54 protein-coding genes and 2 pseudogenes (2 of these 56 cut by a window edge) are annotated in these 55,983 nt (G+C 65.7%); 30 read left to right on the top strand and 26 right to left on the bottom strand.

The features are described 5' to 3' along the window. Window positions 1–926, top strand: the end of a protein-coding gene (locus EYF70_RS24300; RefSeq protein ID WP_131147697.1) for a M56 family metallopeptidase. It extends 1,387 nt beyond the left edge of the window; 926 of the gene's 2,313 nt are visible here — the last part of the coding sequence; the start codon falls outside the window, past its left edge; the stop codon is at window positions 924–926. A 235-nt stretch (window positions 927–1,161) separates the two neighbouring features. Here EYF70_RS24300 and EYF70_RS24295 read toward each other — a convergent pair whose 3' ends face one another. From EYF70_RS24295 to EYF70_RS24280, 4 genes are all read right to left on the bottom strand, one after another. Then, window positions 1,162–3,468, bottom strand: coding sequence for a UvrD-helicase domain-containing protein (locus tag EYF70_RS24295; RefSeq protein WP_131147696.1), 2,307 nt, complete (start codon window positions 3,466–3,468; stop codon window positions 1,162–1,164). Between the two features lie 108 nt (window positions 3,469–3,576). Beyond that, window positions 3,577–4,320, bottom strand: a complete 744-nt coding sequence (locus EYF70_RS24290) for a BPSS1780 family membrane protein (protein WP_131147695.1) — start codon at window positions 4,318–4,320, stop codon at window positions 3,577–3,579. 32 nt (window positions 4,321–4,352) lie between these two features. Then, the gene (locus tag EYF70_RS24285; RefSeq protein WP_131147694.1) at window positions 4,353–5,312 is read right to left on the bottom strand and encodes a homoserine kinase; all 960 of its coding nucleotides are present in this window, start codon (window positions 5,310–5,312) and stop codon (window positions 4,353–4,355) included. A gap of 70 nt (window positions 5,313–5,382) precedes the next feature. Next, window positions 5,383–5,823 carry a hypothetical protein gene (locus tag EYF70_RS24280; RefSeq protein ID WP_174800426.1) on the bottom strand — a complete coding sequence of 147 codons (441 nt, stop codon included), beginning with the start codon at window positions 5,821–5,823 and terminating at the stop codon, window positions 5,383–5,385. A gap of 201 nt (window positions 5,824–6,024) precedes the next feature. On the opposite strand from EYF70_RS24280, the gene polA reads away from it, so the two are divergent. The 7 genes from polA (at window position 6,025) to EYF70_RS24245 (ending at window position 16,888) form a co-directional block, all read left to right on the top strand. Continuing rightward, window positions 6,025–8,775 (top strand): DNA polymerase I, encoded by a 2,751-nt coding sequence (gene polA, locus EYF70_RS24275; RefSeq protein WP_131147693.1) that lies wholly within the window; start codon window positions 6,025–6,027, stop codon window positions 8,773–8,775. A 354-nt stretch (window positions 8,776–9,129) separates the two neighbouring features. Then, window positions 9,130–10,005, top strand: coding sequence for a dienelactone hydrolase family protein (locus EYF70_RS24270; protein ID WP_131147692.1), 876 nt, complete (start codon window positions 9,130–9,132; stop codon window positions 10,003–10,005). 189 nt (window positions 10,006–10,194) lie between these two features. Then, window positions 10,195–10,950: a ZIP family metal transporter gene (locus tag EYF70_RS24265; RefSeq protein WP_131147691.1), complete on the top strand. Its 756-nt coding sequence runs from the start codon at window positions 10,195–10,197 to the stop codon at window positions 10,948–10,950. 140 nt (window positions 10,951–11,090) lie between these two features. Next, a complete protein-coding gene (locus EYF70_RS24260) occupies window positions 11,091–11,891 on the top strand; it encodes a UCP032817 domain-containing protein (RefSeq protein WP_131147690.1) in 801 nt (266 codons plus the stop codon). 135 nt (window positions 11,892–12,026) lie between these two features. Next, entirely contained in the window at window positions 12,027–12,827 is an 801-nt protein-coding gene (locus tag EYF70_RS24255) for a UCP032817 domain-containing protein (RefSeq protein WP_131147689.1), read from the top strand. A gap of 266 nt (window positions 12,828–13,093) precedes the next feature. After that, window positions 13,094–14,803, top strand: a complete 1,710-nt coding sequence (locus EYF70_RS24250; protein ID WP_131147688.1) for an ABC-F family ATP-binding cassette domain-containing protein — start codon at window positions 13,094–13,096, stop codon at window positions 14,801–14,803. A 399-nt stretch (window positions 14,804–15,202) separates the two neighbouring features. Next, window positions 15,203–16,888, top strand: coding sequence for a subtype B tannase (locus EYF70_RS24245; RefSeq protein ID WP_131147687.1), 1,686 nt, complete (start codon window positions 15,203–15,205; stop codon window positions 16,886–16,888). A 21-nt stretch (window positions 16,889–16,909) separates the two neighbouring features. Here EYF70_RS24245 and EYF70_RS32025 read toward each other — a convergent pair. The 6 genes and pseudogenes from EYF70_RS32025 to EYF70_RS24215 form a co-directional block, all read right to left on the bottom strand. Then, window positions 16,910–17,050 (bottom strand): annotated as a pseudogene (locus EYF70_RS32025) (sulfurtransferase); the annotation flags it as partial. Between the two features lie 15 nt (window positions 17,051–17,065). Beyond that, window positions 17,066–17,752, bottom strand: coding sequence for a nucleotidyl transferase AbiEii/AbiGii toxin family protein (locus tag EYF70_RS24235; protein WP_131147686.1), 687 nt, complete (start codon window positions 17,750–17,752; stop codon window positions 17,066–17,068). Beyond that, a complete protein-coding gene (locus EYF70_RS24230) occupies window positions 17,745–17,963 on the bottom strand; it encodes a hypothetical protein (protein WP_131147685.1) in 219 nt (72 codons plus the stop codon). Before EYF70_RS24230 ends, EYF70_RS24235 begins: the two co-directional genes overlap by 8 nt. A 51-nt stretch (window positions 17,964–18,014) precedes the next feature. Further along, entirely contained in the window at window positions 18,015–18,869 is an 855-nt protein-coding gene (locus tag EYF70_RS24225) for a sulfurtransferase (protein ID WP_131147684.1), read from the bottom strand. Between the two features lie 9 nt (window positions 18,870–18,878). Further along, entirely contained in the window at window positions 18,879–19,802 is a 924-nt protein-coding gene (locus tag EYF70_RS24220) for a DMT family transporter (RefSeq protein ID WP_131147683.1), read from the bottom strand. A gap of 74 nt (window positions 19,803–19,876) precedes the next feature. Beyond that, complete coding sequence (locus tag EYF70_RS24215) at window positions 19,877–20,977, bottom strand: aromatic ring-hydroxylating oxygenase subunit alpha (RefSeq protein ID WP_131147682.1); 1,101 nt, start codon at window positions 20,975–20,977, stop codon at window positions 19,877–19,879. Window positions 20,978–21,285: 308 nt separating this feature from the next. Here EYF70_RS24215 and EYF70_RS24210 point away from each other — a divergent pair, with 308 nt between their 5' ends. Genes EYF70_RS24210 through dxs form a run of 3 tightly spaced genes read left to right on the top strand, consistent with a single transcriptional unit; the run spans window position 21,286 to window position 24,326 of the window. Continuing rightward, the gene (locus EYF70_RS24210; protein ID WP_131147681.1) at window positions 21,286–21,552 is read left to right on the top strand and encodes an exodeoxyribonuclease VII small subunit; all 267 of its coding nucleotides are present in this window, start codon (window positions 21,286–21,288) and stop codon (window positions 21,550–21,552) included. Then, entirely contained in the window at window positions 21,549–22,454 is a 906-nt protein-coding gene (locus EYF70_RS24205) for a polyprenyl synthetase family protein (RefSeq protein WP_131147680.1), read from the top strand. The genes EYF70_RS24210 and EYF70_RS24205 overlap by 4 nt, the downstream gene beginning before the upstream one ends. After that, complete coding sequence (gene dxs, locus EYF70_RS24200; RefSeq protein ID WP_131147679.1) at window positions 22,455–24,326, top strand: 1-deoxy-D-xylulose-5-phosphate synthase; 1,872 nt, start codon at window positions 22,455–22,457, stop codon at window positions 24,324–24,326. A 45-nt stretch (window positions 24,327–24,371) separates the two neighbouring features. On the opposite strand, the gene EYF70_RS24195 is transcribed toward dxs, so the two are convergent. Further along, window positions 24,372–25,610, bottom strand: a complete 1,239-nt coding sequence (locus EYF70_RS24195) for an SGNH/GDSL hydrolase family protein (RefSeq protein WP_131147678.1) — start codon at window positions 25,608–25,610, stop codon at window positions 24,372–24,374. A 109-nt stretch (window positions 25,611–25,719) separates the two neighbouring features. On the opposite strand from EYF70_RS24195, the gene EYF70_RS24190 reads away from it, so the two are divergent. The 4 genes from EYF70_RS24190 to EYF70_RS24175 all read left to right on the top strand — a co-directional run bounded on the left by EYF70_RS24190 (window position 25,720) and on the right by EYF70_RS24175 (window position 29,616). Continuing rightward, on the top strand, window positions 25,720–26,622 hold the full coding sequence (locus EYF70_RS24190; RefSeq protein ID WP_131147677.1) for a LysR family transcriptional regulator: 903 nt from the start codon (window positions 25,720–25,722) through the stop codon (window positions 26,620–26,622). Between the two features lie 259 nt (window positions 26,623–26,881). Continuing rightward, complete coding sequence (locus EYF70_RS24185; protein ID WP_131147676.1) at window positions 26,882–28,054, top strand: sialidase family protein; 1,173 nt, start codon at window positions 26,882–26,884, stop codon at window positions 28,052–28,054. After that, complete coding sequence (locus EYF70_RS24180) at window positions 28,051–28,779, top strand: hypothetical protein (protein WP_131147675.1); 729 nt, start codon at window positions 28,051–28,053, stop codon at window positions 28,777–28,779. The genes EYF70_RS24185 and EYF70_RS24180 overlap by 4 nt, the downstream gene beginning before the upstream one ends. A 3-nt stretch (window positions 28,780–28,782) precedes the next feature. After that, window positions 28,783–29,616, top strand: a complete 834-nt coding sequence (locus EYF70_RS24175; RefSeq protein ID WP_131147674.1) for a hypothetical protein — start codon at window positions 28,783–28,785, stop codon at window positions 29,614–29,616. 37 nt (window positions 29,617–29,653) lie between these two features. On the opposite strand, the gene EYF70_RS24170 is transcribed toward EYF70_RS24175, so the two are convergent. After that, window positions 29,654–30,208, bottom strand: coding sequence for a cob(I)yrinic acid a,c-diamide adenosyltransferase (locus EYF70_RS24170; RefSeq protein WP_131147673.1), 555 nt, complete (start codon window positions 30,206–30,208; stop codon window positions 29,654–29,656). A 310-nt stretch (window positions 30,209–30,518) separates the two neighbouring features. Between EYF70_RS24170 and EYF70_RS24165 the strand changes: the two genes are divergently transcribed. Beyond that, a complete protein-coding gene (locus EYF70_RS24165; protein ID WP_131147672.1) occupies window positions 30,519–32,012 on the top strand; it encodes an FAD-linked oxidase C-terminal domain-containing protein in 1,494 nt (497 codons plus the stop codon). A 14-nt stretch (window positions 32,013–32,026) separates the two neighbouring features. On the opposite strand, the gene EYF70_RS24160 is transcribed toward EYF70_RS24165, so the two are convergent. Genes EYF70_RS24160 through EYF70_RS24150 form a run of 3 tightly spaced genes read right to left on the bottom strand, consistent with a single transcriptional unit; the run spans window position 32,027 to window position 34,751 of the window. Further along, a complete protein-coding gene (locus tag EYF70_RS24160) occupies window positions 32,027–32,512 on the bottom strand; it encodes a glutathione peroxidase (protein WP_131147671.1) in 486 nt (161 codons plus the stop codon). Window positions 32,513–32,561: 49 nt separating this feature from the next. Further along, on the bottom strand, window positions 32,562–33,698 hold the full coding sequence (locus EYF70_RS24155) for a PilT/PilU family type 4a pilus ATPase (protein ID WP_131147670.1): 1,137 nt from the start codon (window positions 33,696–33,698) through the stop codon (window positions 32,562–32,564). 9 nt (window positions 33,699–33,707) lie between these two features. After that, a complete protein-coding gene (locus EYF70_RS24150; RefSeq protein WP_131147669.1) occupies window positions 33,708–34,751 on the bottom strand; it encodes a type IV pilus twitching motility protein PilT in 1,044 nt (347 codons plus the stop codon). 54 nt (window positions 34,752–34,805) lie between these two features. Here EYF70_RS24150 and EYF70_RS24145 point away from each other — a divergent pair, with 54 nt between their 5' ends. From EYF70_RS24145 to EYF70_RS24135, 3 genes are all read left to right on the top strand, one after another. Continuing rightward, a complete protein-coding gene (locus EYF70_RS24145; RefSeq protein WP_131147668.1) occupies window positions 34,806–35,537 on the top strand; it encodes a YggS family pyridoxal phosphate-dependent enzyme in 732 nt (243 codons plus the stop codon). 25 nt (window positions 35,538–35,562) lie between these two features. Beyond that, window positions 35,563–36,390, top strand: coding sequence for a pyrroline-5-carboxylate reductase (gene proC, locus EYF70_RS24140; RefSeq protein WP_131147667.1), 828 nt, complete (start codon window positions 35,563–35,565; stop codon window positions 36,388–36,390). 141 nt (window positions 36,391–36,531) lie between these two features. Next, complete coding sequence (locus EYF70_RS24135) at window positions 36,532–36,756, top strand: hypothetical protein (protein WP_131147666.1); 225 nt, start codon at window positions 36,532–36,534, stop codon at window positions 36,754–36,756. Window positions 36,757–36,807: 51 nt separating this feature from the next. On the opposite strand, the gene EYF70_RS24130 is transcribed toward EYF70_RS24135, so the two are convergent. Next, window positions 36,808–37,185 carry an ElaB/YgaM/YqjD family protein gene (locus tag EYF70_RS24130; protein ID WP_165497784.1) on the bottom strand — a complete coding sequence of 126 codons (378 nt, stop codon included), beginning with the start codon at window positions 37,183–37,185 and terminating at the stop codon, window positions 36,808–36,810. Between EYF70_RS24130 and EYF70_RS32020 the strand changes: the two genes are divergently transcribed. After that, window positions 37,184–37,330 (top strand): pentapeptide repeat-containing protein, encoded by a 147-nt coding sequence (locus EYF70_RS32020; protein ID WP_131147664.1) that lies wholly within the window; start codon window positions 37,184–37,186, stop codon window positions 37,328–37,330. The two genes, EYF70_RS24130 and EYF70_RS32020, sit on opposite strands and share 2 nt — an antisense overlap. A gap of 111 nt (window positions 37,331–37,441) precedes the next feature. Here the strand turns inward: EYF70_RS32020 and ubiA are convergent, their stop codons facing one another. Together ubiA and EYF70_RS24115 are read right to left on the bottom strand one after the other, a co-directional pair. After that, a complete protein-coding gene (ubiA, locus tag EYF70_RS24120; RefSeq protein WP_131147663.1) occupies window positions 37,442–38,329 on the bottom strand; it encodes a 4-hydroxybenzoate octaprenyltransferase in 888 nt (295 codons plus the stop codon). 10 nt (window positions 38,330–38,339) lie between these two features. Continuing rightward, window positions 38,340–39,320 carry a hydrogen peroxide-inducible genes activator gene (locus EYF70_RS24115; RefSeq protein ID WP_131147662.1) on the bottom strand — a complete coding sequence of 327 codons (981 nt, stop codon included), beginning with the start codon at window positions 39,318–39,320 and terminating at the stop codon, window positions 38,340–38,342. A 157-nt stretch (window positions 39,321–39,477) separates the two neighbouring features. On the opposite strand from EYF70_RS24115, the gene rfaE2 reads away from it, so the two are divergent. Continuing rightward, window positions 39,478–39,975 (top strand): D-glycero-beta-D-manno-heptose 1-phosphate adenylyltransferase, encoded by a 498-nt coding sequence (rfaE2, locus tag EYF70_RS24110; RefSeq protein ID WP_131147661.1) that lies wholly within the window; start codon window positions 39,478–39,480, stop codon window positions 39,973–39,975. Here the strand turns inward: rfaE2 and EYF70_RS24105 are convergent. The 3 genes from EYF70_RS24105 to EYF70_RS24095 all read right to left on the bottom strand — a co-directional run bounded on the left by EYF70_RS24105 (window position 39,950) and on the right by EYF70_RS24095 (window position 41,550). Beyond that, window positions 39,950–40,414, bottom strand: coding sequence for a DUF421 domain-containing protein (locus EYF70_RS24105; RefSeq protein ID WP_131147660.1), 465 nt, complete (start codon window positions 40,412–40,414; stop codon window positions 39,950–39,952). The genes rfaE2 and EYF70_RS24105 overlap by 26 nt on opposite strands. A 231-nt stretch (window positions 40,415–40,645) precedes the next feature. Further along, a complete protein-coding gene (locus EYF70_RS24100) occupies window positions 40,646–41,077 on the bottom strand; it encodes a VOC family protein (RefSeq protein ID WP_131147659.1) in 432 nt (143 codons plus the stop codon). Beyond that, the gene (locus EYF70_RS24095) at window positions 41,074–41,550 is read right to left on the bottom strand and encodes a helix-turn-helix domain-containing protein (protein ID WP_131147658.1); all 477 of its coding nucleotides are present in this window, start codon (window positions 41,548–41,550) and stop codon (window positions 41,074–41,076) included. The genes EYF70_RS24100 and EYF70_RS24095 overlap by 4 nt, the downstream gene beginning before the upstream one ends. Before the next feature lie 282 nt (window positions 41,551–41,832). Between EYF70_RS24095 and EYF70_RS24090 the strand changes: the two genes are divergently transcribed. The 6 genes from EYF70_RS24090 to EYF70_RS24065 all read left to right on the top strand — a co-directional run bounded on the left by EYF70_RS24090 (window position 41,833) and on the right by EYF70_RS24065 (window position 50,423). Next, entirely contained in the window at window positions 41,833–42,495 is a 663-nt protein-coding gene (locus tag EYF70_RS24090; protein ID WP_131147657.1) for an isochorismatase family protein, read from the top strand. A 63-nt stretch (window positions 42,496–42,558) separates the two neighbouring features. Beyond that, window positions 42,559–44,226 carry an FAD-dependent oxidoreductase gene (locus EYF70_RS24085; protein WP_131147656.1) on the top strand — a complete coding sequence of 556 codons (1,668 nt, stop codon included), beginning with the start codon at window positions 42,559–42,561 and terminating at the stop codon, window positions 44,224–44,226. 18 nt (window positions 44,227–44,244) lie between these two features. Further along, window positions 44,245–46,020 carry a monovalent cation:proton antiporter-2 (CPA2) family protein gene (locus EYF70_RS24080; RefSeq protein ID WP_131147655.1) on the top strand — a complete coding sequence of 592 codons (1,776 nt, stop codon included), beginning with the start codon at window positions 44,245–44,247 and terminating at the stop codon, window positions 46,018–46,020. A gap of 99 nt (window positions 46,021–46,119) precedes the next feature. Continuing rightward, window positions 46,120–47,016 carry a LysR family transcriptional regulator gene (locus EYF70_RS24075; RefSeq protein WP_131147654.1) on the top strand — a complete coding sequence of 299 codons (897 nt, stop codon included), beginning with the start codon at window positions 46,120–46,122 and terminating at the stop codon, window positions 47,014–47,016. 227 nt (window positions 47,017–47,243) lie between these two features. Then, on the top strand, window positions 47,244–49,052 hold the full coding sequence (locus EYF70_RS24070; RefSeq protein ID WP_218943720.1) for an amidohydrolase: 1,809 nt from the start codon (window positions 47,244–47,246) through the stop codon (window positions 49,050–49,052). 9 nt (window positions 49,053–49,061) lie between these two features. After that, window positions 49,062–50,423: an alginate export family protein gene (locus tag EYF70_RS24065; RefSeq protein ID WP_131147653.1), complete on the top strand. Its 1,362-nt coding sequence runs from the start codon at window positions 49,062–49,064 to the stop codon at window positions 50,421–50,423. A gap of 111 nt (window positions 50,424–50,534) precedes the next feature. Here the strand turns inward: EYF70_RS24065 and EYF70_RS24060 are convergent, their stop codons facing one another. From EYF70_RS24060 to EYF70_RS32060, 5 genes and pseudogenes are all read right to left on the bottom strand, one after another. Continuing rightward, entirely contained in the window at window positions 50,535–51,524 is a 990-nt protein-coding gene (locus EYF70_RS24060; protein WP_131147652.1) for a zinc-dependent alcohol dehydrogenase family protein, read from the bottom strand. A gap of 62 nt (window positions 51,525–51,586) precedes the next feature. Continuing rightward, on the bottom strand, window positions 51,587–51,889 hold the full coding sequence (locus EYF70_RS24055) for an ArsR/SmtB family transcription factor (protein WP_131147651.1): 303 nt from the start codon (window positions 51,887–51,889) through the stop codon (window positions 51,587–51,589). A 108-nt stretch (window positions 51,890–51,997) separates the two neighbouring features. Further along, a complete protein-coding gene (trmL, locus tag EYF70_RS24050; RefSeq protein ID WP_131147650.1) occupies window positions 51,998–52,468 on the bottom strand; it encodes a tRNA (uridine(34)/cytosine(34)/5-carboxymethylaminomethyluridine(34)-2'-O)-methyltransferase TrmL in 471 nt (156 codons plus the stop codon). A 14-nt stretch (window positions 52,469–52,482) separates the two neighbouring features. Further along, the gene (locus EYF70_RS24045; protein WP_307722071.1) at window positions 52,483–52,983 is read right to left on the bottom strand and encodes a ComF family protein; all 501 of its coding nucleotides are present in this window, start codon (window positions 52,981–52,983) and stop codon (window positions 52,483–52,485) included. Window positions 52,984–53,070: 87 nt separating this feature from the next. Then, window positions 53,071–53,172, bottom strand: a pseudogene (locus EYF70_RS32060) (ComF family protein); the annotation flags it as partial. Between the two features lie 94 nt (window positions 53,173–53,266). Between EYF70_RS32060 and EYF70_RS24040 the strand changes: the two are divergent. From EYF70_RS24040 to ctaD, 3 genes are all read left to right on the top strand, one after another. Next, a complete protein-coding gene (locus tag EYF70_RS24040) occupies window positions 53,267–54,175 on the top strand; it encodes a methyltransferase domain-containing protein (RefSeq protein WP_131147648.1) in 909 nt (302 codons plus the stop codon). A gap of 311 nt (window positions 54,176–54,486) precedes the next feature. Further along, the gene (coxB, locus tag EYF70_RS24035; protein ID WP_131147647.1) at window positions 54,487–55,710 is read left to right on the top strand and encodes a cytochrome c oxidase subunit II; all 1,224 of its coding nucleotides are present in this window, start codon (window positions 54,487–54,489) and stop codon (window positions 55,708–55,710) included. A 14-nt stretch (window positions 55,711–55,724) separates the two neighbouring features. Then, window positions 55,725–55,983, top strand: the 5' portion of a protein-coding gene (ctaD, locus tag EYF70_RS24030; RefSeq protein ID WP_131147646.1) for a cytochrome c oxidase subunit I. It continues 1,367 nt past the right edge of the window; only the first 259 of its 1,626 coding nucleotides appear in the window; the start codon lies at window positions 55,725–55,727; its stop codon lies off the right edge, out of view.

Genomic DNA, 55,983 nt, shown 5'->3' with positions numbered 1-55,983 from the left:
CCGCGCCGCCGATGACGAAGATGGCCGCGCCCGCCGCCCCCATGATGGCTGTCCCGGCCCCGGCCCCGGAAGCGCCTCCCGCGCATCCCGCGCATCCCGCCCCGCCCGCGCCACCAGCACCGCCGGCCCCACCGGCACCGTGGCTCGGGCAGATGGATGGCATCCACATGGTCCACCCGGGCCGCGCCCTCGAATCCTATGCGATCGTCCGGGGCGGCAAGGTGCCGATGCGGGTCGCCGCGTTCGACACGCGCGACCTCCACGACCTGCAATGCGTGAAGGAAGGCTTCAAGGGCGATTTCATCTGGTTCAAGAAGAACGGCAAGGCGTATGTCGTGAAAGATCCGGCGCTTGTCGCCAAGGTGCGCGCCGCGTGGGCGCCGTCCGAAAAGCTGGGCGCCGACATGGAAAAGCAGGGTGCCGAGATGGAACTGCACGGCAAGCGGCTGGAAGCGGTCGGCGAGCAGATCGAAGCGCAGGTGGCGGCGGTCTTCAACACCGACCTGGAGCGCAATACCGAACGGGAGATGAACGCACTGGCGCGGGCGCAGGAACGCCTGGGTAACCGCCTGGGCGAACTGGGCGAGCGCATGGCCACGGCCGGCAGCGAAGCCCGCCGCGAAGCGCTGTCGCGCCAGATGGAAGCGGTCCAGAAACAGATGGAACCGTTGCAAGAAAGGATGAGCCGGCTATCCGGATCGATGGCGAGCCAACACGCCAAGGTGGACCCCAGCCGCGAACCGATGAAGACGCTGCATGCCCGGATGGCCGAGCTGTCGAAGCCGATGGAGGAACATGGCCGCAGGATGGGCCAGCTGGGCCGCGAACAGGGCCGGCTGAGCCGCGAGGCGGACAAGACCACCCGCGCGCTGATCGACGAGGCGCTGCGCAAGGGCCAGGCAACCGAGGTGGGCAGGCAAGGCTGACCCGGCGCGCACCAGCGCCGTTCAAGGGACTGCAACTATGGTGTCGGACACCGGCTTCCCAAAGGTGGAAAACGCCGACAGGCCCAAATGCCGCTAAGTTAAGCGTTACTCGATAGGTTAGAAGCGCATGCATTCACCCCAACAGCGAAGGGCTGGGGTCAGACCCGCCGGGTCTGACCCCGGAATTTGCACTTGGGGTGAGCTTATCTAAGCGGCATTACCGACAGGCCCGCGCCTACCGCCCCAGCCGCTCCAGCTTCGCCACCGACAGGTCCAGCACCTTCATGCCGGCGCTGCCGAAGTTGATCTGCGCCCGGCAGTTGGCACCGCTGCCTTCGATGTTGACGATCACGCCTTCGCCGAACTTGGCATGCGCCACCGATTCGCCGATGCGCCAGGCCGAGCCGGAAGCCGACTTTTGCGCGATGCGCTGGGCGATCGCGTTGTCGCTGCCGCCGTTCAGCTGCACGTCTTCCCACTGCGCCTTCTTGTTCGCGAACCAGTGCGTCTGCACGCGCGGCGACAGCCACTTCAGCGACTCTTCCGGCAGTTCGTCGAAGAAGCGCGACTTCATGTTGTAGCGCGTCTGGCCATGCAGCATGCGGGTCTGGCAGAAGCACATGTACAGGCGCTTGCGGGCCCGCGTGATCGCCACGTACATCAGCCGCCGTTCTTCCTCCACGCCGCCTTCTTCCTTCGAGCTGCTCTCGTGGGGGAACAGGCCTTCCTCCAGGCCCGTGATGAAGACGTTGTCGAACTCCAGGCCCTTGGCCGAGTGCACGGTCATCAGCTGCATCGCATCCTGGCCGGCCTGCGCCTGGTTGTCGCCCGCTTCCAGCGAAGCGTGCGCGAGGAAGGCCGACAGCGGCGACATCACGGTGGCCAGCGGCGCATCGGCATCCATGATCTCCACGCCATCGGCATTGATGATCGCGGCACCGGCCTGCGCATCGGCCGGCGGGCCGAGGTGTGCCGGCGCGCCCTGGCCATAGCCTTCCTCGCCGACGAACTGGGTGGCCGCGCTGACCATCTGTTCCAGGTTTTCCACCCGGTCGGCGCCATCCTTCTCGTTGGCATAGTGTTGCAGCAGGCCGGACGATTCCAGCGTGATGCGCACCAGTTCCGGCAGGGCCATCTGCTGCGTTTCAAAGCGCACGCCTTCGATCAGCTTGACGAAGCCACCCAGCGACGTACCGGCCTTGCCGACCATGTACGGCACCGCCGCATACATCGAGATGCCGTAGGTCTCGGCCGCGTTCTGCAGCTGCTCCAGCGTGCGCGCGCCGATGCCGCGCGCCGGGAAATTCACCACGCGCAGGAAGGCCGAATCGTTGTGCGGGTTGTCCATCAGCTGCAGGTAGGCGATCGCGTGCTTCACCTCGGCGCGCTGGAAGTAGCGCAGGCCGCCGTACACGGTGTACGGAATGCCGGCCGAGAACAGCGCGTGCTCGATCACCCGCGATTGCGCGTTCGAGCGGTACAGCACGGCGATCTCGCTGCGCCGCGTGCCTTCGCCGATCAGGTTCCTGGCCTCGTCCACCAGCCATTGCGCTTCCTGCAAGTCCGACGTGGCTTCGTACACGCGCACCGGTTCGCCATGGCCGGCGTCCGTGCGCAGGTTCTTGCCCAGCCGGCGGCTGTTGTTGGCGATCAGTACGTTGGCCGCATCGAGGATGTGGCCATGCGAGCGGTAGTTCTGTTCCAGCTTGATCAGGTTCTTCACGCTGAACTCGGATTCGAACGCCACCATGTTGCCCACGTTGGCGCCGCGGAATGCATAAATGCTCTGGTCGTCGTCGCCCACGGCGAACAGCGCGCCGCCATGCCCGGTGCCGTGCCCGGCGATCAGCTTCAGCCACGCGTATTGCAGGTTGTTGGTGTCCTGGAACTCGTCGACGAGGATGTGGCGGAAGCGCTGCTGGTAATGCTCGCGCAGCGGCTGGTTGCGCGACAGCAGTTCATACGTGCGCAGCAGCAGTTCCGCGAAGTCGACCACGCCTTCGCGCTGGCACTGGTCGTCGTACAGCCCGTACAGCTCCACCAGCTTGCGCTCGTTGGCGTCGTAGGCCTCGACCTGGCTGGCGCGCAAGCCCTGGTCCTTGTTGTTGTTGATGAAGTACATCACCGATTTCGGCGGGAACTTTTCATCGTCCACGTTGTTCGCCTTCAGCAGGCGCTTGATCATCGACAGCTGGTCTTGCGTGTCGAGGATCTGGAACGACTGGGGCAGGGCGGCGTCGCGGTAATGGGTACGCAGCAGCCGGTTGCACAGACCGTGGAAGGTGCCGACCCACATGCCGCGTGTATTAATCGGCATCATTGTCGACAGGCGCGCCAGCATCTCCTTGGCCGCCTTGTTGGTGAACGTGACGGCGAGGATGCCGCCCGGCGACACCTGCCCGGTCTGGATCAGCCAGGCGATGCGCGTGGTCAGCACGCGCGTCTTGCCCGAGCCGGCGCCCGCCAGGATCAGGGCGTTTTGCGGTGGCAGGGTAACGGCGGCGAGTTGTTCGGGATTGAGGTTGTGGAGGAGATTCTGCATCCCGCCATTATACCTTCCAGACCCGCGTCCAGAGCCGGGCCCGGACCCTGCGGAACCCTGCCGGATCGCGCCCGGGCGCGCGCCTGGCGCCCGGTCCCGCGTCGGTTGCTAGGGCTTGGCGAAGGGATCGGCAGCGGCCTGCGCAGGCGGGAAAATATGCACGTAGGCCACGTACAGCGCGCAGTGCGCCACGCCGTACAGCACCTCGGAGAGCATTCGCATCAGCGCCAGGCCCATCGTGTCGAAGCCGAACAGCGCGCGCACCAGCAGCAGCACGGCGATCGTGATCGCGAACAGGCTGACGGCGAACATGAAGAACGCGCCGGCCGCGCGCTTGATCGCGAAGAAGCTGTAGAACAGCGCCTTGCCGGGCCCCATGCCGTTCCAGTGGACCAGCGGCGCGGCAAAGCTGATCACCAGCAGCGCCGGGATATACAGCAGGGCCGTGGTCGCCATGGTCGGCACCAGGCCGGAATCGAGCAACAGTTGCGGATTGGTCTGCAATTCGGCCGGCGTGGCGTTGCGCAGCGCCTCGGTATCGGCGAACAGCAGCACGCCGATGGCGCCGGCGGCAAGGAACACCAGCAAGTGGATCACGCCGAGCACGCACAGCCTGCGCAGCGACGGGCCGCGAAACCCCGCGACCAGCAGGCCGGGCATCACCGGCTTGCCGGCGCCGATTTCGCGCGCCGCCGTCATGAAGCCGATCGCGAACACGGGCATCAGCACGTAGTGCGCGATTTGCCCGGCCAGCGGTACCACCAGCAGCAGCGTGCTGAGCAGCATGTAGCCGAAGAACAGCGTCGACAGGCCGGCCGGCTGCTTCTTCAGCATGCCGAAGCCCTGTTTCACCCATTCCCATCCTGATCTTGCTGGTGTGTGGTTCATTGGTACAGGCTTGGTGCGGGGGTGGCGATGCGCTCGCGGAGGATGCGCTCGAAGTGGGTGGGATCGTGCGGCGTCAGCATTTCCGCTTCGCGCGGCTGGTGCAGGTCGTACAGGCGCGACAGCCAGAAGCGCAGCGCCCCGGCGCGCAGCATCGCTTGCCAGGCTTCCTGCTCGTCGGCCGTGAACGGCCGCACCGCGTGGTAGGCATCGAGGAAGGCGCGCACGCGCGCTTCGTCCAGCACGCCGGTGTCCAGGTCCACGCACCAGTCGTTGATGGTCACGGCCACGTCGAACAGCCAGGTGTCGCAGCCGGCAAAGTAGAAGTCGAAGAAGCCGGTCAGGCGTTCGCCGTCGAACATCACGTTGTTGCGGAACAGGTCGGCGTGCACCGGGCCCTGTTGCAGGCGGGCGTAGAGCGCGCTGGCGTGGAACGCTTGCTGGAAATGCATTTCGGCGCGCAGCAGCGCCGCTTCCGGTTCGGCCATGTGCGGCAGCACGGCCGGGGCGGCGCCATGCCACCAGGCCAGGCCGCGCAGGTTGGGCTGGTGCAGCGGGAAATCGCGGCCGGCCAGGTGCATCTTCGCCAGCATCGCGCCCACTTCCGCGCAGTGCACGGGCCGGGGAGCGAGTTCGGAGCTGCCGTGGAGTTTCGACACGATGGCCGCCGGCTTGCCATGCAGCGGCACGCACAGTTCGCCCTTGTCGTTCGGTACCGGCGCCGGCACCAGTACGCCGCGCGCGGCCAGGTGCTCCATCAGCCGCAGGTAGAACGGCAGCTGGTCGAAGCTCAGGTTTTCAAAGATGGTGAGGACGTACTCGCCGCGTTCCGTCGTCAGGAAGAAATTGCTGTTTTCGATGCCGGAGGCGATGCCTTTGATGGCTGTTGCACGGCCGAGGGGGAATTGCGCGATCCAGGGCTGGACATCGTCCAGGCTGACCGAGGTAAAGACTGCCATGAGAATCTATCAGGTTCGAGGATGGATGAGCTGCCCCGGGCGAACCTTCCGCCCGGGCGGGAACGCGGCATCACTCCGTTACGGGTGGCATCGGAGGAGGCGGCGGCACGTCTGCCGCGTTGTCCGCCGCGGCTGCGGCCGCGGCATCGGCACTGCGCTGTTTTTGTTTCTTGGCGATATCGAATTCCATCACGGTCCATTGCGGCCCCCGCACTTGCGGGCCGCCCGCGTCGCCCGGCAGCTGGGTGCTGTTCGGATTGGCCGGCTTGACCGTGTAGGTGCTGCCGCCCGCCTGCACGGTTTCTTCCGTGATGCGGCCGCCTTCGCGCCGCACCGTGGTCGAGTTCTCGCGGTTCGATTTGGGCGTGACCGTGATCGGCGTATCGGTATCCGGCACCGGTTCCAGCTTCGGCGGCGTGCCGCTCTGGGCACTGGCGGAGCCTGCGGCCAGGGCCAGCACGATCGCGGCGAACTGGGTAGCTAGCGGGACAGCGGCGAATGACGGGCGCATGATGGGTGCCTTTATCAACGAAAAAACAAGGAAAAAACAGGGGAAAAGCGGATAACCGTGATATTGGTGGTTGGATCATTGTAACAAACTGACACCCGTTTCCGCTGCGAACGCCGTTTTCCGCGGCGGCGCCGCACGATTCGCGGGCCGATGTTCTCTGCGATAATGCCGGATTCGCATCAGACTATTCCACTTGCAAACATGCAAAAGACCTTGCTGCTGGTCGACGGTTCCAGCTATCTCTACCGTGCCTTCCACGCGCTGCCCGACCTGCGCAGCCCGGATGGCCACCCGACCGGCGCCATGCACGGCATGGTCAACATGCTGCGCCGCCTGCGGGCCGATTACCCCGCCGCCTACATCGCCTGTGTGTTCGATGCCAAGGGCAAGACTTTCCGCGACGACCTGTATCCGGAATACAAGGCCACGCGCGCATCGATGCCGTCCGACCTGTCGCTGCAGATCGAGCCCATCCATGAAGCCGTGAAGGCCATGGGCTGGCCGATCCTGATGGTGGAAGGGGTCGAGGCGGACGACGTGATCGGCACCCTGTCCGTCACGGCCGAAAAGAACGGCATGGACGTGATCATTTCCACCGGCGACAAGGACCTTGCGCAGCTGGTCACGCCGCATGTCACGCTGATCAACACGATGAGCAACGAAAAGCTCGACGAAGCGGGCGTGCTGGCGAAATTCGGCGTGCCGCCGAATCGCATCATCGATTACCTGACGCTGATCGGCGATACCGTCGACAACGTGCCCGGCGTGGCCAAGTGCGGCCCGAAGACGGCCGTGAAATGGCTCAGCCAGTACGACAGCCTCGATGGCGTGATCGCCAACGCCGACCAGATCGGCGGCGCGGTGGGCGCCAACCTGAAGGCGGCGCTGCCGTGGCTGCCGAAGGGCCGCGAACTGATCACCGTGAAGACCGATTGCGACCTGACGCAGCACATGATGTCGATCTCGGAATCGCTGGTGGCGCGCGAGGAAGACCACGAGTCGCTGCTGGCCTTCTTCAACAAGTATGGCTTCAAGACGCTGCTGCGCGAGCTGAAGGCACTGACGCCGTCAGCGCAGGTGCCCGGCCAGACCGGCCCGGCCGCGCCGGAAGGCCCGACCGGCGACATGTTCGCCGAGCCGCCGGCCAATGTCCGCTACGATACGGTGGTGACGGAAGCGCAGCTCGACGAATGGATCGCCCGCATCAATGCCGCCGAGCTGGTGGCGCTGGATACGGAAACCACGTCGCTGGAACCAATGAATGCGCAGCTGGTCGGCATCTCGATGGCCACCGAGCCGGGCCTGGCGTGCTACATCCCGGTCGCGCACCGCTATGCGGGCGTGCCGGAACAGCTGTCGCGGGAACGGGTGCTGGAAAAGCTGAAGCCCTGGCTGGAAGATGCCGCCAGGCCGAAGCTGGGCCAGAACCTGAAGTACGACGCGCACATCTTCGCCAACCATGGCGTGACCCTGCGCGGCATCGTGCACGACACGCTGCTGCAGTCGTACGTGTTCGAATCGCACCGCACGCACGACATGGACAGCCTGGCCATGCGCCACCTGAACCACAAGACCATCGCCTACGAGGAAGTGTGCGGCAAGGGCGCCAGCCAGATCTGCTTCGACCAGGTCGAGCTGCAGCGCGCCACCGACTACGCGGCGGAAGATGCCGACATCACGCTGCGCCTGCACATGGCGATGCACGGCCACGTGGCGGGCGACGAAGGCCTGACGGCCGTGTACAGCAAGATCGAGCTGCCCACCGCCGTGGTGCTGCAAAAGATCGAGCGCAACGGCGTGCTGATCGACGCCGGCCTGCTGGCCACGCAGTCGAACGAGCTGGGCGCGCGCATCGTCGAACTGGAACAGAAGGCCTATGAACTGGCCGAAGGGCCGTTCAACCTGGGCTCGCCCAAGCAGATCGGCGAGATCTTCTTCAACAAGCTGAAACTGCCGGTCGTCAAGAAAACGCCGAGCGGCGCGCCGTCGACCGACGAGGAAGTGCTGCAAAAGCTGGCCGAGGATTACCCGCTGCCGAAAGTGCTGCTGGAATACCGCGGCATGGCCAAGCTGAAATCGACGTACACCGACAAGCTGCCGAAGATGATCAACCCGCAGACGGGGCGGGTGCACACGAACTATGCGCAGGCCGTGGCGGTGACGGGGCGCCTGGCGTCGAACGATCCGAACCTGCAGAACATCCCGATCCGCACGGCCGAAGGGCGCCGCATCCGCGAAGCGTTCATCGCGCCGGAAGGCAGCCACCTGGTGTCGGCCGACTATTCGCAGATCGAGCTGCGCATCATGGCGCACATCTCGGAAGACGAAGCGATGCTGCGCGCCTTTGCCGAAGGCGTCGACATCCACCGCGCCACCGCCGCCGAGATCTTCGGGGTACCGCCGGACGAAGTGAACAGCGAACAGCGCCGCTACGCCAAGGTGATCAACTTCGGCCTGATCTACGGCATGAGCGCGTTCGGCCTGGCCGCCAACCTGGGCATCGACCGCACTGCCGCGCAGAACTACATCGACCGCTATTTCCAGCGCTTCCACGGCGTCAAGCGCTACATGGATGAAACGCGCCTGGAAGCCAAGGCGAACGGCTATGTGAAGACGGTCTTCGGCCGCCGCCTGTGGCTGCCCGAGATCAATTCCCCGAACGGCCCGCGCCGGCAGGCCGCCGAACGCGCCGCGATCAACGCGCCGATGCAGGGCACCGCGGCGGACCTGATCAAGCTGGCGATGATCGCCGTGCAGGACTGGATCGAGAAGGAAAACCTGAAGTCGCGCATGATCATGCAGGTGCACGACGAACTGGTGCTCGAAGTGCCGGACGACGAACTGGCCCTGGTGCGCGACACGCTGCCCAAGCTGATGGCCGGCGTGGCGGAGCTGAAGGTGCCGCTGGTGGCCGAAGTGGGCGTCGGGAAGAATTGGGAGGAAGCTCACTGAAAACGCATGCGTTTTCAGGCGCTTCCGCGCACTGTGCGTTTTCAGGCGCTTCCGCGAACCGGACATCGTTGTCCACGTCGCGCGCAGTCAAGCAGGTATCTCACACTATTTTTCGTTAGGAAAATGGCGCCAGGCAGTAATGCCGCTCAGATAAGCCACCCCAAGTGCAAATTCCGGGGTCAGACCCGCCGGGTCTGACCCCAGCCCTTCGCTGTTGGGGTGAATGCATGCGCTTTCGTATATCAAGTATCGCTTAACTTAACGGCATTAGCGTCAGACACCGGTTTCCATTAATAGTTGGCTTTTCACTACCATTGTGTTTCAATTTCCGACAAACCACCTCCTGGAGAATCCATGAATGACCTGCACAACGATGCCGCCAGCCTGATCGGCGAAGCGGAAGGCATCAGCCGCCGCGACCTGCTGAAGGCGGCGCTCGGCACGGGGTTCGCCGCCGCCGTGCTGCCCGTCAGCGCCGAGACCGTGGTGAAGACCGATAGCGACGGCCTGACCGCCGGCACCGTGAACGTCACCGTCGACGGCTACCCGGTGCCGGTCTATCGTGCCCAGCCCGCGGGCAAGACCGGCTTGCCGGTGATCCTGGTGATCTCGGAAATCTTCGGCGTCCACGAACACATCGCCGACGTGGCGCGCCGTTTCGCCAAGCAGGGCTACCTGGCGCTGGCGCCGAACCTGTTCGCGCGCCAGGGCGATCCGCAGAAGGAAGCCTCGATCGCCGACCTGCAGAAGAACATCATCAGCAAGACGCCGGACATCCAGGTGTTCAAGGACCTCGACGCGATCGTGGCGTGGGCCGGCCAGAACGGCGGCGCGGCGGACAAGCTGGGCATCACGGGCTTTTGCTGGGGCGGCCGCATCACGTGGCTGTATGCCGTGCACAACCCGGCCGTCAAGGCCGGGGTGGCCTGGTACGGGAGGTTACTAGGGGAAGCCACTCCCAATACGCCCAAGCATCCTGTCGACGTGGCTGCCGCGCTGAAGACGCCGGTGCTGGGCCTGTACGGCGCCAAGGACACCGGCATTCCGCTGGAATCGGTGGAAAAGATGAAAACCGAACTGGCCAAGGGAAAATCCGGTTCCACGTTCGTCATCTATGACAATTCCGGCCACGCCTTCCATGCCGACTACCGCCCCAGCTACGTGGAAGCGGATGCGAAGGATGGCTGGAAACGCGCGCTGGACTGGTTCAAGCAGCACGGCGTGGCCTGATTCCGGGCTGTTTTTCGTCCGGGTTTTCTCCGGTTTTTCTCTCGTTGTCCTCTTATTGATACTGTATTTTCAGCAGAAGCGCGAGCTGGACGGTAAAATGTCCGGTTTGCGCGCTGCCCGGACCCCGGAGCAACGCGCGCTGTAAAGCGCACGAGAGGCTCCAAAATCGATCCGGTACTCATTTCCATTCTGCTGGCCACCACGCTTGCCGGCGTTGCCAGCATCTCGGCGGCGGCACTGTTTTCGTTTACGCTGCTGTCGCGGGTCGTCGAACGGATGGTCAGCCTGTCGGTCGGCATCATGCTGTCCACGTCGCTGCTGCATGCGCTGCCGGAAGCCTTCGAGTCGCACGCCGACCCGCGCACGCTGTTCGCCACGCTGCTGGCCGGCCTGCTGACATTCTTCATGCTGGAAAAGCTGGCGATCCTGCGCCATTCGCACCACCACGAGGGCGACGGCCACCACCACGCGCATGGCCACGACAAGCACGAAGCCGGCCGCGCCGGCTGGATGATCCTGGTCGGCGACGGCATGCACAACTTCACGGACGGCATCCTGATCGCCGCCGCCTTCCTGGCCGACCCGCACCTGGGCATCGTTGCCGCCGTGGCCATCATCGCGCATGAAATCCCGCAGGAGATCGGCGACTTCATCGTGCTGCTCAATGCCGGCTTTTCGCGCGCGCGGGCCTATTTCTACAACCTGCTGTGCAGCCTGCTGTCGGTGGCCGGCGGCCTGCTGGGCTACTTCACGCTCGACCGCGCCAGCGACCTGATTCCCTACGTGCTGGTGTTCGCATCGTCCGGCTTCCTCTACATCGCCGTGGGCGACCTCATGCCGCAAATGCAGCGCCGCGCGACGATGAAGGAAACCGTGCCCCAGGTGATCCTGATCGCGCTGGGCGTGTGCATCGTGCTGTTCCTGACAGCGGGGCGGCACGGGTAAGCGGCACGGCAGGATGCATCGCGCGTCACATCCCATGTCACATTCCCTGCCACATTCCCTGCCACATTCCCTGTCACATTCCTGTCACAAGACTGTGCCAGCATGACTTCAACAAAAACAACAACGAAGGAGGTCGATACATGCTGGACACCCTGTCACGAACCCTGAAAACCGCGCGCGCCAAACGTCTTCGCCTCATGTCGCCGCACCGGGAAATGTTGGGCGACATGCCCCCGGAACTCTACGATTACTGGTCGCGCACGGCGCACCTCGAATTCAAAGGCATCCCTCGGGATGCCTTTTTTTACGCCCGTGCGGCCGAGGCGCTGCTGACGTTCTTCGACTGTGTCGCGAGCACTTCCCGGCCTTGCGGATTGCCGTCGAAAGCGGCGGACTCGGTCTGGCACGCGTGGCTGCGCTACGCTCCGGCCTCGCTGGACGATTTTTGCGAACGGCATTTCCGCACCCGCATCCCCCATGTGGAAGCAGCCGGGATGAGCGGTGGCATGGCGAGGGCGATTGCACGCACCCTTGTCGAGGTGCGCAGGCGGGACGGACTGGCCCTTGCCGGCCCCAATGTGCCGCGCTTGTTCCGCACGGATCGTGCGCTGCGCATGCCTGGCGGCTTCGCCTATGACTATCACGGTGCCCAGATGACCTGGGGGCAGATCGACGCGCGGGGGCAGGCGCGGCCAGCTGGCCCGCTCCGCGCCACGGATCCGTCATCCCTGCTCGCCGCCGGCCTGATCTCGCGCACCGATTACGAACGGTTCCGCAAGCTTTACCGATGGGGCGGCGACTATCGCCCGGGCGACGGCCCGACCGGCGGCGCGGCGGGGGACCGCGCAGGCTGCGACGATGGCAGCAGTTGCGGCAGCAGTTGCGGCGGAAGCTGCGGCAGCGGTTGCGGCGGTGGCTGCGGAGGTGGCGGTGGTGACTGAATTGCAGGCCGGCCCAGCGCGGGTCGACGCCGATAAGGCCTCACGGGACGCGCGCCACGGCCCCTTCAGGACACGCAGCGGGCGTGACTTCAACAATAACGGCAACAATAAGGACAACAATCGGGGAGGTACCACATGATGAACCATCATCCGGGAACTTTCGACGTTGCGCGGACCACCTGGTTGCGCCTCACGTCGCGCCACCGCAAGGCCCTGCGCGACATTCCCCCGGAACTCTACGAACACTGGGCGCGCACGGCGCACTTCGAATTCAATGGCATCCCTCGCCATCCCTTTTTCTACCTCCGTGCCGCGAACGCGCTGCTGGATCTCTTCGAGTGCGTCCGGCGCAGCAACCGCCCATGCGCCTTGCCTTCCAGGGCCGCGGACTCGGTCTGGCACGCCTGGCTGAGCTATTCGCCCGCCTCGCTGGACGCATTCTGCGAGCGCCACTTCGGCCAGCGCATTCCCCATGTCGAAGCGGTCGACATGTCCGGCGGCATGGCACTGCCGATCGCCATGACGCTGGTCACGGCGCGTACGCTGGACGGCCTCGACCTGGCTGGCCCCAGGGTGCCGCGCCTGTTTGCCACCGATCGCGCGCTGGGCATGCCGCACGGCCATGCCTGGCAGGTGCGGGGCAGCCGGATGGTCCTGTCGCATATGGACCCCCATGGACGGCCATCGCAACGTACCCGTGTGCATCCCGCAACGGAGCCGGACTTCCTCCTTGCCGCCGGCCTGATCGCACAGGGCGAGTACGACCGGTGGGTGCATGCCTGCTCGACGGCGAGCAATGGGGGGACTGCCGGCAGCGGCGTGGACTTCGACCTGGCCTGCGACTTTGGCAGCGGCGACTCCGGCGGCAGCGACTCCGGCGGCAGCGATGGCAGCGGTTGCGGCAGCAGTTGCGGCGGCGGCTGCGGCGGCGACTGACGCGGTTTCAATCCGTTTCGCTATAATCTTTTTACAACTTGCTCGACCAGACCAGAAAGGAGGTAAATATGCAGCATCATCTGTCGTGCGTCCTGCCGGGCGCGCGCATGTTTGGCACAACTGCCGGCTCTTGCCTTTTGATCGCGCCGCGATAACCGGGCCGGAGCACACCCAGCACCCATCTTTCGAGTCGGCTCCCGGCTCATCCGTTGTCGTTGGCGCTTTTGCTAACGGGACTGTTCACGTCCCTACAAAAGACAATTGCCATGACGACCCTGATCACCGCCCAATCCCTCTCCCTGGAAACGAACCACGGTTCGCTGTTCCACGACCTTTCCCTTACGCTCCACGCCGGCGACCGTATCGGCCTGCTCGGCCATAACGGCTGCGGCAAGAGCACGCTGCTCGGCCTGTTGTCCGGCAGCGCCGAACCGGCAGCCGGCACGATCCACATCGCGCGCGCCTGCCGCCTCCAGCATGTCGAACAGCACCTGCCCGATGGACTGGCCGGGCTCACGGTGCGCGGCGTGCTGGCGCAAGCCGCACCCGGCAGCCCGTGGCGGGTCGATACGCTGCTCGATGAACTGGGCCTGGCCGCCACTGCCGCGCAAGCGGTGGACACGCTGTCCGGCGGCCAGCACACGCGCCTGCTGCTGGGCCGCGCGCTGCTGCACGAGCCCAACGTGCTGCTGCTCGACGAGCCGAGCAACCACCTCGACCTGCCGTCGCTGCTGTGGCTGGAACGCTTCCTGGCCGGCTGGCGCGGCGCGTTCGTGCTGGTATCGCACGATGCCCGATTGCTGGACAACGCCACCGACAAAAGCTGGATCCTGCGCGACCGCCGGCTGTATCACTTCGACCTGCCATGCGGCGCGGCGCGTGCCGCGCTGGCCGAACAGGACGGCGCCGCGGCCGCGCGCCACGCCGCCGAGCAAAAGGAAATCGACCGGCTGGCCGCCAGCAGCAAGCGCCTGGCCATCTGGGGCAGGACCTACGATAACGAAGACCTGGCACGCAAGGCCAAGACCATGCAGCGGCGCGTCGACCGGTTGAAGGAAGAGCAGTCGTTCGTCACCCAGGGGGCACCGTGGAAGCTGGCGTTGCGGGGCAGGGCACTGGCCGCCGATGCGCTGCTGGCGCTGGACGATGTGCCGGTCAGCCCCGCGCCCGGCATGGCGCCGCTGTTCCACGCGCCGCATGGCGTGATCCGCGCCGGCGAGCGCGTGGCGCTGCTCGGCGCGAACGGTGCCGGCAAGTCGTCGCTGCTGCGGCTGTGCTGGGCGGCGTACCGGCAGCAGGCCGACGTGCCCGGCCTGCGGCTGCATCCCGTCGCCGACATCGGCTACTACGACCAGGGCCTGCGCCAGCTGGCCGGCGACGCCACGCTGGCCGATGCGCTGTATCCGTTCGCGCCGGAGGGCGCCCGCAGCGACATTGTGTTCCGCCAGGCGCTCGTGAAGGCTGGCTTTCCCTATGCGCGGCACGGCCAGCAGGTCGACACGCTGTCCGGCGGCGAGCGTGCGCGCCTGCTGTTCCTGGGCCTGTCGCTGGCCAGCCACTACCTGCTGATGCTGGACGAGCCGACCAATCACCTGGACATCGACGGCAAGCTGGAACTGGCCGAGGCGTTGAAGGCGTTCGAGGGCGGCTGCCTGCTGGTGTCGCACGACCGCGAGCTGATCGAACGGTGCTGCAACCGCTACTGGGTGGTGCACGAAGGGCGGCTGGAGCAGTGGCAGGATGCGGCCGATGCGTTCGCGCGGCTGGGCGCGGCGCCTTCCGCTACCGCCGCAGCGCCGGTGGCCGCCGTCGCCCGCGCGCCGGCAACCGATGCGGACAGCCTGCTGGAACGGCTGTGCGAACTCGAGGCCTTGCTGGCCGAAGACCTGGCCCGCAAGCCGCGCCACCAGAAACCGGCCAGCCAGCAGCGCTGGCGAGAAGAGATGGCGGCGCTGGCGCGGGCACTCGGGTTGTGAGCTGGCTGGACGTTGTTTGACGGGTGGCGGACGCAGTGCCGCCGGGCCGACGAAGGCGGCCCGGCACGCGCCACCCGATAAGTAAAAAGCACGCTTCAAGCAGCGAAACGCACTCCCGGCCCCGCGTGGCCCACCTATACTTTCCTCGACATTGCCGGGCCCCCGCAGCAGCGCGATGCCTGCGCTGAACCTGCCCCCGCCCGGCCGCCGCGAGGAGACAATCATGACACCGCAGTCCCACCACATCGCTTCGATCCCGCCGCCGGCCTAGCAGGTGCGCGCGTGCCGCGCCACCTGCCCGCGGCTTTCCCGATTCACCGTTCTCGTCTTGCACTCCGCCTCTCCGCACTCCGGCGGCGTGTGCCCGCGTTCGTCCACCATTCACAACCAGGAGACTCCATGCATCAAAAAAACACGACACTGAAGGCTTGCGCGCTCGGCGCATCGCTGCTGCTGGCGCTGGCCGCCTGCGGCTCCGGCAACGACAGTAACGCGGCGGCGGCCGTCGGCGTTTCCGACAGCGCGCTGGTTTTCGACAGCGCGAAGTACACCACCATCAACGTCACCATCGATGGCGCGCAGGTGCCGGTGCGCTGGTACAGGGAGGTGTGCTACGTGGCGAAGCCGGTGGCGATGGCGGCCACGCAGACGGCCCTCAACGGCAGCAGCACCACGATCGCCAACACGGCATGCGGCTACCAGAGCATGAACATCTTCGTGCCGGAAAGCGCGGCGGCCAGCAACGATACGGCGCTGTACTTCGCCGTCAACAACAGCGGCTGGTTTGCCAGCTATATCAGGGCCAGCGTGGCCGATGGCGCCAGCTTCGACAGCGCCACCAGCCATGTGGGCGCGGCGCTGAAGGCGGGCTACGTGTTCATCGACGTGGCCACGCGCAGCCGCGGCGTGGCAGCGGCCGACGGCAGCTGGCCCGGCAAGGCACCTGCGCCCGTGGTCGACGCCAAGGCGGCGATCCGCTACCTTCGCCTGAACGATGCGCGCATGCCCGGCAGCGCGAGCCGCATCGTGGTGAACGGCACCAGCGGCGGCGGCGCGCTGTCGTCGATCATCGGCGCATCCGGCAACAGCGCCGACTACCTGCCTTACCTGGCTTCGGTGGGCGCAGCCGGCATCGACGCCAGCGGCCAGAGCACGCTGCGCGACGATGTCCTGGCCATCAATGCGTATTGCCCGATCACGGACCTGGGCAACGCCGACCTGCACTATGAATGGCTGTACACCGCGTTCGGCACGCGTGCCGCGGTGGGGCGCAATCCGAACCCGTCGGGCAGTGCGCAGCTGGCGGCGAAATTTTCCGCCTACCAGCAGGGCCTGAAGCTGGCCAATAGCGACGGCGCGGCCCTGACGGCCGACAACATGATGGACCAGATACGCCAGGAAGTGATCCGCTCGGCCGAGGTCTACATGGCGGCCGGCGGCACCATCCCCGACCTGGGCGAGGCGATGCCCTACACCAGCGCCGGCGCCGCGAAGTCCTATATCAACGACTGGCTCGATGTCGACAACGGCGCCAGGAAAGTGGTGTCGCTCGACATGGAGAAATACCTGAAGTTCGTGGCCACGCAAGCCACGCTGAAGGCGGCGCCGGCGTTCGACCAGACCGGCATGTCGGTCACCGCCGCCAGCGGCGAATCGAACCTGTTCGGCACGGACAGCCAGAAGTACAGCAACTTCACCGAGTACGGCTGGGACAACAACGACGCGCACGGCGACGGCATCGGCTACGACGATACCGGCATCACCGGCAGCCGGCATTTCAGCCTGGCGGCGACGCCCATCATGACGCAGGTGAAGCTGGTCAATCCGATGGCCTACATCGGCACGGGCGGCAGCAGCGGCGCCGACACGGCGCCTTACTGGTACGTGCGGCACGGTACGCGCGACCGCGACACGGCATTCACCGTGTCGATCAACCTCGCGCGTGCATTGCAGGCCGACCCGAACGTGCAGGAAGTGAACTACCGGCTGGCGTGGAACCAGCCGCACGCCGGCAACTACGATGTGCCGGAAGCGATGGCGTGGATCGCGCAGGCGCTGAAGGCCGCCGCGGCAAAGGGCCTGTAGGCGCCTGGCTCGCCGTTGGACTCAGGCCCCGGTCGCCACCGGCCGCTCGGGCGCCGCGCACCACTCCGCCCACGAGCCCGGGTGCAGCGCGGCACCCGGCAGGCCGGCCACTTCGAGCGCCAGCAGGTTGTGGCAGGCCGTCATGCCGGAGCCGCATTGCAGACGTGACGCACTACCTCATCGAGAAGATGATTCGCTGCGCAGCACTGCCGGAATCTGCTCTGCAAGCTCCCGTGCCATATGCATCTTTGCCAGGCATTGGTCAAGATAAGCGCGGTCGCTGACCATGACGACAGCCTCCTCGAATGCGCGGTCGGCCGAGTTGCCATAGGCCTTGCGCACCTTGCTCCAGGCCGCCTCGGGCACTTGGCCCCAGTTCCCGATCATCATTGCCAGGTCGATGATGTCCCGGCTTGCCACCGCCTTGTCACGATAGCGATCGGCATTCGCGAGCAGTTTTTCCGCATACATATCGGCACGCGAAAGTGTCGGCACGCCAGTCTCCGGATTGATCGCGCCATCGATATGGATCCGGCCTTCGCTGACGATTTCGAACTTCACCGGCACATCATCGATCCTGAGAAATGTGCGGATACCGTAACGGTCGGCACGTACTTCCCGGGCCAACTCGACCGGCCGGGCGAAAATCTCGCCCAGTGAGACGTTATCGATCGTATTTCGCAGCTCGCGATAACCGTCCTGCGATGCGCAGAGGAAGTCGATATCGACCGACTCCCTGTATTCACCCAGCTCCAGTACGATGGCGGTACCTCCACCGAAATAGCAGTGATTCCTGGACAGGAAGGCTGTATCGAGGCATGACAGCAGTTTCAGGATCCGGTTGTGATGGTCGCGTTTAAACATTCATCAGTCCGTTACCGCAGGTTGCGGTCAACACTTCGATCAATTCCCGTTCATCGTCGTCCAGGCTTTCCTGCTCGATGAAGCGCCAGTTGCTTTCGTAGAGTTCGAAGGCCTCGCTGGCCGTGATGATGTCATCAGCCCGCCTGCTCCAGGCGATGAGCGCGAGTTGGGGATATTGGCCGATCTTCAACGTGGCGGGCGGCGTCTTCATGAAATGATTATGGATCGTCGTGGATGAAAGTCAACAACCGCCCGTTTTCCGTCACGCCCCGGTCGCCACCGGCCGCTCGGGCGCCGCGCACCACTCCGACCACGAGCCGGGGTACAGCGCGGCACCCGGCAGGCCGGCCACTTCCAGCGCCAGCAGGTTGTGGCAGGCGGTCACGCCGGAGCCGCACTGCATCACGGCGGCGGCAGGGGAGGCAAACAGCGGCGCGAAGTCTTCCTTCAGCTGCGCGGCCGGCTTGAACTTGCCGTCGGCCCCCAGGTTGTCCTTGAAGAAGCGGTTCTTCGCGCCGGGGATGTGGCCGCCGACCGGATCGATGGTTTCATTCTCGCCGCGGAAGCGGTCGCTGGCGCGGGCATCGACCACGGTGAAGTCCTGCGTGCCCAGGTTGGCCACCACGTCGTCCACCGACACCGTGCGCGTCAGCGACGGCCGCTCGGCGATGCCGCCGGCGCTCCGTTGCGGCGCCGGTTCGGCCGTCACGGGCTGGCCCGCGGCCTGCCATGCCGGCAAGCCGCCATCGAGCACGGCCACCGCTTGATGGCCGATCCAGCGCAGCAGCCACCACAGCCGCGCGGCATACATGCCGCCCTGGGCATCGTAAGCCACCACCTGGCTGTCGTCGTCGATGCCGAAGCGGCGCAGCGCCTGGACCAGCGCCGCGCGCTCCGGCAGCGGATGCCGGCCGAGGAAGGTGCTGCCGGTGCCGGTCTTCGGGCCGGACAGGTCATCGTCGATGCTGGCGAATTGCGCGCCCGGGATGTGGCCGGCGGCAAACGCTTCGCGGCCGAAGGCCGGGTTCAGCAAATCGTGGCGGCAATCCAGGATGACCCATTTCGGGTCGGCGGCATGGAGGGCCAGGGTGGCGGCGTCGATCAGGGTAGTGTGCATGGGGGCTCCTCAAACTTCGCTGGCGATAGGGTCGGTCGAAGCAACGGCCTTGCCGCGCTCGGTGTTCCGGGTATTGTAGAACGTGGCGGCGCTGCCGGAGGCGAGGATGATGCCGATGCCCAGCCAGCTGTGCCAGTCGAACGAGTCGGCAAACACGAGCACGCCCCAGATACTGGAAAACACGATGCCGGTGTATTGCAGGTTGGCGACCACCAGCGTGTTGCCGAGGCGGTAGGCGCGCGTCATCGATATCTGCGCGGCGGTGGCGAACAGGCCGATGCCGAGCAGCAGCAGGAAACCATATTCGCTGTTCAGCGAGTGGAACACGACCGGGCCGCCACCCGCTTCGGCCACGGTGCCGAGCAGGCCGGCCACCACGTTCGACACGGCGAAATAGAACACCACGCGGTTTTCCGGCTCGCCGGCCAGGCCCAGCTTGCGCACCTGCATGTAGGCCACCGCCGTGAGGATCGACGAGAAAATCGCGATCAGCGCGTACACCAGCTGGTCCGACTGGAACGCCGGCTGCAGCAGCAGCACGACGCCGACAAAGCTCATGCCCACCGCCACCAGCAGCGGCCATGCCACCTGGTTCTTCGCCTGCCACCAGCAATGCGCGAACAGCCACACGGCGATCCAGATCGGCGACAGGTAGTTCAGGGTCATCGCCGTGGCCAGCGGCAGCTTGGCGATCGAGTAGAACCACAGCCACAGGGAGATCACGCCCACCACGCTGCGCCACAGGTGGCCCATCGCGAAACGCGTCTTCAATGTGCCGCCCTGCAGGCGGATCAGCACCAGCAGCACGGTCACGCCCACGATGCCGCGGTACATCACGATCTCCGAGGTGGAGAACATATCCGAGGCCAGCTTCACGCACACGCCCATGGCGGCGAACAGAAAACTGGCGAACAACATCCACAGCGATTGCATTGCATTCCTTCTGTTCAAATGATCGAGGGGACAGTCCGTTGCGATCCGGATCTGTCCCCTCGTTATCGTTTTATTTATACGGCGATTTTACTTCGGTACCATTCGTGGAAGTGCTGCATGCCGTCTTCCATCGGGCTCTGGTACGGCCCCGCGTCCGTGGTGCCCCGGTCCAGCAGGATCTTGCGGCCGGCATCCATGCGCAGCGCGATCTCGTCATCCTCGACGGCCGTCTCCATGTAGGCGGCGCGTTCCGCGTCCACGAACTCGCGCTCGAACAGCACGATCTCTTCGGGGTAGTAGAACTCCACCACGTTCTTCGTGCGGTTCGGGCCTTCCGGCCACAGGGTCGACACCACCAGCACGTGCGGATACCACTCGACCATGATGTTCGGATACAGCGTCAGCCAGATCGCGCCGAACGGCGGTGCTTCGCCGTTGCGGAACTTGAGCACCTGTTCATGCCAGCGCTGGTAGACGTCCGAACCGGATTTCTTCAGGCCGCGGTTCACGCCCACCGTCTGCACCGAGTAATCGGCGCCGAATTCCCAGCGCAGGTCGTCGCAGGAAACAAAGCCGCCCAGGCCGGGGTGGAACGGCTCCACGTGGTAATCCTCGAGGTAGACCTCGATGAAGGTCTTCCAGTTGTAGTCGCAGTGGTGCACTTCCACGTGATCGAGCATGTAGCCGGTGAAGTCCAGGTCCTTCGTGACGGACATGTCCTTTAGCTTGTCCATCACGTTGTAGCCGTTCTGCTCGAACAACAGGCCGTTCCAGCTTTGCAGCGGCGCCTTGGGCAGGTTCAGGCACGGCGTCTCGGGGAAATGCGGTGCGCCGATCAGTTCGCCCTTCAGGTCGTAGGTCCAGCGGTGCAGGGGACAGACGATCGTGTTGGCATTGCCGCGCCCGTTGAACATCAGTGCCTGGCGGTGCCGGCAGACGTTCGACAGCAGTTCGATACCCTGGGCATTGCGGACCAGCATGCGCCCCTCGTTCTCCGAGGCGAGCGTGGTGAAGTCGCCGATGTTCGGCACCATCAGTTCATGGCCCACGTAGCGTGGGCCGTTCTGAAACAATTGCTGCATTTCACGCTGCAGTAGCGCTTCGTCAAAGTAGACGTGGACCGGAAGTTGCGCGTGCGAGCGCGCCAGCCTGGCGTGGGTACCCAGATCGGACATCCCAACCCCCCTTAATTAAAGTACTGCAAACCAAGAAGAGACAGAATCCGCAAAGACCTGAATTCAGAGTATGAGAACGGGTGTTTCGGACAGAACCGGAGATTATAGCGTGAACGGCGTGATACTGCCGATAAATCTTCGTTTCACCCCCGATGCGACCGGCATTGTGCTCCCTTTCGCCAAACAGGGGTGCCGCCCTGGCCGCAATTGCAACATGGCACGCCCGGCCGGGTTGTCATTTTGGACCGTGCGGGACACTTTGTTCTAAAATAACGGGCTAAACTCCAGCACTGAGTCAAAATCAAGACATGGTCAATAAAATTAACAGCGGTGAGAATGCCGCGCCCGCCCCCGCGCCTGCCTCCTTCGAAGAGGCGATGGCCGAGCTGGCGCAGCTCGTCACGCAGATGGAATCCGGCCAACTGCCGCTGGAGGCGTCGGTCGCGGCCTACGCACGCGGTTCGGAACTGGTGAAATACTGCGCCGCCCAGCTGGAAAAAGTGGAATCACAGGTGAAAATCCTGGAAGGCGACATGCTCAAGCCCTTCGCCGACAGCGACGAGGGCGGGCAATGACGTTCGCACCCGACGCCGTCACGTTCCAGGACTGGATGCGTGGCATCCAGCAAGGCATGGAAGCGGACATGTCCGCGTATTTACCGGCCGACACCGCCGAACCCGCGAAACTGCACGAAGCAATGCGCTATGCATTGCTGGGCGGCGGCAAGCGCGTGCGCCCGCTGCTCGTCTACGCTGCCGGTGCCCTGTTCGGTGCCGATGCGCCGGCGCTGTCGCGTGCGGCGGCGGCCGTGGAAATGATCCATGCGTATTCGCTGGTGCACGACGACATGCCGTGCATGGACGACGACGACCTGCGCCGCGGCAAACCCACGGTACACGTGGCCTACGATGAAGCGACCGCGCTGCTGGTCGGCGATGCGCTGCAATCGCGGGCGTTCACGGTGCTGGCCGGTGCCGAGGGCATTCCGCCGGCGCGCCTGCTGGCCATGGTGCGGCTGCTGGCCGACGCGGCGGGTTCGGCCGGCATGTGCGGCGGCCAGGCGATCGACCTGGACAGCGTGGGCCTGGCACTGACGCTGGAACAACTGGAGCGCATGCACCAGCTGAAGACGGGCGCGCTGCTGCGTGCCTCCGTGGTGCTGGGCGCGCTGGCCGGCAAGGACCTGTCGGCGACCGAACTGGAAGCACTGCATGCGTACAGCCGCGCGATCGGCCTGGCCTTCCAGGTCGTCGACGACGTGCTCGACGCCACCGCCGATTCGGCGACCCTCGGCAAGACGGCCGGCAAGGATGCCGCCGACAACAAACCCACCTACGTCTCGATCCTCGGGCTCGACGAATCCGTCGCCCTGGCCGAACAATTGCGGCGCGACGCCCACGCGGCGCTCGGCGCCTTTGGCGACGGCGCACAGCGCCTGCGCGAACTCGCGGACCTGATCGTGCAGCGGAAGGCATAAATGAACCTGCTTCAAACCATCAACAACCCGGCCGACTTGCGCAAGCTGCCGCGCCACCAGCTGGCACCGCTGGCCAACGAACTGCGCAGCTTCCTGCTCGATTCCGTGTCGAAGACGGGCGGCCACCTGTCGTCCAATCTCGGTACCGTCGAACTGACCGTGGCATTGCATTACGTCTTCAACACGCCGCACGACCGCATCGTGTGGGACGTGGGCCACCAGACCTACACGCACAAGATCCTCACGGGCCGGCGCGACCAGTTCCACACGCTGCGCCAGCTCGACGGCATCTCCGGTTTCCCGCGCCGCGTGGAAAGCGAATACGACACGTTCGGCACCGCCCACTCGTCCACGTCGATCTCCGCCGCGCTGGGCATGGCGCTGGCCGCCAAGATCAAGGGCGAACAGCGCCACGCGATCGCCGTGATTGGCGACGGCTCGATGACGGCCGGCATGGCGTTCGAGGCGCTGAACAACGCCGGCGTGGAAGAAGACTGCAACCTGCTGGTGATCCTGAACGACAACGACATGTCGATCTCGCCGCCGGTGGGTGCGCTGAACCGCTACCTGGCGCGGCTGATGTCCGGCCAGTTCTACGCGGCCGCGAAGAACGTCGGCAAGTCGGTGCTGCCGGCGCCGATGCTGGAGCTGGCGAAGAAGCTGGAAGAACATGCCAAGGGCATGGTGGTACCGGCCACCATGTTCGAGGAGTTCGGCTTCAACTACATCGGCCCGATCGATGGCCACGACCTCGATTCGCTGATCCCCACGCTGCAGAACATCCGCAACCTGAAGGGCCCGCAGTTCCTCCACGTGGTCACGAAAAAAGGGCAGGGCTACAAGCTGGCCGAGGCGGAACCGATCCTGTACCACGGCACCGGCAAGTTCAACCCGGCCGAAGGCATCAAGCCCGCCACGGCGCCGGCCAAGATGACGTACACCGAAGTGTTCGGCAACTGGCTGTGCGACATGGCGGCGCAGGACGAGCGCCTGGTCGGCATCACGCCGGCGATGCGCGAAGGCTCGGGCATGGTGCGCTTCCATGCCGAATATCCGAAGCGCTACTTCGACGTGGGCATCGCCGAACAGCACTCCGTCACCTTCGCCGGCGGCCTGGCCTGCGAAGGCATGAAGCCGGTGGTGGCGATCTATTCGACCTTCCTGCAGCGTGCCTACGACCAATTGATCCACGACGTGGCGCTGCAGAACCTGGACGTGACGTTCGCGCTGGACCGCGCCGGCCTGGTGGGCGCCGATGGCGCCACGCACGCCGGCAATTACGACCTGGCCTACCTGCGCTGCATCCCGAACATGGTGGTGATGGCCGCATCGGACGAGAACGAATGCCGCCAGATGCTGACCACCGCCTACCAGTATCCCGGCCCGGCCGCCGTGCGCTACCCGCGCGGTGCCGGCATCGGCGCGGCCATTGCACCGGAACTGACCACCATCGACCTGGGCAAGGGCGAACTGCGCCGCCAGGGCGAACGCGTGGCGATCATGGCGTTCGGCGCGATGGTGGCGCCGTCGCTCAAGGCGGCCGACGGCATCAACGCCACGGTGGCCAACATGCGCTTCGTGAAACCGCTGGACGTGGAGCTGGTGAAGGAACTGGCCGCGTCGCACGACTACCTGGTCACGGTGGAAGAGGGCTGCACGATGGGTGGCGCCGGCGCCGCCGTGGCCGAGGCGCTGGCCGAAGCGGGCATCGCCAAGCCGCTGCTGATCCTCGGCCTGCCCGACCAGTTCATCGACCACGGCGACCCGGCCAAGCTGCTGGCCAGCGTGGGCCTGGATGCCGACGGTATCGCCAGATCGATCAAGACCCGCTTCTTCGGCGGCGAACCGCGGCTGGTGGTCAACAACGGCTGAGGGCTATGCCGGCGGCATGAAAAACGGCGCCCTCGGCGCCGTTTTTCATTGTGTGCGCGGAAGGGCCGGCACGGCCCGCGCCATCGCCGCGAAGCCCGCATCGCCCGGATGCAGGTGGTCGCCCGAATCGTATTCCGCATGTAGCCGTGACGGATCGGCCGGATCGCGCAGCACGGCATCGAAATCGGCCACCGCGTCGAACTCGCCACTGGTCCGGATCCAGGCGTTGACTTCGCGGCGCAGCGCGTCCTTGGCCGGCGTCCAGTACCCCTCGAACGGCGTGCCGGGCAGCGCATCCCGGAATGGCGGCAGCGTGCCGCCGATGATCCGGACGCCGCGTGCATGGGCGCGGGCGATCAGCGCGCGGTAGCCGTCGACCAGCCGCTCCGCCGTCATCGGCGCGTCTTGCGGCGCGAACGGGGTGCCGGGCCAGCCGATATCGTTTGTCCCCAGCAGCACTACGACGGCCGTCACGCCGGGCTGCTCCAGCACGTCCGCGTCGAACCGTTCGATCGCCTTCACGCCCATCTTCGACGACAGCAGCCGCGCGCCGGAAATCCCGGCATTGGCGACGGCGATGCCTTGCGGTGCAAGCCGTTCGGCCAGCAGGTCCGGCCAGCGGCGGTGCCGGTCCGGTGTCGAGCCATTGCCATCGGTGATCGAATCGCCCAGCGCCACGATGGTCCTGCCCTGTCCGGCGACGTGGACGGCGGCGAGAAAGGCGCGGCCTTGCAAGCGCTGCGCTGTGTCCAGCGTTGCGGCCGCCGTGGCATTGCCGGCGGCGAGGTAGCCGGTTTGCTGGGCGCCCCAGTGGAAGGTCGCCAGTGGTGCCGGGCCGGGGAACCAGGTCGATATGGTCAGGCGTTCCAGTGGCACGACCGGGAACGCGAGAGGATCGCTGGTTGCCGTGCCGCCTGGCGGGATCGTGAACTCCGTGCTGCCGGCAAAAGTCAGTGCCCGGTTGCTGGCGGTGTCGATGGCGGACGTGGCGCCGGGCTCACTCGCCGTGCGGGCAATGCGCACCGCGCCAACGGCCAGCGGCACCGTGCCATAGCGATTCGACAGCACCACGCGCACGCTGCCGCCGCCGGTGGAAAGCCGCAGCACCTCGCGCACCGTGCTGCCGGCAACGCTGGCCGGCACATTGGTCGGCAGGGCGAAGGTAGCGTCCCAGGCCGGCTGTGGCGCCGCGTACCAGCTGGCCTGCCAGTCTGACGCGGCGTAGGCGGGCATGGCCAGTGCGGCGGCAAAAAGGATTGCGCTGAAGGTTCGGATGGTGAACATGATGGCTCCTGGTCGATGGATAGGGAGAGCTCATGCTCGGTCATTCCATCCACGCTGGGTAGGAGGCAGGATCGACTATCATTCATTCCAGACTGGAATGGGGGAAGCCATGGATACGATCCGCTCGCTGCAATTTTTCGTTCGCGCCGTGGAGCTGGGCAGCCTGTCCGCCGTGGCGCGCGAGGAGGGCACCACGCAACCGACCGTCAGCAAGGTCATCGCGGCACTGGAGCGCGAGGTCGGTGCGCGGTTGCTGGAGCGGTCGACCACCAGCCTGGCGCCGACCGCCGAGGGGCGGCGCTTCCATGAGCGGGCCCGCGGCTTGCTGGCCGAGTTCGATGCCGCTGTCACGGAGGCGCGTGGCGGCGGCGCGGCCCTGCGCGGGCTGCTGCGTGTCAGCGCCCCGGTGGCGCTGGGGCAGTTCCGTCTCAACGCGCTGGTGCTGGAATTCCTGGCACTGCATCCGGCCATTGAACTGGAACTGATCTTGAACGACCGGATGGTCGATCTGGTGGAAGAGGGTGTCGACGTGGCCGTGCGGCTGGGCGGCGATCTGCCGGGCGACATGGTGGCGCGCAAGGTCGCGGTATCGGCGCGGCTGCTGGTGGCGGCGCCGGCATACCTGGCGCGCCATGCGCCGCCGCGGACGCCGGACCAGCTTGCGCAACATGAGCAGGTGCGCTTTGCCTGGCTGCCGGCCGGCGACGTGGTCACGCTGCACGATGGCAGCCGCAGCGTGGCGGTGACGGTGAAAAGCCGCTATCGGGTGAACCATGCGCTGGCGATCCGCGACAGCCTCGCGCAGGGCGCCGGCATCGGGCTGTGCCCGGCATGGCTGGTGGGCGACCTGCTGGACGCCGGCACGCTGCAGCCTGTGTTGCCGGGCTGGCATGGCACACCGCAGGAAGTGCACCTGCTGGCCGGGCGCCACCGCAGCGCGCGGGCGCGCGCCCTGATCGACTTCCTCGGCGCGCGCCTGCCGGCACTTCCCGGGTTCGACGGCGTGGCCTGACGCGGTATGGCGAGAGTGGCAATGGAAATATTTCCGTCTCTTTAACAAACACCCGCTGCATGACAATTACCCGGGCGGGCAAGCGGCTGACTTACCCCCTCCGTTAGTTTTTCCTGTAGGATACCGGCTTTCGTCCGCGCAAAACGCATGGCGAAAATCCAAGTCGAAGCTTGTCGCGGATCAAAGCGCACAAGCCGGTATTCATGCTGGGCAGGGAAACACGTCAACAGTTCTCATGTCCATCTTTTTCGGAGACGGAATGGGAGCAGGACGCCCACCTGTCCGGCGCACCGGCAAGCTGGTCGCGCTGGCCTGCATCATTGCGCTGGCGAGTGCCGCCGCCGCGGAAGCACTGCGCTGGTCCGGCGGTGTACAGCGGGCCGAGCAGCCCGCCGTCGCCGGCACCACGGTCACCGCACCGACCCCCATCACCATCAACGAAGTCAGCCGCTCGATCATCCCGATGCCGGCCGGCGTGCCGTCCGCGCATGCCAGCGCCCTGGCGGCACTGCCACGCGGCGACCTGCTGTCGTTCTGGTGGGCCGGCAGCCGCGAGAGCGGGCCGGATGTGAAGGTCTACGCGTCGCGCTGGTCGAACGGCACCTGGAGCAATAACTGGGTGGTGGCCAGCCGCGAATCGCTGGGCAAGGCGCTCGGCTTCGGCGTACGCCGCATCGGCAACCCGGTGGCCTGGACCGCGCCCGACGGCACGGTGCACCTGTACGTGGTGGCCACCGGCCTGGGCGGCTGGGCGGCCTCGCGCATCGTCCAGATGCACTCGCGCGACGATGGCGCGACCTTCACGGTGCGCCGCGTGCTGCCGCTGTCGCCGCTGTTCAACACGAGCACGCTGGTGCGCACGTCGGCGGTGCCCTTGGCCGATGGCGGCTGGTGGCTGCCCGTCTATTTCGAGATCGGCAACAAGTACCCGATGCTGATGTCGTTCGACGCCGGCGGCGAACCGCGCCGCATCGGCCGCATCGGCAGCGGCACCTCGTCGCTGCAGCCGGCCATCGTGCCCGTCTCGGCCACCGAGGTGCGGGCCTGGATGCGCGATGCCGGCGAAGGCCAGCGCGTGCAGCAGGCGCTGAGCCGCGATGGCGGCAACAGCTGGGAAGACCTGGCGCCGTCGCAGCTGTCGAACCAGAGCACGTCGCTGGCCGCGTTGCGCCTGTCCAGCGGCAATTTCCTGATGCTGTACAACCACGTGGCGGCGGGCGGATCGGACCGCAACGTGCTGTCGCTGGCGCTGTCGACGGATGCGCGCACCTGGCGCCCGCTGGCGGACATCGTCAGCGGCAAGCCGGGCGACGAGTTTTCCTACCCGACCATGCAGCAGGTGGGTGACCAGCTGCACATCACGTACACCCATCAGCGGCAGGCGATCGCCCATCACCTGCTGCGCATCACCCCTGGAAAGGAGCCGTTATGACCTTGCCCGATCTCGCCCTGCAGATCGTCTACGGACACGTGGCGTGGGCACTGGTGCTGGTGGCCCTGCTGACGGCCTGCGTGCCGCAGCTGGCCCGCCGCCACTGGCGCGTGGTGGCCGCCGGCCTGGTGGTACTGAGCGCGCTGCCCGGCACCTGGTCGCCATCCTGGTGGCTGACCCTGGCCTTCCAGTACCCGAGCGGCCTGCTGGTCGGCCTCAGCCTGGTGGCTCTGGAGCGGCGGCGGCAGGGCAGCGCGCCCCGCATGGTGCTGCCGCTGGCGATGGCGTTGCCGCTGGCGCTGGGCGGCGCGGCGTTGTACCTGGATACCTTTGGCGTGCTGGCGCTGGGCCTGTACCATGGCGGCTTTGGCGCGGTGGGCGCGCCGCTGCTGGGCATCGTGGCGATCGCCGCTTGCGCGTATGCGATCTGGCGCGGCCATGCGCTGCAGCCGGCGCTGGCCCTGCTGGCCGGCCTGCTGCTGTACGCGCTGCTGCGGCTGCCGACGGGGAACCTGTGGGACGCGCTGCTCGATCCGCTGCTGTGGATGTGGGCGCTGGGTTCGGCCGTGGCCGCCGGCGTGCGCCAGGCCGCGGGAGCGCGCGTGCCGGCCGTCCAGCCACCATTGCCGCCGCTGCAGCCGCCGCAGCCAGCCCCGCTGCTGGCGGCCGAGCCGGTGCCCGCGGGCGCGGCCGGCATCGAACAACTTCAAACGCTAAGGGAGTAATACGTGGTTCAGAACAAGTGGTACATCCACCCGGCGATCGCCGTGGCGGTCCTCGTCAATGTCTTCGTGATGGGGCTTGCCATGGCATGGTCCGGCGACCCGGCCAAGCTGCAGCGCCTGCTGGTGGAAGACGGTATCGTCGAGTGGATGCAGTTCCTGTGCTTTGCCGTGACGTCCGGCCTGCTGGCCTTCGCCGCGCTCGAACACTGGCAGCGCGGGCGGCGCATCGACCTGCCGCTGCTGGCGCTGGCCGGCCTGGCCGGCATCGTGGCGCTGGCCGCGCTGGAAGAGATCAGCTGGTTCCAGCGCATCCTGAATGTCACCACGCCTGAATACTTCGCCCAGAACAACCGCCAGGGGGAAACCAACCTGCACAACCTGGCGATCGGCGAGAAGGGCAGCATCCACAAGACGATCCTGCTGAAACTCATCGCCATCGCCGGCCTCACGCACAACATCGTGCTGCCGCTGCTGGCCCGCAAGCGCCCGGCGATCCGCGACTTCGTCGAGCGCTTCGGCCTGTACCTGCCGCCGCTGTCCGCCTCGGTGATCTACATCGTGCTGGTGGCGATCTCCCACCTGGTGATCGACCACCCGCGCAAGGGCGAGCTGGGCGAAATGTTCGGCGCCGTGCACTACCTGGCCACGGTCTTCATCGCCTACTTCCTCGGCATCGGCTACGGCAAGCCGCCCATCTTCGAAGGGCCGGCCGACCGCCGCCGCGTGGGCGCGCTGTTCGCGATGCTGCTGGTGTTCCTGCTGATGACCGGCTGGCTGCTGAGTGCCGGCGCCGGCGCAGAGCCTTACCTGGCACTGCACCCGAACGGCAAGGAGTGATCGCCCGGCACGTTCCCGGCCGGGCAGCGGTAGCGACTTAGCTGCGCTTCCGGTCGTGGTGCCACAGCACGTCGCTGCCGCCGGCAAAGCGGTTCAGCACGCGGGCCAGCACGAACAGCAGGTCCGACAGCCGGTTGACGTACTGGCGCGGGTGGTCGTGGATGGTTTCCTCGCTGCCCAGCGTGACGATGCTGCGCTCGGCGCGCCGGCATACCGTACGGCACACGTGCGCCAGCGCCGCGGCGCGCGAGCCTGCCGGCAGGATGAATTCCGTCAGCGCCGGCAAGGTGCCGTTGTACTTCTCCAGCAGCGCATCGAGCCGTTCCACGTGCTCTTCCTTGATCAGCTGGTAGCCGGGAATGCACAGTTCACCGCCCAGGTCGAACAGGTCGTGCTGGATCGACACCAGCTCGTCGCGCAGCTCGTCCGGCAGCGCTTCGCACAGCAGCACGCCCAGGTTCGAATTCAATTCATCGACATCGCCCATGGCGTGCACGCGCACGCTGTCCTTGCGCGTGCGGCTGCCATCGCCCAGGCCGGTGGTGCCATTGTCGCCCGTGCGGGTCGCGATCTTCGATAACCGGTTGCCCATGCTCGTCTCCGTAGGATGAAAGGTGGGAGCATACGCCACAGCCGGCAAAACCGGTGACAGGCTCCATTTATTTTGAAACATTTCTCGAAAAATGGAGCCTGTCACCAATGCCGTCAAGTTAAGCCCACCCCAAGGACAAATTCCGGGGTCAGACCCGGCGGGTCTGACCCCAGCTCTTCGCCGTTGGGGTGATTGCATGCGCTTTCAATGTGTCGGGTACTGCTTAACTTAACGGATTGGCACCTGTCCCCATTTTTCCTGCAACATTTCCTGAAGCGCACAAGCCGGGCGTTTGGCCTACAATCGGCCCATGACCACGCCATCCGCCAGCGCAGCGCCGTTCAGTGAAAGCCGCCAGCGCGAGGTTGCGCAAGCCCTGGGTGCCGTATTGCCACACGGCTGCGTACTGTTTCGCCTGGAAGATACCCGCCCGTACGAATGCGACGGCCTGTCGGCGTTCCGCCAGCCGCCGATGATCGTGGCGCTGCCGGAAAACGAGGCGCAGGTGGTGGCCGTGCTGGAAGTGTGCCGCCGCATGAACGTGCCGATCGTGCCGCGCGGCGCGGGCACCGGGCTGTCGGGCGGGGCGATGCCGATCGCCGACGGGGTGGTGCTGTCCACCGCGAAGCTGAACCGCATCGTGCGCCTCGATGCCCAGGCGCGCACGGCCGTCGTGCAGCCCGGCGTGCGCAACCTCGCCATCTCCGAGGCGGCCATGCCGTTCGGCCTGTACTACGCCCCCGATCCCTCGTCGCAGATCGCCTGCACCATCGGCGGCAACGTGGCGGAAAATTCCGGCGGCGTGCATTGCCTGAAATATGGCCTCACCCTGCACAACGTGCTGCGCGTGCGCGTGGCCACCATCGGCGGCGACATCATCGAGCTGGGCAGCGAAGCGCCCGATGCGCCGGGGCTCGACCTGCTGGCCGTGTTCATCGGTTCCGAAGGCATGCTGGGCATCGTCACGGAAGTCACCGTGAAACTGGTGCCCAGGCCCGCCGTGCAGCGCGTGATCATGGCGTCGTTCGGCGACATCGTCACCGGCGCCAACGCGGTGGCGCGCGTGATCGCGGCCGGCATCATTCCGGCCGGGCTGGAAATGATGGACCAGACTTCTTCCCGGATGGTCGAACCGTTCGTCCACGCCGGCTACGATCTCGACGCGGCGGCGATCCTGCTGTGCGAAGCGGACGGCACGCCGGAGGAAGTGGAAGACGAGATCGCGCGCATGACAGCGGTGCTGCGGGAGGCCGGCGCGACCGCGATCGCGGTGTCGGACAGCGAGGCCGAGCGGCTGAAGTTCTGGTCCGGCCGCAAGAACGCCTTCCCAGCGGCCGGCCGCATCTCGCCCGATTACTACTGCATGGATGGCACGATTCCCCGCAAGCACCTGGCGCAGGTGCTCGCCGGTATCGCGCAGATGGAAGTGAAGTATGGCCTGCGCTGCGCCAACGTCTTCCATGCCGGCGACGGCAACCTGCATCCGCTGATCCTGTTCGATGCCAACGTGCCGGACGAACTGGTGCGCGCCGAAGCGTTCGGCGCCGATATCCTGGCCCTGTGCGTGGCCGTCGGCGGCACGATCACCGGCGAACACGGCGTAGGCATCGAGAAGATCGATTCGATGTGCGTGCAGTTCGGCGCGGCCGAGCTGAGTGCGTTCTTCGGCGTGAAACGCGCGTTCGATCCGCCGGCGCTGCTGAATCCGAACAAGGCCATCCCCACGCTGCAGCGCTGCGCCGAGTTCGGGCGCATGCGCGTCACGGGCGGCGTACTGCCGCACCCGGACCTGCCGCGCTTCTGACTTGCCGGGCAGGGCTAGCCGGCCAGCAGTGCCTCGATATCGGCGGCGATGTCGTCCGGCTTGGTGGCCGGCGCATAGCGTTTCGCCACGGTGCCATCCCTGCGCACCAGGAACTTCGTGAAATTCCACTTGATGCCTTCGGTGCCGAGCACGCCGGGCGCGGTTTTCTTCAGGTGCTGGAACAGCGGGTGCGCCTCCGCGCCATTCACGTCGATCTTGGCGAACAGGGGGAACGTGACGCCGTAGTTCTTTTCGCAGAAGGCGCCGATTTCCTCGTGCGTGCCTTTTTCCTGCGCACCGAACTGGTTGCAGGGGAAGCCCAGCACTTCGAAGCCCCGTTCGCGGAAGCGTTCATACAGTTTTTCCAGGCCCGCGTACTGCGGCGTGAAGCCGCAGGCGCTGGCCGTGTTCACGATCAGCAGCACCTTGTCCTGGTACTGGCCCAGGTTGACGGGCTGCCCCGCCAGGCCGACGGCGGAAAAATCAAAAACGGTGTTCATATGGTCTCCTCGTGGCGGCGCGGCTCGGCGCGGCTCATCTCATCTCGGCTCAGACCAGGCCCAGGTGCTCGGTGCCGGACGACAGGTCGCGGTTCTTCGCCCCCTTGCCTTCGAGCTTGATGGCCAGCCGCAGGTCGTTGACCGAATCGGCGTTGCGCAGCGCATCCTCGTAGCTGATCTTGTCCGCCTCGTACAGGTCGAACAGCGACTGGTCGAAGGTCTGCATGCCCAGCTCGCGCGACTTCTTCATCAGCTCCTTGATCTCGTGCACCTTGCCCTGGAAGATCAGGTCGGAGATCAGCGGCGAATTGAGCAGGATCTCGATGGCCACCGCGCGGCCGCGGCTTTCCTTCAGCGGGATCAGCCGCTGCGAGATCATGCCCTTCAGGTTCAGCGACAGGTCCATCAGCAACTGCTGGCGGCGTTCCTCGGGGAAGAAGTTGATGATGCGGTCCAGCGCCTGGTTGGAACTGTTGGCGTGCAAGGTAGCCAGGCACAGGTGGCCCGTCTCTGCGAACGCGATGGCGTGGTCCATCGTTTCTCGGTCGCGGATCTCGCCGATCTGGATCACGTCCGGCGCCTGGCGCAGCGTGTTCTTCAGGGCGATTTCCCAGTCTTCCGTATCGACGCCCACCTCGCGCTGCGTGACGATGCAGTTGCGGTGCGGGTGCACGAATTCCACCGGGTCTTCGATGGTGATGATGTGGCCGTAGCTGTGCTCGTTGCGGTAGCCGACCATGGCCGCCAGCGTCGTCGACTTGCCCGAACCGGTGGCGCCGACCATGATCACCAGGCCGCGCTTGGCCATGATGACTTCCTTCAGCACGGGCGGCAGCGCCAGCTCGTCCAGGTCGGGAATCTTGCTGTTGATGACCCGCAGCACCATGCCGGCGGCGCCCATCTGCACGAAGGCCGAGACGCGGAAGCGCCCCAGGTCGCCCGGGCTGATGGCGAAGTTCGCTTCCTTGGTCTGCTCGAAGGTGGCGGCCTGCTTGTCGTTCATGATCGAACGGGCCAGGTCGGAGGTATGCGCGGCCGTCAGCGGCTGCGCGGAGACGGGCGTAAGCTTGCCGTCGATTTTCATCGCCGGCGGGAAGCCGGCGGTGATGAAGAGGTCCGATCCTTTTTTGCCGACCATCAGGCGCAGCAGGTCGAACATGAATTTACTGGCCTGGTCGCGTTCCATGACGGTCTCTTATCCGGGGAAGTTTTCGGGGATCTTGGCGGCCGAGCGCGCGGTGGCCGCCGAGATCACGTTGCGGCGCACCAGGTCCGTCAGGTTCTGGTCCAGCGTCTGCATGCCGGCATTGCTGCCGGTCTGGATCGCCGAGTACATCTGCGCGATCTTGGCTTCGCGGATCAGGTTGCGGATCGCCGGCGTGCCCACCATGATCTCGTGCGCGGCCACGCGGCCGGCGCCATCCTTGGTCTTGAGCAGCGTCTGCGAGATCACTGCCTGCAGCGATTCGGACAGCATCGCCCGCACCATTTCCTTTTCCTCGGCGGGGAACACGTCGACGATCCGGTCGATCGTCTTCGCGGCGGACGAGGTATGCAGCGTGCCGAACACGAGGTGGCCCGTTTCCGCGGCGGACAGCGCCAGGCGGATCGTTTCCAGGTCGCGCAGTTCGCCGACCAGGATCGCATCCGGGTCTTCGCGCAGCGCCGAGCGCAGCGCGTTACTGAACGACAGCGTGTGCGGTCCCACTTCGCGCTGGTTGATCAGGCACTTCTTCGATTCGTGCACGAACTCGATCGGGTCCTCGATGGTGAGGATGTGGCCGTACTCGTGTTCGTTCAGGTGGTTCACCATCGCGGCCAGCGTGGTCGACTTGCCCGAGCCGGTGGGGCCGGTCACGAGCACCAGGCCGCGCGGCTTCAGCGCGAAGTCGCCGAAGATCTTCGGCGCGTTCAGGTCTTCCAGCGTGAGGATCTTCGACGGAATGGTGCGCAGCACGGCCGACGCGCCGCGGTCCTGGTTGTAGGCATTGACGCGAAAGCGCGCCAGGCCGGGAATGGCGAACGAAAAGTCGACCTCGAGCATCTCCTCGTAGGCCTTGCGCTGGGCATCGTTCATGATGTCATAGATCATGCGGTGCACTTCCTTGTGCTCCAGCGGGTCCACGTTCAGGCGGCGTACATCGCCGTGCACGCGGATCATCGGCGGCAGGCCGGCCGACAGGTGCAGGTCGGATGCCTTGTTTTTCACGGAGAACGCGAGCAGATCGGAGATGTCCATTTATAATCCCTGTGCCTTAAAAATAATGCCAGCTATGGGCTGGCGCGTCTGATTATGTCCGGAATCCCAGAGCGTTTGCAAGCTGTCGAAAATGCCATTGTGGCCGCCTGCGCCGAGGCGCGGCGCCCGCCTGCCGCCGTGCGGCTGCTGGCCGTATCGAAGACCTTCGGGGCCGATGCCGTGCTGGCCGCGGTCGAGGCAGGCCAGCGCGCGTTCGGTGAAAACTATGTGCAGGAAGGCGTGGACAAGATCCGCGCCGTGGCGGACGCATTGCCCGCTGTATTGCCCAACATGTCGCCCGATGCGCGCCTGGCATGGCATTTCATCGGGCCCATCCAGAGCAACAAGACGCGTCCCATCGCCGAGCATTTCGACTGGGTGCATACGGTCGAGCGCGAGAAGATCGCGGTGCGGCTGTCCGAACAGCGCCCACCCGCGCTGGGGCCGCTGAACGTGTGCGTGCAGGTCAACATCAGCGGCGAGGCCAGCAAGAGTGGCGCCGCGCCGGCCGACGTGGCGGCGCTGGCCGAGGCGGTGGCGCGGCTGCCGAACCTGCGGCTGCGCGGCTTGATGGCGATCCCGGAACCCGCGGCGGACCTGGCGGCGCAGCGCGCGCCCTTCGCTGCCATGCGCACGCTGTTCGAACAGCTGCGCGCGAACTTCGGGCCCGATTTCGACACGCTGTCGATGGGCATGTCGGCCGACATGCGCGCGGCCATCCTGGAAGGCGCGACGATCGTCCGCGTCGGCAGCGCGATCTTCGGCGCACGGGACTACAACAATTAATTACAACAAACTGCAGGGGATATCCATGAAGATTGCATTCATCGGCGGCGGCAACATGGCCGCCGCGCTGGTCGCCGGCCTGGCCGGCAAGGTCACGCCCGGGGCGAACATCCACGTCGTCGATCCCAACCCGGCCGCGCTGGAAGCGCTGCATGCCGGGCACGGCGTGACGACGGCGCCGTCGATCGACGCCGCCGTCAGCGCGGCCGAGGTGATCGTGCTGGCCGTGAAACCGCAGAGCATGCGCGAAGCCGTGGCGCCGCTCGTGCCCCTGCTGGCAGGCGCTCCCCATGCACCCCTGGTGCTGTCGATCGCCGCGGGCATCCGCAGCGCCGACCTGTCGCGCTGGCTCGGCGGCTACGGCGCGATCGTCCGCTGCATGCCGAATACCCCCGCGCTGATCGGCATGGGCATTGCAGGCCTGGTGGCCTCGGCGGGCGTGACGCAGGCCCAGCGCCTGGCGGCCGACCAGGTACTGAAGGCCGTCGGCGGCACCGTGTGGCTCGACGATGAAGCGCAGATCGACGCGGTGACCGGCGTTTCGGGCAGCGGCCCGGCCTATGTGTTTTATTTCATCGAAGCGATGCAGCAGGCCGCCGTCGAACTGGGCCTGACGGCCGGGCAGGGGCTGGAACTGGCGAAGGCCACGTTCACCGGCGCGGCGCAGCTGGCCGCGCAATCGCAGGAGCCGGTGTCGGTGCTGCGCGAACGCGTGACATCGAAGGGCGGCACCACCTACGCGGCGCTGACCAGCATGGAAGAAAGCGGCGTGAAGGCGGCCATCGTCAACGCCGTGAAGGCCGCCGCGGCAAGGGGCAAGGAGCTGGGCGAACAGATGGGCCGGGACGGCTGAGCAGGGCAATACCAGGTACGACAGTCAGTAATGCAATAAAATAAAACAAAAAAGTAAAACAAAAAAGTAAAACAAAAAAGTAAAACAAAAAGTAAAACCACAAACCAAAACGACAACATAAAAACCATCAAGGGAGACTGAATGGACAGGCTGGAAAAGAAACTGTGGTTCGTGATGCTGGTCAGCATCTTCGCAACGATCGCAACGCTGTACCTGACCGAGAGCGCCGGATTGCCCAGGCTGGCCGAAATGAGCTTCAGCCAGGTGATCCTGTATTTCCTCTGCTTCGGTGCCTGCTGGAGGCTGGTCTCGTTCTGCGGCTGGCTGCTGGCGCAGTGCTTCCAGACACCGGCGCAAGACCGCTGATAAAAAAACGGCCCGCATCGCGGGCCGTTTTTCTTCGGATGCCGGTGATGGTCAGTCGCGTGCGATGATGACGCCGGCCAGCAGGCCGACGACGGCACCGATGACCACCGAACGCCACGGATTGTCGTGCACGTACGTATCGGCGCACTGGGCCGCCAGCTTGCCCTTTGCCAGCGCCGTGTCTTCCAGGCTCAGCAGGTTGGTTTTCGCATTGCGCAGGGTGTCCCTGAACTGCGATTTGGCTTCTTCGGCGCCTTCCGCGCCGGCGCTGGCAGCGCCACGCAGCCACTGTTCGGCATCGCCGATGGCATTTTTCAGGTCGGTCATCAGGCGCTCGCGCGCCGCACCCGTGTCGCTGCCGATCGTGCCGGTTCCCGCAGTGCTGCTGCCGATGCCATTGCCGGCAGTGGGGTTGTTCGTCTGATCCATGGTCGCCTCGTGTTTAAATTGTTGGAAAGCTGGGTTGGTACAAAGCTGCATTGGTGCAAAGCTGCATGGTGCAAAGCTGCATGGTGCAAAGCTGCATGGTGCAAAGCTGCATGGTGCAAAGCTGCATGGTGCAAAGCTGCATTGATACAAAGCCGCATGATGCAGTCTGGTACAGGCGGCACACCCGGGATTGCTTGAGCGCCACTCAAGGTACGTGACAAGACTAATGCGTAACGCTTGTCAGCGCAGTCCATTGTCAGCGCAGCGCGAAGTCGAGCGCGATCCCGGCAAATACGGCCGCTCCCAGGTAGTTATTGTGGCGGAATGCCGCAAAGCATGGCGCACGCTCGCGTCCACGGATCAGGAAGTAGTGATAGACGGCGCACGCGGCGGCCACGGCAAGGCCGGCCATGTACCACGCGCCGAGGCCGAAATACGCACCGGCGGCCAGCAGGATCGCCAGGTGCACGCCGTAGCACAGCATCACGATCGCCACGTCGAACCGGCCGAACGTGATGGCCGAGGTCTTGATGCCGATCTTCAAGTCGTCGTCGCGGTCGACCATCGCATACTCGGTATCGTAGGCCACGGCCCAGAACACATTCCCGAGCAGCAGCAGCCAGGCCCAGGCCGGAACCGTGCCCTGCACGGCGGCGAACGCCATGGGAATCCCGAAGCCGAAGGCGATGCCCAGGTAAGCCTGCGGGATGGCGAAGAACCGCTTGAAATAAGGGTAGGTGCCGGCAATCACCAGCGCCGCCACCGACAATTGCTTGACCAGGCCGTTGAGTGGCTGGATCAGCAGGAACGCCACCAGCGACAGGGCGGCCGCGATGGCCAGCGCTTCCTTCCCGCTGACGCGGCCGCTGGTGATGGGGCGGTCCGCCGTGCGCTTGACGTGGCGGTCGAAATCCTGATCGGCGTAGTCGTTGACGGCGCAGCCGGCCGAGCGCATCAGCAAGGTGCCGAGGCAGAAGATGACGAGCAGCTGCCAGTCCGGCACGCCGCCGGAGGCCAGCCATAGCGCCGACAGCGTGGGCCACAGCAGCAGCACGGTGCCGATCGGCTTGTCCAGCCGGACCAGGCGGAAATACAGTTTCAGCTTGCTGGGGGATTGCGCAGGGGAGGGCGCGGGTGCGTGCATGGTCGGTTCCTCAGTCGGCGGCTTCGGCCTTGTTCAAGCTGGGATTGTTCGAGCCGAGCTTGTTCGAGCCGAGATCAATTACGCCGGGCAGGCGGATCTGGGCGATCGCCTCGCACAGCGCGTCGATCGCGGCCTTGCGCGTAAAGCTCTTGCGCCACAGGATCACCACGCGGCGCGACGGCTGCGGGTCGTCGAAAGGCCGGAACTGCAGCATGCCGTCCTTCGCTTCCATGTCGGCCACCGAGGCGCGCGGCAGCACGGTCAGGCCGATGCCGGAAGCAACCATGTGGCGGATGGTTTCCAGCGACGAGCCTTCGAAGGTGCGCTGCATGCCGTTGCCGGGTGTCGCGAAGCGCGCCATTTCCGGGCACACTTCGAGCACCTGGTCGCGGAAGCAGTGGCCGGCGCCCAGCAGCAGCATCGTTTCACTTTTCAGGTCTTCGGCCGGAATGCTTTCGCGCGCCACCCAGGGGTGGTTGTTCGGCATCGCCACCACGAACGGTTCGTCGTACAGCGTCTGCATCGCCATGCCGTGCTCGGGCAGCGGCAAGGCCATGATGGCGGCATCGAGCTCGCCCTGGCGCAGCAGTTCCAGCAGCTTGACCGTGAAGTTCTCCTGCAGGATCAGGGGCATCTGCGGGGTCTTCTCGATCATCGTCTTCACCAGCGGCGGCAGCAGGTAGGGCCCGATGGTGTAGATCACGCCGAGGCGCAGCGGGCCGGCCAGCGGATCCTTGTTCTGCTTGGCCAGTTCCTTGATCGCGGCGGTCTGCTCGAGCACGCGCTCGGCCTGGGCGACGATCTGCGCGCCGAGCGGCGTGACGGAGATTTCCGCGCCGCCGCGCTCGAACAGCATGACGCCCAGCTCGTCCTCGAGCTTCTTGATCGCCACCGACAGCGTGGGCTGGGCCACGAAGCAGGCTTCGGCCGCGTGGCCGAAGTGCTTGGCGCGGGCGACGGCAACGATGTATTTCAGTTCCGTGAGTGTCATAAGTCTAGGCAGGTCGATCCATGCGGGCGTTCCGGACGGAGTATTGTAACGGAATGCCCTGGCGCGAACGGCTGGCGCGGCGGCGTTGCCACCGTGCCGCCGGCGCTGCGCACGGCGGACTTTATAATGGCGGCTTCCTTACTGACCGGTATCCTCCATGCCCTCGTTCGAAGACAAGATCTGCCCCCGCGACCAGTTGCGCGCCCGCGTTGCCGCCCTGCCCAAGCCGGTGGTCGTCACCAACGGCGTGTTCGACATCCTGCACCGCGGCCATGTCACCTACCTGGCGCAGGCGCGCGAACTGGGCGCGTCGCTGGTGGTGGCGGCCAATACGGACGCTTCGGTGAAGCGGCTGGGCAAGGGCGACGACCGTCCGCTCAACACGCTGGCGGACCGCATGGCGGTGCTGGCCGCGCTGGCGTCGGTGGACCTGGTGGTGCCGTTCGACGAGGATACGGCGCTGGAAGTGGTGCTGGAAGCGCGTCCGGAAATCTATGCCAAGGGCGGCGACTACGACATGGCGGCGATCCCGGAAGGGCAGGCGGTGCTGGCCTACGGCGGCAAGGCCGTGGCGATCGACTTCGAACATGACCGCTCGACAACGAAGCTGCTGGCCAGGGTGCGCGAGTTCACTGCTCGTTCTGGAGAATCGTGATCTTGCCGTCCGGTTCGAGGAAGGCGCACTTCATTTTCTGAACCGGGCAGTCGGCCTCGCGCAAGGCCTGCTCGACATCGCCTTCGGCCACCCGGCATTTTTTCACGACATCATCGAAGATCTTGCCGTCCCGGCCCAGCAGCACGGGGCGGCCGTCGACCAGGTCGGCAATCTTCCGGCTGCGCGACGTGGCCACGGCAAAGAAGACGTTCAGCGCAATCAGCGTGGTGGCGACGATCATGCCGCCCGGCAGCGAATCGTCGCCGCCCGACAGCGAATTCGATACCGCCTCCGACAGCAGCATGACCACCAGCAGGTCGAACGGCGTGAACTGCCCGATAGTGCGCTTGCCCGTGATGCGCACCATCACCAGCAGGAAACAGTAAATGATGGCGCCGCGCGCCATGAATTCCCACCACGGCAAGTCCATGTCGAACATAGCTCCTCCATCGCATGATGATGAGTTTGCTTATACGACGTTTCGTGCATTTATGCCAACACTGGAGGGCTGGATGGCAGGAGGGCAGGAGGGCAGGAGGGCAGGAGGGCAGGAGGGCAGTAGGGCAGGAGGGCAGTAGGGCAGGAGGGCAGTAGGGCAGGAGGGCAGTAGGGCAGGAGGGCAGTAGGGCCGGTGCCCTCCTGGCGTGGCGTGGCAATCGCGTGGGCGGGCTTACCGGGAATTGTGCGCGGTCGGCTGGCGCGCCGCCTGGATCATCTTCCAGCCATTGCCGGACGGATCGCGGAAGCCCGCATCGACCGTGCCGAAGCGATCCACGGGTTCCTGCGTGAACTCGACACCGCGGCCGCTCAGCCGGTCATAGGCGGCGCGGCAGTCGTCCACCAGCAAGACCAGCGGCGGCATGGCGCCCTTGGCGACGAGCTCGCTCAAGGCTTGCGCGGTCCTCGCGTCATGCACCGGCGGCCCCGGTTTGAACAGGCCGAGCTGGAACGAAGGCTGGTCCGGATGCTGTACCGTCAGCCAGCGGTAATCGCCCGAGCCGGCGTCCGTATGGACCTGGAAACCCAGCTTGTCGACATAGAACGCCAGCGCTTCGTCCTGGTCGCGCACATACAGTCCGACTACATTCACGTTTTTGATCATGGCACCTCCTTGGATAGGGGTTCCAGTGTGCCAGCGGCCAGCAGGCGCCGCTTCTCCAAAACTGCGATGTTGAGGTCCGGGCGGTGCGCGCCCCGCATCGCACACTCCGGTACCTGCGCGCCTGCCTGGGGCGCCGAACGCTCGCGGGTTCGCCATTCCCCGGGGCTGGCGCCGGTAATGTCGCGGAAAATGCGCCCGAAGGTGCCCAGGCTGCTCCAGCCGGTCCGGAACGCGATTTCCATGATGGGCAGGTCGGTCTCGCGCAGCAGGGCCGTGGCCCGTTCGATGCGGCGCGTGAGCAGGTAGCGGTGCGGCGGCAGGCCGAACGCCTTCCTGAACTCGCGCGCGAAATGCGCCGCCGATACCGTGCCGACCTCCGCCAGCCGCTCGACCGGCCATTCCTCATGGGGCGCGGCATCCATCCGGTCTTTCGCGCGCAGCAGGCGCCGCAGCAGATTGGGGTTCTGGCTCATCCTCGCCTCGGGCACCTTCGGGTCATGACAGATGCCGGGATTATGCGGAATGTCATCCGGTGCGTAAACAACAAGAGAAACCCGGAGGAGAAACTTGGGCAGGAGCAGACTCCGCGCCGCCCGATCCCGCGTGGCGGGCCATCCGGCGTTCCCCGATCTGCGACACAACAAGGCGGGTAACGGTACTAGCGCGGCGATAAGCAGGATGACAATATTTCTCCCGGCAACGCCAGGGCGCCTGCCGCCGCACACCAGCCCTCCCAACCACCGCAAAGGATCATCATGAGCTTTCGTAACGGTCTCGATTCCCTGCTTCGCCCGGAAGATTCGGTCCTCGTCCTGATCGACCACCAGCCTTTCCAGCTCGCGAACCTGCACAGCCACACCGCGCACGAGGTCGTCAACAACGCGGCGGCGCTGACGAAAACCGCCAAGGCCTTCCGCGTCCCGACCATCATCACCAGCGTCATCGCCGACCGGGGCGGCCTGGTCTTTTCGCAGATCACCGATGTGTTCCCCCACCAGGAAGTAATCGATCGCACCACCCTCAACACCTGGGAAGACAGGAACGTCGTCGATGTCGTGAAGGCGACCGGCCGCAAGCAGCTGATCATCGCCGGCCTCTACACCGAGATCTGCGTGGCGATGCCGGTGATCCACGCGCTGGGCGAAGGCTGGGACGTGACCGTCGTTGCCGATGCCTGCGGCGGCGTCACCGTCGAGGCCCATGAACGGGCCATCCAGCGCATGCTGGCCGCCGGCGCCAATGTGATGACGTGGCTGGCGGTGGCGTCCGAATGGCAGCGCGACCATGCGCGCACCGAGCACATCCTCGAGTTCGTGGACGTGCTGAAGGAACATGAGCCGGGCAGCGGCATCGCGTTCCTGTGGGAGCAGCAGCTGCTCAACACCCCGGTCGAGACCCTGCAGAGCTCCGGCTTCTGAGCCGGGCGGGGCGGCAGGAATATTCACCAATGAAGTCTTGAGGGCACTGACCAGGAGTCGAACGTGGAAAAGATTGGCCGGGATCTGTTGGAAATGCAGCGGGTGCCGCTGGCGGACGCGCATGTCGCCGCCATCCGGCAAGCCGGCACCGAAGTGTGCTATCCGGCCGGCACGGTGCTGGTCCGGCCCGGCGACCCCGCCCGGCATTTCGTCTATGTCGAAGAGGGCGAGATCGAGGTCATGAACGTGTTCACCGGCGAGCGCCTGATCGCCGCGACGCTCGGGCCGACGCAGTTCATGGGGGAGATCTCCTTCCTTGCGGGCGGCAGCTGGTCGATGGCGTTCCGGGCCGCCCGGGACACCAGGGTCGTCGAGGTGCCCCGCCGCGCGATGCTCGACCTGATGGCGCAGGTCCCCGAGATGTCGGACATCGTCATCACCGTCCTCGCGGCGCGGCGCCGGAAGCAGCTGGAAACGGGCCACAGCGCGCTCGTGCTCATCGGGGAAGAATCGCACCGGGACATCCGGCGCATCGCCGAGTTCGCGGGCCGCAACCGGTTGCCATGCGCCTCCCACCCCCTGGGCAGCAGCGAGGCGCATGCGGTCGCGGTGAGCTGTTCGGTCGATCCGCACCGGCCCGCCGTGATCTTCGGCCGGGACACGGTGATCGCCGATCCGACGCCGGAAAAGGTCGCCCGGCTCATCGGCCTGAACCAGGACCTCGTCGACGACGAGGCGGTCGACGTGCTGATCGTCGGAGGCGGGCCGGCCGGCGTCTCGGCGGGCGTCTACGCGGGCGCCGAGGGCCTGAAAGCCCTGGTGGTCGAGGACATCGCCATCGGCGGGCAGGCCGGCACGTCGAGCAGGATCGAGAACTACATGGGTTTCCCGACCGGTATCTCCGGCGCCGACCTGGTCTGGCGGGGCGAGGTGCAGGCGATGAAGTTCGGCACGCGTTTCGCCATGCCGCTTCGCGTCGACGCGCTGGCGAGACTGGCGGATGGGACCTTCTGCGCCACGTTCGGCAATGGCCAACGGGTCCGGGCGCGCGCCGTGGTGATCGCCACGGGCGTGCAGTATCGCCGCCTGCCCATCGACCGCCTCGCCGGATTCGAGGGGGCGGGGATCTACTATTCCGCCACCGAGAACGAGGCGCGCTTCTGCCACGACACCGAAGCGATCGTCATCGGCGGCGGCAATTCCGCCGGGCAGGCGGCGATGTTCCTCAGCCGCGTCGCCGCGCGGGTCCGGCTGGTGGTCCGCGGCGACTCGCTCGCCGCCTCGATGTCCAGCTACCTGTCGTCCCGGCTCGAGGCCGATCCGGTCATCACGATCCAGTACGGCGCCCGGGTGACGGCCGTGCATGGCGACCAGCGGCTGGAAGCGGTGACCATCCATTGCAATGGCTCGGCGGAGACGGTGGACACCTGCGCCGTGTTCGTGATGGTGGGCGCGGTGCCGAATACCGGATGGCTCGCCGGGCTGGTCAAGCTGGACGAACACGGCTTCGTGCTGACCGGTGGCGCCGCCGGCGCCGCCTCCCCCTATGCAAGCTCATGCCCCGGCGTCTTTGCCGTTGGCGATGTGCGTGCCGGATCCGTCAAGCGGGTCGCTTCCTCGGTCGGCGAAGGGTCGGTCGTCATCTCCCGGGTGTGGGAGCACCTCCATCGGCCTGGGCAGTCTGGTGATCGGCATGCGGGGGCGAGCCGGGCGGCTGCTTCCGCTACTTGAACAGGGAAAGGCAAGCTGATGGCGGCAACGAGCCTGGTGCAAACGATCGGACCGGTGGTGGTCCTGCTGGGGGCGGCGGTGATCGCGGTGCCATTGTTCCGGAGACTGGGCCTTGGATCGGTACTCGGCTATTTCGCCGCCGGCATGCTGATCGGTCCATCGGCGCTGGGCCTGGTGACGAATGCGCAATCCATCCTGCATATTTCCGAGCTTGGCGTCGTGATGTTCCTGTTCGTGATCGGCCTGGAACTGCGCCCGCCCAAGCTGTGGGCCATGCGTGGCCAGATCTTCGGCCTCGGCCTTGCGCAGGTGGCCGCGGCCATCGCGGCGCTGGCGCTGACCGCGTATGCGATGTTCGGCTTTTCCGCGCCGGCGGCCTTCGTGGCCGGGGCGGGTTTCGTGCTTTCCTCGACCGCCGTCATCATGATGGTGCTGCAGGATCACGGCGAGGTGTCGAGCACGGAGGGGCAGAAGTCCGTGGCGATCCTGCTGTTCGAGGACCTGATGATCGTGCCGCTGCTGGCGGTGGTAGCCTGGCTGTCGCCACTGTCGCAGCAAACATCGGGATGGTCCGGACTCCTCATCGCGCTCGCCGCGCTGCTGTCGCTGCTGGCCGTATCGCGCTGGGGGCTGGACCTGGTCTTCGCCTTGCTGGCGCAGGCGCGCACACGCGAGGTGTTGACGGCGGGCGCGCTGCTGGTGGTGCTGTGCGCGGCCCTGCTGATGGAGTTCGCCGGGCTGTCGATGGCCATGGGCGCGTTCCTTGCCGGCGTAATGCTGTCGAGTTCGAGCTACCGGCACCAGATCGAGAGCGATATCGAGCCTTTCCGCGGTTTGCTGATGGGCCTGTTCTTCCTGGCGGTCGGCATGTCGCTCGACCTGTCCATCGTGGCAGCGGAATGGCGCTTGCTGCTGGCGCTGCTGGGCGCATTCATGCTGGCGAAGGGGGCAGCGGTGTATGCGACCGGACGGCTGTTCGGCGCGAGCCGGCACCAGGCGCTGCATCGGACCTCGATGTTCCTGCAAGGCGGCGAATTCGCCTTCGTGCTCTACGCGGCGGCATTGTCGGCCGGTATTTTCGATGCCAGGACCAACGCCTTGTTCGCCACCGTGGTCATCCTCTCGATGGCGCTGTCGCCCTTGGTGATGCTCGCGGCCGATCGCATGCCGCGGGCGAAAGCCTCGATGGAGGGTGTCGACATAGCCCGGGACCTGAAGGGACGCATCCTCGTCATCGGCTTCGGCCGGTTCGGCCAGATCGCGTCGCAGATCCTGCTGTCCAGCGGCGTCAGGCTGTCGGTCATCGACAAGGATCCCGGCCGGATCCGCGATGCCGAACGCTATGGCTTCAAGGTGTTCTTCGGCGAAGGCACCAGGCTCGCCACGCTGCGCCACTCGGGTGCCGGCGAGGCCGATGCCATCATGGTCTGCATCGACGATCCGAAGGCGGCCATGCGGATCGTGGAACTCGCGCAACAGGAGTTCCCCCAGGCCAGGCTGCTGGTCCGCAGCTACGACCGTGGGCATGCCGTGGAGCTGATACGGGCGGGCGTGGACTACCAGGTCCGGGAGACCGTGGAATCGGCCTACCTGATGGGCGCGGAAGGCTTGCGCGCACTGGGCTACGCGCAGACCGATGTCGAGGAGGCGGCCAACGATATCCGGCGGCGCGATGCCGAGCGGCTGTCGGAGCAGGTGCAGGGAACCCCCATGTCGGGGCTGGACCGGATACATTTCCCGGTCATCCCGGAGCCGCTGCATGGACCCGCTTTGCAAGAATCATCTTCCAGATAGCGCGGCGCCTGGCCATGGCAAGCAATTTTTGCTGTGCTCAAGCCCGGTACGGAAGTACCATTCCGGGAAAGGTCGTGTCGCGCTATCGGGAGCACTGGATTGGACATCGAAGAATTACGGACATTCGTGGAAGTCGCCGATGCCGGGGGAATCTCCCCTGCAGCATTGCGGCTCGGCGTAGCGAAGTCGATCGTCAGCCGCCGGCTCGCCCGGCTGGAAGCGGACCTGGGCATCCAGCTGCTGTCGCGCACCACCCGCGGCGCGGCGCTGACGGAAGCCGGTGCCACGTTTCGTGATTACGCGGCCAGGGTTTGCGCCGAGATCGACCTGGCGAAGGAGACCATCGTCCCTGCCGGCGAACTGCGTGGCCGGCTGCGCATTGCCGCCCCGCTGACGTTCGGCCCGACACACTTCGCGCCCGTGCTCGCGGAGATGGCCCGGCGCCATCCGCAACTGCAAATCCACACCTGCTACAGCGACCATGTCGTCAATCTCATCACGGAAGGCTACGATTGCGCGATACGGGTCGGCTATCTCCAGGACTCCAACCTCATTGCGCGGTGTGTCGGACCGGTTCATGGAGCCACTGTCGCGAGCCCGGAATACATCAGGGCACACGGGGCGCCCTCGACACCCGAGGAACTGCTCGGCCACGAGGCCCTCATGCAGGGCACGGAAGCCTGGTATTTCATGGATGGCGACAAGACCATCACGGTGCGCCCGCAAGGGCGCTTCAAGGCCGACAACGGCGCAGCCCTGGTGGCGGCCGCGGTCGCCGGGCTCGGCATTGGCTGGCTCCCCGACATCCTCATTCAGGAACATCTGCGTACCGGCGCTCTCGTCGCGGTCATGACCCGTTATCCACCGCCGCCCGCGGCAGCCTACGTGGTTCGGCCACCCGGCCAGAATCCGGCAAAGAAGATACGCATCCTGACCGAACTGCTGATCGAGCATTTCGACAACATGCCCCATATCGCCAGGGCTCCTCTCGGCTGACTCCCGGCGCGAACCGTGGCGCCCGGGCGGCGCACTTCCACATCCGCATGCCAGCCCGCGTTCCCGCTTCCGCGACACAGCACGCCTTGAGGTAGCGCTACCGCGCCGAGCCCGGGAAAAGCACAATCTTTCTCGGGAAATGCCGGCGCTGGCGGATGTTTCCTCCCGTCGCCGACCAAACCGGTACGGCGTGGTGTCCCTTCACATCCAGCAAAGGGGGAGAGACAGTGAAGTCGATATTACTGATGGCATTCATGGTGGCGAATGGCCTGGCCGGCACCCATGCACAAGAAGTGCAGGACGCGCCCGGCGCGGACCTGATCGTGCACAACGCCAGGATCTTCACCGGCAATCCCGCACAGCCGGCGGCGTCCGCCCTGGCCGTCAAGAACGGCCGCATCCATGCGGTGGGAACCGATGCCGAAGTGCTGGCCCTGAAGAAGGCCGGCACGCGGGTCATCGATTCGAACGGCCGCCGCCTCATTCCGGGCATCATCGACGCGCACACCCATGTGCTCAACGAGGGCGGCTACAACTACTCGTTGCGGTGGGAGGGCGTGCCGACGCTGCGCCGCGCCCTGCAGATGCTGGGCGAGCAAGCCAGGCGGACACCGGAAGGCCACTGGGTGAAAGTCATCGGCGGCTGGTCTCCATACCAGTTCGACGAGAAGCGCTTCCCCACCATGGACGAATTGCGCAAGGCAGTGCCGGATCGCCCGCTGATCGTGCAGTATGCCTACAACCGCGCCTACCTGAACCAGCGGGCGATGGATGCCCTCGGCGTGGGCACCGACAAGTTTCCCATGTTGCCGGGTACCGAGTTCGAGAAGGACGGGCAGGGCAGGTACACCGGCGTGGTGCATGGCTACACCTTCCAGTTCGTAGCCATGGAGACCATGGTCCCGCAACTCTCCTTCGATGAGGAGGTGAGTTCGCTGGTCCAGACCATCCACAGTATCAACCGCGTCGGGGTCACGTCCATCGTCGATGCGGGCACGGGCTTCCGCGGGTATCCGAAGGCCGTGCGCACGGTGGATGCCCTTGCCCGCGACAACCGCCTCAACATCCGCATGCCTTTCGTGGACATCCAGCTGGGAGAAGGCGCGGACTTCAACATGGTGGATGCGCAGATCACGGCGATCACGAAGACGGCGCCGATCAGTCCAGGGCATAACCTGCACCCGCGCCTCGCGCACGGCCACGTCTACCGGGGCGCCGGCGAGTTGCTGTCGGCGGAAGTCCACGATCACGAGAACTTCGACCGCCCCGCGGTCGTCATCGAGCCGGCCAAAATGCGCGAGCTGGTGGAGCGGGATGTCGCGAAGCTGGTGGAGCGGCGCATTCCTTTCCGCGAACACATCACCTATGACGAGAACATCACGCCATTCCTCGATGCGCTCGGCAAGCTGAACGAAAAGACGCCGCTCGCCGGCCTGCGCTGGAGCCTCGAACATGCCGAGACGATCAGTCCCGCGAACATCGCCAGGGTGAAGGCGCTGGGCGGCGGCATCGCGCTGGACACCAAGATGGCGCTGCACGGCGACGCCTTCATCAAGACCCACGGCCGCGACAAGGCGTTGCGGACACCACGCCTGCGCGAGCTCGTCGACAGCGGCATCCCCCTGGCCATGACCACCGATGCCTTCCGGGCCGCGTCGTTCAATCCCTGGGTCGGCATCAGCTGGATGGTGACGGGGAAGGCGATTTCGGGAACCGAAGTGCTGGGCAAGGAAAACCGCCTGTCACGCGCCGAAGCGCTGGGACTGTTCACGCGCACGCCGGCCTGGTTCATGCACGCCGAATCGGAGCTGGGCATGATCGCCCCCGGTTTCCTTGCCGACTTCGTACTGCTGGACAGGGATTACTTCACGATCCCGGAGTCGCAGATCCAGTCCGTTGCCTCGGTCCTGACCGTGATGGATGGCAGGGTGGTGTACGGCGCGCAGGACTACCAGGCGCTTTCGCCGGCACTGCCCGCCATCCTGCCCGCCTGGTCGCCGATCAGGCATTTCGGTGGCTACCACCAGGCCCGGTGAGGGGACCGGATGATGCGCCTGGCGTGGCTCGGCATCCCCTTGTTGCTGGTGGCCGATGCCGCGCTGGCGCAATTCATGCCGATGCGATTCGACGACGATTTCCGCAGCCAGCGCCAGGGGTGCGACGCGAACGACCACCGCGCCGCATGCTGGAAGGACCGCCCGGTCGCGGACCGGGTACGCCTGAGTATCGGTGGTGACCTGCGCTGGCGTTACGAGCACACCGGCAACCCGCGCTACGGGCTGGAACGCCAGGACCGGTGGGGGGTGCTGATGCAGCGCGGCTCCGTCTTTGCGGACCTGCGCGTCGGCGGGCACTGGCGCGGCTTCGCCCAGTTGGCCAGCTCGATCACCAGGGGCCGCGCCGCGGGCCCATCCCCGGTGGACGAGAACCGGCTCGATCCGGCCAACCTGTTCGTCGAATGGCAGGCGGCCGGCACCGGAGAAGGCAGCATCGGCGTGCGTGCCGGCATCCAGGAGCTGCAGTTCGGATCCGGGCGCGCCATCGATGCCCGCGAGGGCCCGAACGTGCGGCGCAGCTTCGATGCCGTGCGCGCGTATGCGGCCAGGGGGGCGTGGCGTGTCGATGCCTTTGCCGCGGCGCCAAGGCAGAACCGGCCGGGCAGCCTCGATGACGCGCGTTCCCGGACCCAGGCGCTGCGCGGCGTCTACGCGACCCGCACCGGCGGTATCACGTCCTGGGACATCTACGCGCTGCATGTCGAAGACACGGCTGCCCGCTATGTCCAGGGCCTGGCGCACGAACGCCGCTGGTCGGTCGGCACCCGCCTGTTCGGCGCCCGCGCAGCGTGGGACTGGAACTGGGAATTCGCCGTGCAGGGCGGGCGTTTCGGCGAAGCCGGCATCCGAGCCTGGTCGCTCGCCACGGACACCGGGTACACCTTCGATGGCGTGGCCGGCCAGCCGAGGGCGGCGCTGCTCCTGGCCGTTGCCAGCGGCGACAGGGACCCCGGCGACGACCGCCTCGGTACCCTCAATCCGTTCTACCCGCGCGGCAATTATTTCGGCGATGAAGCCACGCTCGGGCCACGCAACTTCGCCAACCTCCACCCGGCGCTGACGCTGCTGGTCGCACCTCGGGTCCGGCTGAACGCGAGCCTGGACTTTTTCTGGCGCCACAGTATCGGCGACGGCGTGTATGCGCCCAACGGCATGCTGTTCCGGACCGCCGGCGAGAGCCGCGCCCGCCATGTGGCGACCATCGCGTCGCTCGGCACCACCTGGACGCTGGCTCCGGGCTGGACGTCGACCGCGGTGATTGCTTATGCGCGGCCTGGCGCGTTCCTGCGCGAGACGGGCGCCGGCGATGTCCTGAGCTTCGTCAGCGCTGGTGTGCAGTACCGGTTTTGACCAAGCCGGCGCCGCTCGCTTTGGCCGGACGTTCCGGACAGTGAAGGGCAAACGTCTGCGGCAGTCCAGCGCCTCAGGCGTCCTTCGCCTCGCTCACCGCGGCGCTGATGACTAAGCTTCTGGAGCGTCCGGGGCCGCTGACGGAACGACGGCGATCGCGATCTTTCCCCTTAGGCCGTTATCCGGGCTTTCAAGCCGGGCATGGGCCTGGGCAATATCAGCCAGCGAATAGACTGCTCCGATATGGGGCCGGAGTTGACCGCGTTCGACCAGCGCTCCCAGTTCATCGAGCTTGCCACGGTTCTGCCGTGTAAACACGAAGTGATAGCTCGCATTCTTGCCCCACGCCTGGATCAGGTTATGTGGCTGCGCGGTATCGACGATCGTGACGAGCCGGCCCAGCTGTGCGAGTGCGTCGGGAGCACGGGACAGGGTGTCGCCACCAATCGTGTCGAAGATGACGTCGACGCCCCGGCCTGCCGTTTCACGCATGACAGCCTCGACATAGTCTTCGTTCCGGTAGTCGATGACGACATCGGCTCCCATGCTGCGTGCGAACGCGAAGTTCGCCTCGCGCGCGGTGGTGATCACCCTCGCGCCGATGGCCTTGGCGAGCTGGATCGCCACATGGCCTACGCCGCCTGCGCCGCCATGTACCAGGATGGTTTCGCCGACCCGAAGCGCCGCGCGTACGACAAGCGCTTCCCATGCCGTACCTCCGACCAGGCTCAGGCTTGCAGCTTCCAGATGACTGAGCGCAGCGGGCTTCTTGCCGATGATGTGTTCGGCGGCCACGTGGTACTCGGCATAGCTGCCCGGACCATCGAAGATCTGGGGCGTATACCAGACCTCGTCGCCTGGGGCAAAAGCGGTGACGCCTGGTCCGATCGCTTCGACCACGCCGGAAACATCGTGTCCGGTAATGGCCGGGAGCTGTACCAGCCCGGCATAGTCCCCGCGCCGGACCTGATAGTCCAGAGGGTTGATGGACGTGGCATGGACCCGGACCAGAACTTGCCCTGCTCCAGGGACCGGTTTGGGTACGTCACGGAGTACGAATGCGTCCGGGCCGCCGAACGTGTCGAGTGCGATAGCTTTCATGGGATCCTCATTTCGTTAAAAAGGAATATCGGGAATTGTCGATATGAATAGGCAAAAAAACTTCACAGGTCCTTGCCGATCAGGTCGGCGAGGGTACTGATGGCTTCCTCGTTTCGCTTGTAGTAGGTCCACTGGCCGATGCGCCGGGCCTCGACCAGGCCGGCCCTTTGCAAGGTTGCGAGATAGTCGGAGACCGTCGACTGCGACAATCCGACACCCTCCTGGATACTGCTGACGCAGACCCCGACCGTATCGACGTCCCCTTCGTCCTGCGGCGGGAAGTTGTTGGCGGGATCCTTCAACCGTTTCAGGATATCGAGCCGGGTGCGGTTCGAGAGCGCCTTGAATATTTCGAGCAAGTCCATGCGCCGAGTATATCGAAAATTCCCGATATGTCAATCCGTAGTTTGTGGGACGTCGCCATAGCTTGCTCCAGAAGAGCCCGCTCCAGGCTCCAGGCTCCAGGCTCCTGCTCAGTTCCCGCCTTCGTACCCGTTCTGCCGCCACGCCTCATAGACCACCACGGCCACCGTGTTGGACAGGTTCAGGCTGCGGTTCCCAGGCCGCATCGGCAGGCGGATACGCTGCGCGGCAGGGAACGTTTCGCGAAATTCCGGCGCCAGGCCGCGCGTCTCCGAGCCGAACACGAACACGTCGCCGGGCTGGAACGCCAGCTGGCCGAAGGGCGTGGAACCGTGCGTGGTCATCGCGAACATGCGCAGCGGATCGGGCGACACGGCGGCCAGGAAGGCGTCCCAGTCCTTGTGTACCTTCATCTGCGCGTACTCGTGATAGTCGAGCCCGGCGCGGCGCATCTTGGCATCGTCGAGGGGAAAGCCCAGGGGTTCGATCAGGTGCAGCTGCGCGCCCGTGTTGGCGCACAGGCGGATGACGTTGCCGGTGTTCGGCGGAATTTCTGGATTGACCAGCACTACATGAAACAACTTTTTCTCCTCGATTAAGAATGACGGGGCGGCGTGCGGGCAAACACCATATTCGTCACCCGCGCCGCGCCATGGCGCTTGAACACGGCCGCCAGTTCGCCCAGCGTCTGGCCGCTGCTCATCACGTCGTCGACGATGCCGATGTGGCGGCCTTCCACGAGCGCCCGGTCCGGCACCGCGAACACGTGGGCGACGTTGGCGCGCCGACGGCCGCCATGCAGCTTGCTCTGCGCCGACGTTTCCTGCACCCGTTCGGCCAGCCGCGGCGCCACGGCGATACCCAGCATGCGCCCCAGCGGCCGGGCGATTTCCAATGCCTGGTTGAAGCCCCGCCCGGCCAGCCGGCCCGGGCCCAGTGGTACCGGGCACAGCAGTGCGGGAACGGTGAACGCCGGCAGCGCGCGCACCGCCTCGGCCAGCAATTGCGCGAACAGCCGCGCGTGGGCCAGCTGGCCGCCGAACTTCAGCTCCAGGACCAGCCTGTCCCAGGGCAAGGCATAGGCGGTGGCCGCCACGGTCGCATCGTAAGAAGGGCGGCGCGTTACGCAGGCGCCACACATGAGTACGGTACAGCCGGGCGGCAGCGGGTCCGCACAGACCGGGCAGCGAGACTCGGCCTGGCTGAAGAATTGCGCGCGGCAGGGAGCGCACAGCGCTTCCCGGCCGTGCTGGCCGCACAGCACGCACGGGCAGGGCAGCAACATGGCCAGGGGCTTTGCCAACGCCATCGCCAACGCCATCGCAATTTGCTCCAAGCATGTAGACTGCGCACATTATCGCATTCAACCTCACATTCCCATGCAAGCCCGTCCCCCCAAACTGTCCGCTCCCATCGACGTGGAGCGGGTCCGCGCCCTGTTCTCCCAACCCGGGCGCCTGCGCGACGCCGAGTTCCTGCGCCGTGAAATCGCCCACCGCATGTTCGAACGCCTGCAGCTGGTGCGCCTGGCGCCGCTGCGTGTCCTCGACGCCGGCTGCGGCGGCGGTGCCGATCTCGCAACGTTGCAGAAAGCATATGCCGCGGCGCAGATCGTCGGCCTCGACGCATCGCTCCCGATGCTGGACACCGTCGACACGGGCGGCGCGAAAGGCTTGAACCGCCTGATCAGCAGGCTGTTGCCGGCCAAGACCGGTATCGACCTCGTCTGTGGCGATTTTGCCGACTTGCCGCTGGGGGCGGCCAGCGTGGACCTGGTTTGGTCGAACCTGGCGCTGCACTGGCATCCGCAACCGGACCGGGTGTTCGCCGAATGGCGCCGCGTCCTGCGCGTCAAGGGCCTGCTGATGTTTTCCTGCTTCGGTCCGGACTCCTTACAGGAAGTACGTTCTGCCTTTACCGATATAGATCTTGCTCCCCATACACTACCCTTCGTGGACATGCATGATTTCGGCGACCAGCTGGTCGAAGCGGGCTTTTCGACCCCGGTGATGGACATGGAAAAAATCACCGTCACGTACGACGATCCGGCGAAACTGCTGGCCGATGTGCGCGCTTTGGGCGGAAACCCCTTGAGCACCGTACGTAAAGGCTTGCTCAGCCGTTCAGCCCGTGAGAAGCTACTTGCAGGACTGCAAAAACAGCGCCGCGCAGACGGCAAGATCGGCCTCACTTTCGAGGTCATTTACGGGCATGCTTTCAAGCCCGAAGCACGCGTTACGAAGGATGGCGAAGCCATCATTCGCTTCGCGCCGCGGACACCAAAATGATAGCGATACATGCCGCGACGCACCATTTTTCGTGGCGCAATTTACCTTGAAGTCGATAAGATTTACTGCTTATAATCCTTGACTGTTTTGGCCACTTTTTTCCATACGGACAGCAAGATCCGGACGTTTGCAAAGGCCGAAATTTTCAAGCTTCAGTAGCCCGCGTCATCGGCGATGGTGGCTCTGCCGGTGGCATGGTCGTGACTCCGACAAGGAGGCACAAGGTATTGAGAGCCAGACGATCCACCCCTACAGGCAGGTCGTCGCCATAATAATTTTTTCTACTATCTTGGGTTGGTTTTGGGGAACATATGACACTTGCGAAGCGACTCACATCGTTGCTGGCCGCATCATGGGCGGCGTTGGCCTGCTCGTCGGCCTGGGCAGCGCCGGCAGCGACGGCAACCGGAACATACACCACGGCCACGGGCGGCACGGGCGGGCCGCTGCCGAACCAGCTCGACCTGCAGCCCGCCGCGACCCAGATCGCTTCCGAAATCCATACGCTGCACAACTGGATGATGATCGTCTGCCTGGTGATCTTCGTCGCCGTGTTCGGCGTGATGTTCTATTCGATCCTCAAGCACCGCAAATCGGTCGGCCACAAGGCCGCCACGTTCCATGAATCGACCGCCGTTGAAATCGCCTGGACGGTGGTGCCGTTCCTGATCGTCATCGGCATGGCGCTGCCTGCGACCCGCACCGTGGTCGGCATGAAGGACACGTCCAACGCCGACATCACGATCAAGGCCACCGGCATGCAATGGAAGTGGGGCTACGACTACCTGAAAGGTGAAGGCGAAGGCATCTCGTTCATCTCGAACCTGTCCACCCCGCGCGCCCAGATCGGCGCACCCGGCGTGCCCGCGACCGAACAGCGCGGCGAAAACTACCTGATGGAAGTCGACAATGAGGTGGTGGTACCCGTCAACAAGAAGATCCGCATCGTGACCACCGCCACCGACGTCATCCACGCATGGATGATCCCGGCGTTCGGCGTCAAGCAGGATGCGATTCCCGGCTTCGTGCGCGATGCGTGGTTCAAGTCCGAGCATACCGGCACGTTCCGCGGCAACTGCGCCGAGCTGTGCGGCAAGGAACACGCCTTCATGCCGATCGTCGTGCGGGTCGTCACGGACGCCGAGTACACGGCGTGGGTCAACACGAAGAAGGCGGAGATGGCCGCGCTGGCGGACGATCCGAACAAGACCTGGACCATCGACGAACTGAAGACCAAGGGTGAAAAGGTGTACGCCGCCAACTGCGCCGTGTGCCACCAGGCGAACGGCAAGGGCGTACCGAACGCATTCGCACCGCTCGATGGCTCGGCCATCGTCAACGGCGGCAAGGGCGACCAGATCCACGTGCTGCTGAATGGCCAGAAGACCGGCAAGTACCCGGCCGAGATGCCGGCCTGGAAGCAGCTGTCGGATACCGACATTGCCGCCGTCATCACGTACACGCGGAACAACTGGTCGAACAAGCCAGCGGAAAACATCGTTCAACCGGCTGAAATTGTGGCTGCACGCAAGTAATCAGGAGCATTACGATGAGCACGACAACTCTCGACCACGGCCAGCATCATACTGACGGCCACGACCATGGCCACGATCATGGGCACGATCACGCGCATGACCATCCGACCGGCCTGCGCCGCTGGCTGTTCGCCACCAACCACAAGGATATCGGCACGCTGTACCTGTGGTTCTCGTTCATCATGCTGCTGTCCGGCGGCGTGCTGGCGCTGATGATCCGCGCGGAACTGTTCCAGCCGGGCCTGCAATTCTTCCACCCCGAGTTCTTCAACC

Source organism: Pseudoduganella albidiflava, assembly GCF_004322755.1.
GTDB classification, from domain to species: Bacteria; Pseudomonadota; Gammaproteobacteria; order Burkholderiales; family Burkholderiaceae_D; genus Rugamonas; species Rugamonas albidiflava.
Note: the sequence above shows the minus strand (reverse complement) of the source record. Positions and strands in the feature narration are given on the sequence as shown.

Bases quoted from the DNA above. Each gene is read 5' to 3' on its own strand.
- EYF70_RS24295 (WP_131147696.1), bottom strand. From the start codon at position 3,468: ATGCAGAATCTCCTCCACAACCTCAATCCCGAACAACTCGCCGCCGTT.
- EYF70_RS24285 (WP_131147694.1), bottom strand. From the start codon at position 5,312: ATGGCAGTCTTTACCTCGGTCAGCCTGGACGATGTCCAGCCCTGGATC.
- EYF70_RS24280 (WP_174800426.1), bottom strand. From the start codon at position 5,823: ATGCGCCCGTCATTCGCCGCTGTCCCGCTAGCTACCCAGTTCGCCGCG.
- polA (WP_131147693.1), top strand. From the start codon at position 6,025: ATGCAAAAGACCTTGCTGCTGGTCGACGGTTCCAGCTATCTCTACCGT.
- EYF70_RS24270 (WP_131147692.1), top strand. From the start codon at position 9,130: ATGAATGACCTGCACAACGATGCCGCCAGCCTGATCGGCGAAGCGGAA.
- EYF70_RS24260 (WP_131147690.1), top strand. From the start codon at position 11,091: ATGCTGGACACCCTGTCACGAACCCTGAAAACCGCGCGCGCCAAACGT.
- EYF70_RS24255 (WP_131147689.1), top strand. From the start codon at position 12,027: ATGATGAACCATCATCCGGGAACTTTCGACGTTGCGCGGACCACCTGG.
- EYF70_RS24250 (WP_131147688.1), top strand. From the start codon at position 13,094: ATGACGACCCTGATCACCGCCCAATCCCTCTCCCTGGAAACGAACCAC.
- EYF70_RS24245 (WP_131147687.1), top strand. From the start codon at position 15,203: ATGCATCAAAAAAACACGACACTGAAGGCTTGCGCGCTCGGCGCATCG.
- EYF70_RS24235 (WP_131147686.1), bottom strand. From the start codon at position 17,752: ATGTTTAAACGCGACCATCACAACCGGATCCTGAAACTGCTGTCATGC.
- EYF70_RS24230 (WP_131147685.1), bottom strand. From the start codon at position 17,963: ATGAAGACGCCGCCCGCCACGTTGAAGATCGGCCAATATCCCCAACTC.
- EYF70_RS24225 (WP_131147684.1), bottom strand. From the start codon at position 18,869: ATGCACACTACCCTGATCGACGCCGCCACCCTGGCCCTCCATGCCGCC.
- EYF70_RS24220 (WP_131147683.1), bottom strand. From the start codon at position 19,802: ATGCAATCGCTGTGGATGTTGTTCGCCAGTTTTCTGTTCGCCGCCATG.
- EYF70_RS24215 (WP_131147682.1), bottom strand. From the start codon at position 20,977: ATGTCCGATCTGGGTACCCACGCCAGGCTGGCGCGCTCGCACGCGCAA.
- EYF70_RS24210 (WP_131147681.1), top strand. From the start codon at position 21,286: ATGGTCAATAAAATTAACAGCGGTGAGAATGCCGCGCCCGCCCCCGCG.
- EYF70_RS24205 (WP_131147680.1), top strand. From the start codon at position 21,549: ATGACGTTCGCACCCGACGCCGTCACGTTCCAGGACTGGATGCGTGGC.
- dxs (WP_131147679.1), top strand. From the start codon at position 22,455: ATGAACCTGCTTCAAACCATCAACAACCCGGCCGACTTGCGCAAGCTG.
- EYF70_RS24195 (WP_131147678.1), bottom strand. From the start codon at position 25,610: ATGTTCACCATCCGAACCTTCAGCGCAATCCTTTTTGCCGCCGCACTG.
- EYF70_RS24190 (WP_131147677.1), top strand. From the start codon at position 25,720: ATGGATACGATCCGCTCGCTGCAATTTTTCGTTCGCGCCGTGGAGCTG.
- EYF70_RS24185 (WP_131147676.1), top strand. From the start codon at position 26,882: ATGGGAGCAGGACGCCCACCTGTCCGGCGCACCGGCAAGCTGGTCGCG.
- EYF70_RS24180 (WP_131147675.1), top strand. From the start codon at position 28,051: ATGACCTTGCCCGATCTCGCCCTGCAGATCGTCTACGGACACGTGGCG.
- EYF70_RS24170 (WP_131147673.1), bottom strand. From the start codon at position 30,208: ATGGGCAACCGGTTATCGAAGATCGCGACCCGCACGGGCGACAATGGC.
- EYF70_RS24165 (WP_131147672.1), top strand. From the start codon at position 30,519: ATGACCACGCCATCCGCCAGCGCAGCGCCGTTCAGTGAAAGCCGCCAG.
- EYF70_RS24160 (WP_131147671.1), bottom strand. From the start codon at position 32,512: ATGAACACCGTTTTTGATTTTTCCGCCGTCGGCCTGGCGGGGCAGCCC.
- EYF70_RS24155 (WP_131147670.1), bottom strand. From the start codon at position 33,698: ATGGAACGCGACCAGGCCAGTAAATTCATGTTCGACCTGCTGCGCCTG.
- EYF70_RS24150 (WP_131147669.1), bottom strand. From the start codon at position 34,751: ATGGACATCTCCGATCTGCTCGCGTTCTCCGTGAAAAACAAGGCATCC.
- EYF70_RS24145 (WP_131147668.1), top strand. From the start codon at position 34,806: ATGTCCGGAATCCCAGAGCGTTTGCAAGCTGTCGAAAATGCCATTGTG.
- proC (WP_131147667.1), top strand. From the start codon at position 35,563: ATGAAGATTGCATTCATCGGCGGCGGCAACATGGCCGCCGCGCTGGTC.
- EYF70_RS24135 (WP_131147666.1), top strand. From the start codon at position 36,532: ATGGACAGGCTGGAAAAGAAACTGTGGTTCGTGATGCTGGTCAGCATC.
- EYF70_RS32020 (WP_131147664.1), top strand. From the start codon at position 37,184: ATGGTCGCCTCGTGTTTAAATTGTTGGAAAGCTGGGTTGGTACAAAGC.
- EYF70_RS24130 (WP_165497784.1), bottom strand. From the start codon at position 37,185: ATGGATCAGACGAACAACCCCACTGCCGGCAATGGCATCGGCAGCAGC.
- ubiA (WP_131147663.1), bottom strand. From the start codon at position 38,329: ATGCACGCACCCGCGCCCTCCCCTGCGCAATCCCCCAGCAAGCTGAAA.
- EYF70_RS24115 (WP_131147662.1), bottom strand. From the start codon at position 39,320: ATGACACTCACGGAACTGAAATACATCGTTGCCGTCGCCCGCGCCAAG.
- rfaE2 (WP_131147661.1), top strand. From the start codon at position 39,478: ATGCCCTCGTTCGAAGACAAGATCTGCCCCCGCGACCAGTTGCGCGCC.
- EYF70_RS24105 (WP_131147660.1), bottom strand. From the start codon at position 40,414: ATGTTCGACATGGACTTGCCGTGGTGGGAATTCATGGCGCGCGGCGCC.
- EYF70_RS24100 (WP_131147659.1), bottom strand. From the start codon at position 41,077: ATGATCAAAAACGTGAATGTAGTCGGACTGTATGTGCGCGACCAGGAC.
- EYF70_RS24095 (WP_131147658.1), bottom strand. From the start codon at position 41,550: ATGAGCCAGAACCCCAATCTGCTGCGGCGCCTGCTGCGCGCGAAAGAC.
- EYF70_RS24090 (WP_131147657.1), top strand. From the start codon at position 41,833: ATGAGCTTTCGTAACGGTCTCGATTCCCTGCTTCGCCCGGAAGATTCG.
- EYF70_RS24080 (WP_131147655.1), top strand. From the start codon at position 44,245: ATGGCGGCAACGAGCCTGGTGCAAACGATCGGACCGGTGGTGGTCCTG.
- EYF70_RS24065 (WP_131147653.1), top strand. From the start codon at position 49,062: ATGATGCGCCTGGCGTGGCTCGGCATCCCCTTGTTGCTGGTGGCCGAT.
- EYF70_RS24060 (WP_131147652.1), bottom strand. From the start codon at position 51,524: ATGAAAGCTATCGCACTCGACACGTTCGGCGGCCCGGACGCATTCGTA.
- EYF70_RS24055 (WP_131147651.1), bottom strand. From the start codon at position 51,889: ATGGACTTGCTCGAAATATTCAAGGCGCTCTCGAACCGCACCCGGCTC.
- EYF70_RS24040 (WP_131147648.1), top strand. From the start codon at position 53,267: ATGCAAGCCCGTCCCCCCAAACTGTCCGCTCCCATCGACGTGGAGCGG.
- coxB (WP_131147647.1), top strand. From the start codon at position 54,487: ATGACACTTGCGAAGCGACTCACATCGTTGCTGGCCGCATCATGGGCG.